Annotated in this window: 57 protein-coding genes and 2 pseudogenes (1 of these 59 running past the window's edge); 17 read left to right on the top strand and 42 right to left on the bottom strand. The window is 53.5% G+C overall.

Annotated features, from left to right (window positions below; genetic code table 11):
• The 3 genes from ACOTXL_RS21980 to ACOTXL_RS21970 form a co-directional block, all read left to right on the top strand.
• On the top strand, positions 1-817 hold the 3' portion of the coding sequence (locus ACOTXL_RS21980) for a M20 family metallopeptidase (RefSeq protein WP_410031845.1). Its footprint begins 659 nt before the window's first position; the window shows 817 of its 1476 coding nt (coding positions 660-1476); its start codon lies off the left edge, out of view; its stop codon occupies positions 815-817.
• A gap of 152 nt (positions 818-969) precedes the next feature.
• Entirely contained in the window at positions 970-2232 is a 1263-nt protein-coding gene (locus tag ACOTXL_RS21975) for an IS1380-like element ISEcp1 family transposase (RefSeq protein WP_000608644.1), read from the top strand.
• A 255-nt stretch (positions 2233-2487) separates the two neighbouring features.
• Positions 2488-3363, top strand: coding sequence for an extended-spectrum class A beta-lactamase CTX-M-15 (locus tag ACOTXL_RS21970; protein WP_000239590.1), 876 nt, complete (start codon positions 2488-2490; stop codon positions 3361-3363).
• A gap of 46 nt (positions 3364-3409) precedes the next feature.
• Here ACOTXL_RS21970 and ACOTXL_RS21965 read toward each other — a convergent pair.
• Positions 3410-3754 (bottom strand): annotated as a pseudogene (locus ACOTXL_RS21965) (WbuC family cupin fold metalloprotein); the annotation flags it as partial.
• Between the two features lie 53 nt (positions 3755-3807).
• Here ACOTXL_RS21965 and abgT point away from each other — a divergent pair.
• The 4 genes from abgT to uspE all read left to right on the top strand — a co-directional run bounded on the left by abgT (position 3808) and on the right by uspE (position 7883).
• The gene (gene abgT / locus ACOTXL_RS21960; protein ID WP_045351174.1) at positions 3808-5334 is read left to right on the top strand and encodes a p-aminobenzoyl-glutamate transporter; all 1527 of its coding nucleotides are present in this window, start codon (positions 3808-3810) and stop codon (positions 5332-5334) included.
• Between the two features lie 9 nt (positions 5335-5343).
• Complete coding sequence (ogt, locus tag ACOTXL_RS21955; protein ID WP_003857532.1) at positions 5344-5859, top strand: methylated-DNA--[protein]-cysteine S-methyltransferase; 516 nt, start codon at positions 5344-5346, stop codon at positions 5857-5859.
• 183 nt (positions 5860-6042) lie between these two features.
• On the top strand, positions 6043-6795 hold the full coding sequence (fnr, locus tag ACOTXL_RS21950) for a fumarate/nitrate reduction transcriptional regulator Fnr (RefSeq protein WP_000611906.1): 753 nt from the start codon (positions 6043-6045) through the stop codon (positions 6793-6795).
• Positions 6796-6932: 137 nt separating this feature from the next.
• Positions 6933-7883, top strand: a complete 951-nt coding sequence (gene uspE, locus ACOTXL_RS21945) for a universal stress protein UspE (protein WP_003857535.1) — start codon at positions 6933-6935, stop codon at positions 7881-7883.
• 38 nt (positions 7884-7921) lie between these two features.
• Here uspE and ACOTXL_RS21940 read toward each other — a convergent pair whose 3' ends face one another.
• The 3 genes from ACOTXL_RS21940 to pntA form a co-directional block, all read right to left on the bottom strand.
• Positions 7922-9034, bottom strand: coding sequence for a mechanosensitive ion channel family protein (locus ACOTXL_RS21940; protein ID WP_003857538.1), 1113 nt, complete (start codon positions 9032-9034; stop codon positions 7922-7924).
• Between the two features lie 107 nt (positions 9035-9141).
• The gene (gene pntB, locus ACOTXL_RS21935; protein ID WP_003857541.1) at positions 9142-10530 is read right to left on the bottom strand and encodes a Re/Si-specific NAD(P)(+) transhydrogenase subunit beta; all 1389 of its coding nucleotides are present in this window, start codon (positions 10528-10530) and stop codon (positions 9142-9144) included.
• A gap of 10 nt (positions 10531-10540) precedes the next feature.
• Entirely contained in the window at positions 10541-12070 is a 1530-nt protein-coding gene (gene pntA / locus ACOTXL_RS21930; protein ID WP_023324557.1) for a Re/Si-specific NAD(P)(+) transhydrogenase subunit alpha, read from the bottom strand.
• Positions 12071-12605: 535 nt separating this feature from the next.
• Between pntA and ydgH the strand changes: the two genes are divergently transcribed.
• From ydgH to folM, 3 genes are all read left to right on the top strand, one after another.
• Positions 12606-13550, top strand: coding sequence for a DUF1471 family protein YdgH (gene ydgH / locus ACOTXL_RS21925; protein WP_003857546.1), 945 nt, complete (start codon positions 12606-12608; stop codon positions 13548-13550).
• Between the two features lie 185 nt (positions 13551-13735).
• Positions 13736-15118, top strand: a complete 1383-nt coding sequence (locus tag ACOTXL_RS21920; RefSeq protein ID WP_003857548.1) for an amino acid permease — start codon at positions 13736-13738, stop codon at positions 15116-15118.
• Positions 15119-15157: 39 nt separating this feature from the next.
• A complete protein-coding gene (gene folM / locus ACOTXL_RS21915; protein ID WP_045351028.1) occupies positions 15158-15880 on the top strand; it encodes a dihydromonapterin reductase in 723 nt (240 codons plus the stop codon).
• Here folM and ACOTXL_RS21910 read toward each other — a convergent pair.
• Entirely contained in the window at positions 15877-16212 is a 336-nt protein-coding gene (locus tag ACOTXL_RS21910; RefSeq protein ID WP_003857551.1) for a GlpM family protein, read from the bottom strand. The genes folM and ACOTXL_RS21910 overlap by 4 nt on opposite strands.
• Positions 16213-16339: 127 nt before the next feature.
• Between ACOTXL_RS21910 and rstA the strand changes: the two genes are divergently transcribed.
• The 4 genes from rstA (at position 16340) to tus (ending at position 20498) form a co-directional block, all read left to right on the top strand.
• Entirely contained in the window at positions 16340-17059 is a 720-nt protein-coding gene (gene rstA, locus ACOTXL_RS21905; protein WP_003857553.1) for a two-component system response regulator RstA, read from the top strand.
• A 392-nt stretch (positions 17060-17451) separates the two neighbouring features.
• Positions 17452-17871 (top strand): anti-adapter protein IraM, encoded by a 420-nt coding sequence (gene iraM, locus ACOTXL_RS21900; RefSeq protein WP_058659747.1) that lies wholly within the window; start codon positions 17452-17454, stop codon positions 17869-17871.
• Between the two features lie 324 nt (positions 17872-18195).
• Entirely contained in the window at positions 18196-19494 is a 1299-nt protein-coding gene (gene rstB, locus ACOTXL_RS21895; RefSeq protein ID WP_003857557.1) for a two-component system sensor histidine kinase RstB, read from the top strand.
• Between the two features lie 74 nt (positions 19495-19568).
• Complete coding sequence (tus, locus tag ACOTXL_RS21890) at positions 19569-20498, top strand: DNA replication terminus site-binding protein (protein WP_003857559.1); 930 nt, start codon at positions 19569-19571, stop codon at positions 20496-20498.
• On the opposite strand, the gene fumC is transcribed toward tus, so the two are convergent.
• Positions 20499-21893 carry a class II fumarate hydratase gene (gene fumC, locus ACOTXL_RS21885; RefSeq protein ID WP_045351029.1) on the bottom strand — a complete coding sequence of 465 codons (1395 nt, stop codon included), beginning with the start codon at positions 21891-21893 and terminating at the stop codon, positions 20499-20501.
• A 182-nt stretch (positions 21894-22075) separates the two neighbouring features.
• On the bottom strand, positions 22076-23722 hold the full coding sequence (gene fumA, locus ACOTXL_RS21880; RefSeq protein WP_023314046.1) for a class I fumarate hydratase FumA: 1647 nt from the start codon (positions 23720-23722) through the stop codon (positions 22076-22078).
• A gap of 199 nt (positions 23723-23921) precedes the next feature.
• Between fumA and manA the strand changes: the two genes are divergently transcribed.
• Both manA and ACOTXL_RS21870 read left to right on the top strand, forming a co-directional pair.
• Entirely contained in the window at positions 23922-25097 is a 1176-nt protein-coding gene (manA, locus tag ACOTXL_RS21875; protein WP_045351030.1) for a mannose-6-phosphate isomerase, read from the top strand.
• A gap of 99 nt (positions 25098-25196) precedes the next feature.
• Positions 25197-26723: a YdgA family protein gene (locus tag ACOTXL_RS21870; RefSeq protein WP_045351031.1), complete on the top strand. Its 1527-nt coding sequence runs from the start codon at positions 25197-25199 to the stop codon at positions 26721-26723.
• Positions 26724-26824: 101 nt separating this feature from the next.
• Here the strand turns inward: ACOTXL_RS21870 and ACOTXL_RS21865 are convergent, their stop codons facing one another.
• The gene (locus ACOTXL_RS21865; RefSeq protein ID WP_003857568.1) at positions 26825-27853 is read right to left on the bottom strand and encodes a Mal regulon transcriptional regulator MalI; all 1029 of its coding nucleotides are present in this window, start codon (positions 27851-27853) and stop codon (positions 26825-26827) included.
• 179 nt (positions 27854-28032) lie between these two features.
• Here ACOTXL_RS21865 and ACOTXL_RS21860 point away from each other — a divergent pair.
• Positions 28033-28227: pseudogene (locus ACOTXL_RS21860) on the top strand (PTS sugar transporter subunit IIBC); the annotation flags it as partial.
• Between the two features lie 139 nt (positions 28228-28366).
• On the opposite strand, the gene ACOTXL_RS21855 reads toward ACOTXL_RS21860, so the two are convergent.
• From ACOTXL_RS21855 to ACOTXL_RS21690, 34 genes are all read right to left on the bottom strand, one after another.
• Positions 28367-28684, bottom strand: coding sequence for a hypothetical protein (locus ACOTXL_RS21855; RefSeq protein WP_023306078.1), 318 nt, complete (start codon positions 28682-28684; stop codon positions 28367-28369).
• On the bottom strand, positions 28684-28923 hold the full coding sequence (locus ACOTXL_RS21850; RefSeq protein WP_023303632.1) for a hypothetical protein: 240 nt from the start codon (positions 28921-28923) through the stop codon (positions 28684-28686). Before ACOTXL_RS21850 ends, ACOTXL_RS21855 begins: the two co-directional genes overlap by 1 nt.
• Before the next feature lie 82 nt (positions 28924-29005).
• On the bottom strand, positions 29006-30346 hold the full coding sequence (locus ACOTXL_RS21845) for a hypothetical protein (RefSeq protein ID WP_045626268.1): 1341 nt from the start codon (positions 30344-30346) through the stop codon (positions 29006-29008).
• Between the two features lie 58 nt (positions 30347-30404).
• The gene (cor, locus tag ACOTXL_RS21840) at positions 30405-30638 is read right to left on the bottom strand and encodes a phage exclusion lipoprotein Cor (RefSeq protein ID WP_017382566.1); all 234 of its coding nucleotides are present in this window, start codon (positions 30636-30638) and stop codon (positions 30405-30407) included.
• 107 nt (positions 30639-30745) lie between these two features.
• Positions 30746-31369 carry a hypothetical protein gene (locus ACOTXL_RS21835; protein ID WP_234393270.1) on the bottom strand — a complete coding sequence of 208 codons (624 nt, stop codon included), beginning with the start codon at positions 31367-31369 and terminating at the stop codon, positions 30746-30748.
• Between the two features lie 48 nt (positions 31370-31417).
• A complete protein-coding gene (locus tag ACOTXL_RS21830; protein ID WP_045626269.1) occupies positions 31418-31732 on the bottom strand; it encodes a hypothetical protein in 315 nt (104 codons plus the stop codon).
• 43 nt (positions 31733-31775) lie between these two features.
• The gene (locus ACOTXL_RS21825; protein ID WP_058998880.1) at positions 31776-35639 is read right to left on the bottom strand and encodes a phage tail protein; all 3864 of its coding nucleotides are present in this window, start codon (positions 35637-35639) and stop codon (positions 31776-31778) included.
• Positions 35640-35687: 48 nt separating this feature from the next.
• On the bottom strand, positions 35688-36455 hold the full coding sequence (locus ACOTXL_RS21820) for a hypothetical protein (RefSeq protein ID WP_052687744.1): 768 nt from the start codon (positions 36453-36455) through the stop codon (positions 35688-35690).
• A gap of 125 nt (positions 36456-36580) precedes the next feature.
• Entirely contained in the window at positions 36581-37180 is a 600-nt protein-coding gene (locus tag ACOTXL_RS21815; protein WP_058998878.1) for a tail assembly protein, read from the bottom strand.
• Positions 37168-37899: a C40 family peptidase gene (locus tag ACOTXL_RS21810; RefSeq protein ID WP_045626273.1), complete on the bottom strand. Its 732-nt coding sequence runs from the start codon at positions 37897-37899 to the stop codon at positions 37168-37170. The genes ACOTXL_RS21815 and ACOTXL_RS21810 overlap by 13 nt, the downstream gene beginning before the upstream one ends.
• Before the next feature lie 12 nt (positions 37900-37911).
• Positions 37912-38682, bottom strand: a complete 771-nt coding sequence (locus ACOTXL_RS21805) for a phage minor tail protein L (protein WP_045626274.1) — start codon at positions 38680-38682, stop codon at positions 37912-37914.
• Positions 38682-39032, bottom strand: a complete 351-nt coding sequence (locus ACOTXL_RS21800) for a phage tail protein (RefSeq protein ID WP_022651622.1) — start codon at positions 39030-39032, stop codon at positions 38682-38684. The genes ACOTXL_RS21805 and ACOTXL_RS21800 overlap by 1 nt, the downstream gene beginning before the upstream one ends.
• Before the next feature lie 78 nt (positions 39033-39110).
• Positions 39111-39482: a hypothetical protein gene (locus ACOTXL_RS21795; protein WP_072050232.1), complete on the bottom strand. Its 372-nt coding sequence runs from the start codon at positions 39480-39482 to the stop codon at positions 39111-39113.
• Positions 39479-39760 carry a hypothetical protein gene (locus ACOTXL_RS21790; RefSeq protein WP_045626275.1) on the bottom strand — a complete coding sequence of 94 codons (282 nt, stop codon included), beginning with the start codon at positions 39758-39760 and terminating at the stop codon, positions 39479-39481. Before ACOTXL_RS21790 ends, ACOTXL_RS21795 begins: the two co-directional genes overlap by 4 nt.
• Entirely contained in the window at positions 39757-40053 is a 297-nt protein-coding gene (locus ACOTXL_RS21785) for a hypothetical protein (RefSeq protein WP_045626276.1), read from the bottom strand. Before ACOTXL_RS21785 ends, ACOTXL_RS21790 begins: the two co-directional genes overlap by 4 nt.
• Positions 40054-40459: 406 nt before the next feature.
• Positions 40460-40873 (bottom strand): lipoprotein, encoded by a 414-nt coding sequence (locus tag ACOTXL_RS21780; RefSeq protein WP_045626278.1) that lies wholly within the window; start codon positions 40871-40873, stop codon positions 40460-40462.
• A 76-nt stretch (positions 40874-40949) separates the two neighbouring features.
• Positions 40950-44123 carry a phage tail tape measure protein gene (locus ACOTXL_RS21775; protein WP_045626280.1) on the bottom strand — a complete coding sequence of 1058 codons (3174 nt, stop codon included), beginning with the start codon at positions 44121-44123 and terminating at the stop codon, positions 40950-40952.
• Positions 44123-44365 carry a DUF1799 domain-containing protein gene (locus ACOTXL_RS21770; protein WP_228041321.1) on the bottom strand — a complete coding sequence of 81 codons (243 nt, stop codon included), beginning with the start codon at positions 44363-44365 and terminating at the stop codon, positions 44123-44125. The genes ACOTXL_RS21775 and ACOTXL_RS21770 overlap by 1 nt, the downstream gene beginning before the upstream one ends.
• 62 nt (positions 44366-44427) lie before the next feature.
• A complete protein-coding gene (locus ACOTXL_RS21765; RefSeq protein ID WP_016042143.1) occupies positions 44428-44766 on the bottom strand; it encodes a phage tail assembly chaperone in 339 nt (112 codons plus the stop codon).
• Positions 44767-44830: 64 nt separating this feature from the next.
• Positions 44831-45622 carry a phage tail tip fiber protein gene (locus ACOTXL_RS21760; RefSeq protein ID WP_045351045.1) on the bottom strand — a complete coding sequence of 264 codons (792 nt, stop codon included), beginning with the start codon at positions 45620-45622 and terminating at the stop codon, positions 44831-44833.
• A gap of 121 nt (positions 45623-45743) precedes the next feature.
• Positions 45744-46079, bottom strand: coding sequence for a hypothetical protein (locus ACOTXL_RS21755; protein ID WP_045351046.1), 336 nt, complete (start codon positions 46077-46079; stop codon positions 45744-45746).
• A 42-nt stretch (positions 46080-46121) separates the two neighbouring features.
• A complete protein-coding gene (locus ACOTXL_RS21750; RefSeq protein ID WP_045626284.1) occupies positions 46122-47054 on the bottom strand; it encodes a phage tail tube protein in 933 nt (310 codons plus the stop codon).
• A gap of 46 nt (positions 47055-47100) precedes the next feature.
• Positions 47101-47532 (bottom strand): DUF4128 domain-containing protein, encoded by a 432-nt coding sequence (locus ACOTXL_RS21745; RefSeq protein WP_045626295.1) that lies wholly within the window; start codon positions 47530-47532, stop codon positions 47101-47103.
• Between the two features lie 7 nt (positions 47533-47539).
• Complete coding sequence (locus ACOTXL_RS21740) at positions 47540-48139, bottom strand: hypothetical protein (RefSeq protein WP_045351048.1); 600 nt, start codon at positions 48137-48139, stop codon at positions 47540-47542.
• A gap of 2 nt (positions 48140-48141) precedes the next feature.
• Positions 48142-48495, bottom strand: coding sequence for a hypothetical protein (locus ACOTXL_RS21735; RefSeq protein ID WP_045618058.1), 354 nt, complete (start codon positions 48493-48495; stop codon positions 48142-48144).
• 1 nt (position 48496) lies between these two features.
• Positions 48497-48979: a DnaT-like ssDNA-binding protein gene (locus tag ACOTXL_RS21730; RefSeq protein WP_045626288.1), complete on the bottom strand. Its 483-nt coding sequence runs from the start codon at positions 48977-48979 to the stop codon at positions 48497-48499.
• A gap of 2 nt (positions 48980-48981) precedes the next feature.
• On the bottom strand, positions 48982-49263 hold the full coding sequence (locus ACOTXL_RS21725) for a hypothetical protein (protein WP_310839363.1): 282 nt from the start codon (positions 49261-49263) through the stop codon (positions 48982-48984).
• A gap of 39 nt (positions 49264-49302) precedes the next feature.
• Entirely contained in the window at positions 49303-50439 is a 1137-nt protein-coding gene (locus ACOTXL_RS21720; RefSeq protein ID WP_045626291.1) for a P22 phage major capsid protein family protein, read from the bottom strand.
• A 17-nt stretch (positions 50440-50456) separates the two neighbouring features.
• Entirely contained in the window at positions 50457-51209 is a 753-nt protein-coding gene (locus ACOTXL_RS21715; protein WP_045618045.1) for a DUF6651 domain-containing protein, read from the bottom strand.
• 126 nt (positions 51210-51335) lie between these two features.
• On the bottom strand, positions 51336-51479 hold the full coding sequence (locus ACOTXL_RS21710; protein ID WP_157845146.1) for a hypothetical protein: 144 nt from the start codon (positions 51477-51479) through the stop codon (positions 51336-51338).
• 2 nt (positions 51480-51481) lie between these two features.
• Positions 51482-52588, bottom strand: a complete 1107-nt coding sequence (locus tag ACOTXL_RS21705; RefSeq protein WP_045351054.1) for a phage Mu F like family protein — start codon at positions 52586-52588, stop codon at positions 51482-51484.
• A 1-nt stretch (position 52589) separates the two neighbouring features.
• Positions 52590-53993, bottom strand: coding sequence for a DUF4055 domain-containing protein (locus ACOTXL_RS21700; RefSeq protein WP_045351055.1), 1404 nt, complete (start codon positions 53991-53993; stop codon positions 52590-52592).
• Between the two features lie 4 nt (positions 53994-53997).
• Positions 53998-55302: a terminase large subunit domain-containing protein gene (locus ACOTXL_RS21695; protein WP_045351056.1), complete on the bottom strand. Its 1305-nt coding sequence runs from the start codon at positions 55300-55302 to the stop codon at positions 53998-54000.
• Positions 55280-56278: a terminase small subunit gene (locus tag ACOTXL_RS21690; protein WP_045351057.1), complete on the bottom strand. Its 999-nt coding sequence runs from the start codon at positions 56276-56278 to the stop codon at positions 55280-55282. Before ACOTXL_RS21690 ends, ACOTXL_RS21695 begins: the two co-directional genes overlap by 23 nt.
• Between the last annotated feature and the right edge of the window lie 217 nt (positions 56279-56495).

The raw sequence follows: 56495 nt of genomic DNA, 5'->3' as shown, positions 1-56495 counted from the left end.
CACAAACTTCCTCAACGAACACATCATTGAAAAAGCGCGCGTTCATTACGCCATCACCGATACCGGCGGAATTTCGCCTAACGTGGTGCAGGCCCAGGCCGAGGTGCTGTACCTGATCCGCGCCCCGGAGATGGCCGATGCGCAGCAGATCTACGCGCGCATCGAGAAAATCGCCCAGGGCGCGGCGATGATGACCGAAACCATCGTCGAGTGCCGCTTTGATAAAGCCTGCTCCAGCTATCTGCCGAACCGAACGCTCGAAGCGGCGATGTACCGCGCATTGCAGCATTACGGCACGCCGGCCTGGACGGAAGAGGAACGCGAATTTGCCCGTAAAATCCGCGCTACGCTCACGGCAAACGATCTGCAAAACAGCCTGAAAAACATTGCCGCAACGGGGGCCGAAGAGGGAAAAGCGTTTGCCCGACGCCATCAGGAGACGTTGCTGGTGGATGAAGTTGCCCCTTATGCCATCACCGATAACGTGCTGGCAGGCTCCACCGATGTGGGGGATGTCAGCTGGAAGATGCCTGTCGCACAGTGCTTTAGCCCCTGTTTTACCGTGGGCACCCCGCTGCATACCTGGCAATTAGTGGCGCAGGGGCGTACCTCTATTGCCCATAAAGGCATGTTGCTGGCCGGAAAAGTGATGGGCGCGACCGCGCTGCATCTGCTTCAGGATGCCGACCTGTTGCGAAAATGCCGGGAAGAGTTCGAACAACACATAACAGAAAAACCGTACGAGTGTCCGATCCCGCAGGGCGTGACACCGTCACCTTTAAACCTAGATTCTACGTCAGTACTTCAAAAAGCATAATCAAAGCCTTGATAAATATGCATTCCTTCGAAATTCAGCTTTCACCCATTGGGTGAAAGAAAAGTGCTCAAAAATATGTTAAATTATCAGCTTTTATGACTCGATATATGGTAAAATAATAGTAAGAAAAGTAGTAAAAAGGGGTTCTAATTATGATTAATAAAATTGATTTCAAAGCTAAGAATCTAACATCAAATGCAGGTCTTTTTCTGCTCCTTGAGAATGCAAAAAGCAATGGGATTTTTGATTTTATTGAAAATGACCTCGTATTTGATAATGACTCAACAAATAAAATCAAGATGAATCATATAAAGACCATGCTCTGCGGTCACTTCATTGGCATTGATAAGTTAGAACGTCTAAAGCTACTTCAAAATGATCCCCTCGTCAACGAGTTTGATATTTCCGTAAAAGAACCTGAAACAGTGTCACGGTTTCTAGGAAACTTCAACTTCAAGACAACCCAAATGTTTAGAGACATTAATTTTAAAGTCTTTAAAAAACTGCTCACTAAAAGTAAATTGACATCCATTACGATTGATATTGATAGTAGTGTAATTAACGTAGAAGGTCATCAAGAAGGTGCGTCAAAAGGATATAATCCTAAGAAACTGGGAAACCGATGCTACAATATCCAATTTGCATTTTGCGACGAATTAAAAGCATATGTTACCGGATTTGTAAGAAGTGGCAATACTTACACTGCAAACGGTGCTGCGGAAATGATCAAAGAAATTGTTGCTAACATCAAATCAGACGATTTAGAAATTTTATTTCGAATGGATAGTGGCTACTTTGATGAAAAAATTATCGAAACGATAGAATCTCTTGGATGCAAATATTTAATTAAAGCCAAAAGTTATTCTACACTCACCTCACAAGCAACGAATTCATCAATTGTATTCGTTAAAGGAGAAGAAGGTAGAGAAACTACAGAACTGTATACAAAATTAGTTAAATGGGAAAAAGACAGAAGATTTGTCGTATCTCGCGTACTGAAACCAGAAAAAGAAAGAGCACAATTATCACTTTTAGAAGGTTCCGAATACGACTACTTTTTCTTTGTAACAAATACTACCTTGCTTTCTGAAAAAGTAGTTATATACTATGAAAAGCGTGGTAATGCTGAAAACTATATCAAAGAAGCCAAATACGACATGGCGGTGGGTCATCTCTTGCTAAAGTCATTTTGGGCGAATGAAGCCGTGTTTCAAATGATGATGCTTTCATATAACCTATTTTTGTTGTTCAAGTTTGATTCCTTGGACTCTTCAGAATACAGACAGCAAATAAAGACCTTTCGTTTGAAGTATGTATTTCTTGCAGCAAAAATAATCAAAACCGCAAGATATGTAATCATGAAGTTGTCGGAAAACTATCCGTACAAGGGAGTGTATGAAAAATGTCTGGTATAATAAGAATATCATCAATAAAATTGAGTGTTGCTCTGTGGATAACTTGCAGAGTTTATTAAGTATCATTGCAGCAAAGATGAAATCAATGATTTATCAAAAATGATTGAAAGGTGGTTGTAAATAATGTTACAATGTGTGAGAAGCAGTCTAAATTCTTCGTGAAATAGTGATTTTTGAAGCTAATAAAAAACACACGTGGAATTTAGGGACTATTCATGTTGTTGTTATTTCGTATCTTCCAGAATAAGGAATCCCATGGTTAAAAAATCACTGCGCCAGTTCACGCTGATGGCGACGGCAACCGTCACGCTGTTGTTAGGAAGTGTGCCGCTGTATGCGCAAACGGCGGACGTACAGCAAAAACTTGCCGAATTAGAGCGGCAGTCGGGAGGCAGACTGGGTGTGGCATTGATTAACACAGCAGATAATTCGCAAATACTTTATCGTGCTGATGAGCGCTTTGCGATGTGCAGCACCAGTAAAGTGATGGCCGCGGCCGCGGTGCTGAAGAAAAGTGAAAGCGAACCGAATCTGTTAAATCAGCGAGTTGAGATCAAAAAATCTGACCTTGTTAACTATAATCCGATTGCGGAAAAGCACGTCAATGGGACGATGTCACTGGCTGAGCTTAGCGCGGCCGCGCTACAGTACAGCGATAACGTGGCGATGAATAAGCTGATTGCTCACGTTGGCGGCCCGGCTAGCGTCACCGCGTTCGCCCGACAGCTGGGAGACGAAACGTTCCGTCTCGACCGTACCGAGCCGACGTTAAACACCGCCATTCCGGGCGATCCGCGTGATACCACTTCACCTCGGGCAATGGCGCAAACTCTGCGGAATCTGACGCTGGGTAAAGCATTGGGCGACAGCCAACGGGCGCAGCTGGTGACATGGATGAAAGGCAATACCACCGGTGCAGCGAGCATTCAGGCTGGACTGCCTGCTTCCTGGGTTGTGGGGGATAAAACCGGCAGCGGTGGCTATGGCACCACCAACGATATCGCGGTGATCTGGCCAAAAGATCGTGCGCCGCTGATTCTGGTCACTTACTTCACCCAGCCTCAACCTAAGGCAGAAAGCCGTCGCGATGTATTAGCGTCGGCGGCTAAAATCGTCACCGACGGTTTGTAATAGCGGAAACGGAATGGGGAAACTCATTCCGTTTTTGTTTATCGCCTTAGACGGCAAAAGTGCTGTCGCCCACCTGCGCTTGCGCATACCAGGCCATAAGCTCCGTGGTTCCTGGTTCTCCTTCCGCTGGAGCCCAGTGCGCATAGTCATCGGCAGCCACGGGTTGATAGCCACCGTGTTTTACTTCAAAAATTATGCCACCGGTATCCAGCGACAGCACGGCATGCCAGGTTCCTGCGGCCATCTCCAGCACCGTACAGGTTTCCCCCAATATCGCCCGATGGGTGACGGTACCCCGATCGTCAAAATTCAGCACCACGAAACGACCCCTTAATGGCAACAGTAGCTCGAAGGTGTGAGGGTGTCGGTGCGGGCGCACGTAGGTCCCAGGTTAAAATAAAAAAACACAACACAACAACACAACAACAGTCCCGAGGAACGCCCATGAGTATGTCTTCCATACCTTCGCATTCCCCATCCGGTAAGCTCTATGGCTGGGTTGAAAGGATCGGCAATAAAGTGCCGCACCCTTTCCTGCTTTTTATCTATTTAATTGTCATCCTGATGGTCGCGACGGCCGTGCTGTCCGCCTTTGAGGTGAGCGTGCGCAGCCCGGCCGACGGCAGCATGGTGGCAGTGAAAAACCTGCTCAGCGTTGAAGGGTTGCACTGGTTTTTGCCGAACGTGATTAAAAACTTCAGCGGTTTTGCGCCGCTGGGCGCCATCCTGGCGCTGGTGTTAGGCGCGGGACTGGCCGAGCGCGTGGGTCTCCTGCCCGCGCTGATGGTCAAAATGGCCTCGCACGTCAGCGCGCGTTATGCCAGCTATATGGTGCTGTTTATTGCCTTCTTCAGCCATATCTCGTCCGACGCGGCACTGGTGATCATGCCGCCGATGGGGGCGCTGATTTTCCTCGCCGTTGGTCGTCATCCTGTTGCGGGCCTGCTGTCGGCGATTGCGGGCGTCGGCTGTGGGTTTACCGCTAACCTGCTTATCGTGACTACCGATGTGCTGCTCTCCGGCATCAGCACAGAGGCAGCCAGCACCATCGATGCGACCATGCACGTCAGCGTGATCGACAACTGGTACTTTATGGCCAGTTCAGTGATTGTCCTGACGATTGTCGGGGGTCTGATTACCGATAAAATCATTGAGCCGCGCCTGGGTAAATGGGAAGGCCGGAGCGATGAAAAGCTGGAGACGCTGAGCAAAGAGCAGCAGTTCGGCCTGCGCGTAGCCGGGATCGTCTCGCTGGCGTTCATTGCGGTGGTGGCGCTGATGGTGGTACCGGAAAATGGCGTACTGCGCGATCCGATCAAACACACCGTACTGCCCTCGCCGTTTATTCAGGGCATTGTGCCGCTGATAATTCTCTTCTTCTTCGTCGTTTCGCTCGCGTACGGCATCGCCACCGGCAAAATCCGCCGTCAGGGAGATCTGCCGCACCTGATGATCGAGCCGATGAAGGAGATGGCGGGTTTTATCGTGATGGTGTTCCCGCTGGCGCAGTTTGTCGCCATGTTTAACTGGAGCAACATGGGCAAGTTTATGGCCGTGAGCCTGACGGACGCGCTGGAGGCGGCGGGGTTGAGCGGTGTTCCGGCGTTTGTCGGCCTGGCGCTGCTGTCGTCCCTGCTGTGCATGTTTATTGCCAGCGGGTCGGCCATCTGGTCGATTCTGGCGCCCATCTTTGTCCCCATGTTTATGATGCTCGGCTTCCATCCGGCGTTCGCCCAGATCCTGTCCCGTATCGCCGATTCCTCGGTGATCCCGCTGGCGCCCGTGTCACCCTTCGTTCCGCTGTTTTTAGGCTTCCTGCAACGCTACAGACCGGAGGCTAAACTGGGTACCTACTATTCGCTGGTTCTGCCCTATCCGCTTATCTTCTTAGGGGTATGGCTGGTGATGCTGGTGGCGTGGTATCTTGTCGGCCTGCCGATTGGACCGGGTGTTTACCCGAGGCTGAACTAAGGAGTACTGATGCTGAGATTACTCGAAGATAAGATTGCGACGCCGCTGGGGCCGCTGTGGGTTATCGCGGATGAAGCGTTCAATCTGCGCGCGGTTGAATGGGAAGAGCACAGCGACCGGATGGTTGAGCTGCTCAACATCCATTATCGCGCCGAGGGATACGAGCGTGTTACTGCCCGTAATCCTGGCGGGCTGAGCGATAAACTGACGGCCTACTTCGAGGGCGATCTCAGCATTATTAATACCCTGCCAACCGCCACGGCGGGCACCCCTTTCCAGCGCGAGGTGTGGCAGGCGCTGCGTAATATTCCCTGCGGGCAGGTGATGCACTACGGTCAGCTGGCAGAACAGCTTGGTCGTGCCGGCGCGGCGCGCGCGGTCGGTGCGGCAAATGGCTCTAACCCCGTCAGCATTGTGGTGCCTTGCCATCGCGTGATTGGGCGCAACGGCACCCTCACCGGCTATGCCGGGGGCGTACAGCGCAAAGAGTGGCTGCTGCGTCACGAAGGGTATTTTCTGCTGTAATTCCCAGGCTTTTTGTGCTTAATTTTCTTCCTGTTAGGTTCATAATCCTTAATCATTCTGTGGAATTTCAAGGAGATGGCAACACGCTGCCGTCTCTTGTCTTTATTGGGGGTTTGCCAGACTTACGTCCTTACCAAAAAGATGTTAAAATTGACCAATATCAATTAAGGCTTGAGCAAACCTATGATCCCGGAAAAGCGAATTATACGACGCATTCAGTCTGGCGGTTGTGCTATCCATTGCCAGGATTGCAGCATCAGCCAGCTCTGTATCCCGTTTACTCTGAATGAGCACGAACTCGATCAGCTTGACAATATCATCGAGCGCAAAAAGCCTATTCAGAAAGGGCAGACGCTGTTTAAGGCGGGAGACGAACTGAAATCGCTCTATGCTATCCGTTCTGGCACCATCAAAAGCTACACCATTACCGAACAGGGCGACGAGCAGATCACCGGCTTCCATCTGGCAGGCGATTTAGTCGGCTTTGACGCCATCGGCAGTGGCCATCACCCGAGCTTTGCTCAGGCGCTGGAAACCTCTATGGTCTGCGAAATTCCGTTTGAGACGCTGGACGATCTGTCCGGTAAGATGCCGAACCTGCGTCAGCAGATGATGCGTCTGATGAGCGGTGAGATCAAAGGCGATCAGGATATGATCCTGCTGCTTTCTAAGAAGAATGCCGAAGAGCGTCTGGCCGCCTTTATCTATAACCTCTCCCGCCGTTTCGCGGAACGTGGCTTCTCCCCGCGTGAATTCCGTCTGACCATGACGCGCGGTGATATTGGTAACTATCTGGGCCTGACCGTGGAAACCATCAGCCGTCTGCTGGGTCGCTTCCAGAAGAGCGGAATGCTGGCGGTTAAAGGTAAGTATATCACCATCGAAAACGGTGAAGCGCTGGCCATTCTGGCGGGTCACTCACGTAACGTGGCATAACTCTCCCGGATATCTTATGCCAGGTCGATAAATTTTCATGATTATTGATCTGGCAAAAACTTCCCCCCTGTTTCATTCAAGATATATAGGTTACTCTTTTACTTACAGACTGTGGTGACAGTAGTAAGGAGACCTGTATGGCAAAGTATCAAAACATGCTGGTGGCTATCGATCCTAATCAGGACGATCAGCCGGCATTACGACGTGCTGTGTATTTACATCAACGGATTGGTGGCAAAATTAAAGCCTTTTTGCCGATTTATGACTTCTCATACGAGATGACCACCCTTCTGTCGCCTGACGAGCGCACCGCTATGCGTCAGGGAGTGATCAGCCAGCGTACCGCGTGGATCCGCGAGCAGGCGAAGTATTACCTGGAAGCGGGCGTACCGATTGATATTAAAGTAGTCTGGCACAACCGCCCCTTCGAAGCCATTATTCAGGAAGTGGTGGCCGGTGGGCATGACCTGCTGCTGAAAATGGCGCACCAGCATGACAAACTGGAATCCGTGATTTTCACTCCAACAGACTGGCACCTGCTGCGCAAATGCCCTTGTCCGGTATGGATGGTGAAAGATCAGCCGTGGCCTGAGGGCGGGAAAGCCGTCGTGGCGGTCAATCTGGCCAGCGAAGAGGATTATCACAATTCGCTGAACGAGAAACTGGTGAAGGAGACGCTTCAGCTTGCCGACCAGGTTAACCATACTGAAGTCCATCTGGTGGGCGCCTATCCGGTTACGCCAATCAATATCGCCATCGAGCTGCCTGAATTTGACCCGAGCGTGTATAACGACGCGATTCGCGGTCAGCATCTGCTGGCCATGAAAGCGCTGCGCCAGAAATTCAGTATCGATGAGAACATGACCCACGTAGAAAAAGGGTTACCGGAAGAGGTTATTCCGGATCTGGCGGAGCATTTGCAGGCCGGGATTGTGGTGCTGGGCACCATCGGCCGGACCGGTATTTCTGCCGCGTTCCTGGGAAATACCGCCGAGCAGGTGATCGACCATCTGCGCTGCGACCTTCTGGTCATCAAACCGGATCAATATCAGACGCCGGTTGAGCTGGACGATGAGGAAGACGATTGACCCCAAAATGAAAGCCCGCCGGTAACGGCGGGCTTTTTTTATTGCGCTTCGCTCAACCGTTGCGCAGATGCCTCGTCGCCGGCATTCATCCAGGGCGCGTGCAGAACCATGCTCGGTAGCGCCAGCTTGATCTCCTGCTGGTTCAGCCCCTCCAGGATACGAATATTGATCTCCTGCTGAATATCCATGTACTTGTTGTAATCCGCCGTATTAACAATATGAACCACCTCGAAGGTCAGGCGATCGCGATCGAAGCCCAGGAAATGGGCGCGGTCAAACTTCGTTTCCCCGACGTCGGTAATGATCTGTTTGACCATCTCACCCACTGAACGCAGTTTTTCCGGCGCCGTGTCGCTGGCGACCCCGAAGGTAAAAACAATCCGCCGCGTTTGCATCCGCTTGTAGTTATGCAGCGTCTGTTGCAGCAGGATGGCGTTCCCGCAGACAATCTGCTCCCCGCTCAGGCTGCGGATACGGGTGGTTTTCAGACCAATGTGCTCTACCGTCCCGGCGACATCGTTAAACACCACAAAATCGCCGATTTCGAACGGCTTATCAAAACCGATGGAGAGCGATGCAAACACGTCGCTCAGGATCGTTTGCACCGCGAGGGCGATAGCAATACCCCCTACCCCAAGGCTGGCAACCAGAGCAGTGATGTTGACGCCCGCGTTAGCAAGAATAGACAGCAGCATCACTGACCAGACAATGGCACGGAGGATAAGCCCCGTGATCACCAGCGTCACCGGGTTTTTATGGCTTCCCGGCGCCAGCATGACGTGACGAAGCCACGACACCACCCCCTGATCCATCCACAGCGCCACCTGGATAGCGAAGACCAGGAACCAGGCGTGGCTCACGGTACCAAAGAGATGATCCGGTAAGTCGACGAAACGCAGGCTGAACAACAGCGCCACGACAAAAAGCAGGACGCGGCTGGTGCGGTTAAGCATATCCGTCAGGATAAAGCGCATCCGGTTGGTGCTGGGGTGCTTGTCGCCCCAGGTGGTGATCCCTTTCTTAACGAAGGCGATCAGGCGCGTCAGCAGCCAGTACACCAGCAGAGTCACAAAGACCACCGTGGCGACGCCGATCCAGAAAGACGGCGTCATCATCAGCTCGATGATGTCGAAGCGGGACAAAAATCGCATTACACCTCCTCGTATTACACAAAGGGTAAAGTATAGACAGAGGAGAAAAGCTGGCCGCAGAAATAAGAAAACCGCCCCTGGGGGCGGTTTGTCAGGATGAAGCGAAATTACAGCGCTTTCAGGATCGCATCCACGCTGGCCTTGGCGTCGCCAAACAGCATGTGGGTGTTATCTTTAAAGAACAGCGGGTTCTGCACGCCAGCATAGCCGGTGTTCATAGAGCGTTTGAAGACAATAACGTTCTGCGCCTTCCACACTTCGAGAACAGGCATACCCGCAATCGGACTACGCGGATCGTCCTGCGCCGCCGGGTTAACGGTGTCGTTGGCGCCAATCACCAGCACGGTGTCGGTGTCGGCGAAATCATCGTTGATCTCGTCCATTTCCAGCACGATGTCGTAAGGCACCTTCGCTTCCGCCAGCAGCACGTTCATGTGGCCTGGCAGACGCCCCGCCACCGGGTGAATACCAAAGCGAACCTTGATACCGCGCGCGCGGAGTTTCTCGGTGATTTCCGCCACCGGATACTGCGCCTGCGCCACCGCCATGCCATAGCCTGGGGTGATGATGACGGAATGCGAGTTTTTCAGCATCTCTGCGGTGTCTTCCGCGCTGATTTCACGGTGTTCACCCACTTCCTCATCAGAACCGGTTGATGAACCGTCAGAACCGAAGCCACCCGCGATGACGCTGATAAACGAACGGTTCATCGCCTTACACATGATGTAAGACAGGATCGCACCGGAAGAACCGACCAGCGCACCGGTGACAATCAGCAGGTCGTTGCTCAGCATAAAGCCTGCCGCCGCCGCCGCCCAACCGGAGTAGGAGTTCAGCATGGAAACGACTACCGGCATATCTGCTCCGCCGATAGACGCCACCAGATGCCAGCCGAACGCCAGCGCGATGATGGTCATCACCAGTAACGCCAGCACCTGCAAGCCTACGCTTTCGGTACGCACGAAGACCACCAGCAGCACAAAGGAAACGACCAGCGCCGCCAGATTCAGCTTGTGGCGGTTAGGCAGCATCAGCGGTTTGGAAGAGATCTTCCCGCGCAGCTTGCCGAACGCCACAATCGACCCGGTGAAGGTCACCGCACCGATGAAGATGCCGAGGAACACTTCGGTCAGATGGATGTTCACCAGAATCGGCTCCAGGCCCGGTTCGTGGTACAGGTAGCTGTTGAAGCCCACCAGCACCGCCGCCAGACCCACGAAGCTGTGCAGAATAGCAACCAGCTCCGGCATCTCGGTCATTTCAACGCGTTTCGCCAGACGAATACCAATCGCGCCGCCGATGATCATCGCCACCAGGATCCACGCCACGTTGCCGGTGTCCGGCCCAAAGATGGTGGCAATCAGCGCAATCGCCATACCGGCGATACCAAAGTTATTTCCCTGCTGAGACGTTTCGTGTTTGGAAAGCCCCGCCAGACTGAAAATAAACAGGATTGCAGCAACAATGTATGCGGCTGTAACTAATCCTCCAGACATATGCTACCCCTTAGCCTTTACGAAACATTTTCAGCATGCGCTGAGTCACGGTGAAACCACCGAAAATATTGATACTGGCGATCAGCACCGCAATGAAGCTCAGGAAGCTGATCCAGCCGCCATGACCAATTTGCAGCAATGCCCCGACCACGATAATCCCGGAGATGGCATTGGTGACCGACATCAGCGGGGTATGCAGCGCATGGGAAACGTTCCACACGACGTAGTAACCCACCACGCAGGAGAGCGCGAAGACGGTGAAGTGGCCAAGGAACTCTTTTGGCGCGACGTCCGCCAGCCAGCCAAACAGGATTATGACCAGCGCCATGATGGCGTATTTGCGCCACGGCGACGCAGGTTTTGCTGGCTCCGCGGGCTCTGGTGCCGCTTTCGGCGCAGCCTGAGGTTGAGCGGAAACCTGAATCGGCGGTGCAGGCCAGGTGATTTCCCCTTCACGCACCACGGTAACGCCACGCACCACCACATCATCAAAATCAACGGTAATGTTGCCGTCTTTCTCTTTGCAGAGCAGCTTCAGCAGGTTAACGAGGTTCGTGCCGTACAGCTGAGAGGACTGGGTTGGCAGACGCCCTGGCAGGTCGGTATAACCGATCACCTTCACGCCGTTCGCGGTCGTCGTGACCTGATTTGGCACGGTATACTCACAGTTACCGCCGTTTTGCGCCGCCAGATCGACTATAACGCTGCCCGGCTGCATGGAATCCACCATCTCACGGGTGATCAGCTTCGGCGCCGGTTTACCCGGAATAAGCGCGGTGGTGACAATGATGTCTACCTCTTTTGCCTGCGCCGCAAAGAGCGCCATTTCCGCCTTGATAAAGGCTTCAGACATGACCTTCGCGTAACCATCACCGCTGCCCGCTTCTTCCTTGAAGTCCAGCTCAAGGAATTCGGCGCCCATACTCTGCACCTGCTCCTTCACTTCCGGCCGGGTATCAAACGCGCGAACAATAGCGCCCAGGCTGTTTGCGGCCCCGATAGCGGCAAGACCTGCCACACCGGCACCAATCACCATCACCTTCGCGGGTGGAACTTTACCTGCCGCCGTAATCTGACCGGTAAAGAAGCGACCAAACTCATGCGCAGCTTCGACAATGGCGCGATAGCCGGCAATGTTCGCCATGGAGCTCAGCGCATCCAGAGACTGCGCGCGCGAAATACGCGGCACGGAGTCCATCGCCATCACGGTGACACCGCGTGCCGCCAGCTTCTCCATCAACTCCGGGTTTTGGGCTGGCCAGACAAAGCTCACCAGCGTAGTGCCCGCGTTCAGCAGTTCAATTTCACCCTCTTCCGGTGCGTTTACCTTCAGAATGATGGGTGATTGCCAGACCTCAGCACCGTCCACGACGTCCGCGCCAGCCTGAGTAAAGGCCTCGTCATCGAAACTCGCCAGTGTGCCCGCGCCGCTTTCAATCGCGACGGTAAAACCCAGTTTAAGCAGTTGCTCCACCGTTTTTGGTGTTGCCGCTACGCGGGTTTCATTGGCTAACCGTTCTTTTGGTACCCCAATACGCATAGTTTTCCCTTCCATCGGTTTTTGATGATGGTTTGTCGATAATTGCCCGCGGTTTGTATCAATTTTCACCATCGCGATAACGACGGAGAATGATTAACCCCGGAAAATAAAACAGTAACAAACTTTCTATAACCTACTGAAAATAGCGCCCGTGATCTACCGCCAGAAAACACTATTTCTTACTTTATCTGTGAAAAATAAGCGATCGGGGTTACTGACAGAGATATTTACCTTAAATTCGCCTTCAGGACCGATAAATCGCGCAAGCGAAGCGGTAAAAACATGATATAGCGCCATAATAGAACAACTCATTAACATTAAATTAACTTGTAAAAGTCATATGCTTAATCAGTTTTTCTTGTGAAACGCCTGTTTTTTCCACATATCACAAAATGTTATCGAATCAGGTCCTTTGGTGAGCACAGGCTGTGAAAAATGCCGCAGACAGCGATGGGTGTTAAATGCCATAATCGGGACCGTCTCAAATTAACAACAACACCAGTACATGGTTTGCGCAAGGCGAAGGATTATTTTTATGAAGCTTAAGAACACACTCCTGGCGTCCGCACTTCTTTCCGCGACCGCCCTGTCTGCGAATGCCGCGACAGAGTTGACGCCGGAGCAAGCGGCAGCGTTAAAACCTTTTGACCATACGGTCATTGTGGGTCGCTATAACTCTATTGGCGATGCCGTCGCCGCCGCATCAAAAGCCGCCGATAAAAACGGCGCTGCCTCGTTTTACGTTGTTGACCAGTCCGATCAAGGCAACAGCGGCAACCAGCGCGTGACGATTGCGCTGTACAAAGATAATGCCCCAAAAGCAGATGAACAGAAAAACCGCGTGATTAACGGCATTGTTGAACTGCCGAAAGATCAGGCTGTTCAGCTGGAACCGTATGACACCGTGACCGTTCAGGGCTTCTACCGCAGCCAGCCTGAAGTTAACGATGCCATCACCAAAGCCGCGAGAGAAAAAGGCGCTTACGCGTTTTATATAGTGCGTCAGGTTGATGCCAACCAGGGCGGAAACCAGCGCATCACCGCTTTCATCTATAAGCAAGATGCGAAAAAACGCGTAGTGCAAAGCCCGGATGCCATTCCAGCGGATTCAGATGCGGGACGTGCCGCGTTAGCGAAAGGCGGTGAAGAAGCGAAGAAAGTGGAAATTCCGGGCGTAGCAACGTCTGCGGCACCAAGCGCTGAAGTGGGCCGTTTCTTTGAAACCCAATCCACCAAAGGCGGTCGTTATACCGTTACATTACCAGACGGCACGAAAATTGAAGAGCTGAACAAAGCCACTGCCGCGCAGATGGTGCCGTTCGACAGCATCAAGTTTACGGGCAACTATGGCAACATGACGGAAATCTCCTATCAGGTGGCGAAGCGTGCTGCGAAGAAAGGCGCGAAGTATTACCACATCACCCGTCAGTGGCAGGAACGTGGTAACAACCTGACCATCAGCGCCGATCTGTACAAGTAACAAAACGGTTTCATAAAGGCGGCGCAGTGCCGCCTTTTTTGTTACTTTTTTTCTGATTTCTGCCACACGTCATTGCATGCATCCTTCACACTCCGTAAAATCCCGCGCCTTAGCGTGATCCACCATTTTTATGCGCCTTAGCGAAATAATTATTCTGGATTTGGACTTTTCATAACAGGAAGCCAATGGAAAAGAAACTTGGCCTGAGTGCGTTAACTGCACTTGTATTGAGCTCAATGCTGGGCGCGGGCGTATTCAGTTTGCCGCAGAACATGGCGGCCGTCGCCAGCCCGGCCGCATTACTGATTGGCTGGGGCATTACCGGTGTTGGGATTTTGCTGCTGGCATTCGCCATGCTGCTGCTGACCCGTATCCGACCGGATCTGGACGGCGGAATATTCACTTACGCCCGGGAAGGTTTCGGCGAGCTGATCGGCTTCTGCTCCGCCTGGGGTTACTGGCTGTGCGCGGTGATCGCCAACGTCTCCTATCTGGTTATCGTCTTCTCGGCGCTCAGCTTCTTTACCGATACGCCCGAACTGCGCCTGTTTGGCGACGGTAATACCTGGCAGTCCATCGTCGGCGCCTCGGTACTGCTGTGGATTGTTCACTGGCTGATTTTGCGCGGCGTCCAGACCGCGGCCAGCATTAACCTCGTGGCAACGCTGGCCAAGCTTGTGCCGCTTGGCCTGTTCGTCGTGCTGGCCTTCCTCGCCTTCCGTCTCGATGTCTTTACGCTCGATTTCAGCGGCATTGCGCTGGGCGTTCCCGTCTGGGAACAGGTGAAAAATACCATGCTGATCACCCTGTGGGTGTTCATCGGCGTTGAAGGTGCCGTCGTAGTCTCTGCCCGCGCGCGTAACAAGCGCGACGTGGGACGCGCCACGCTGCTGGCCGTACTGGCGGCGCTGGGCGTTTATCTGCTGGTGACGCTGTTGTCGCTCGGCGTGGTGGCACGCCCTGAACTGGCGGAAATGCGTAACCCGTCCATGGCCGGGCTGATGGTGAAAATGTTGGGTCCCTGGGGAGACGTGATTATCGCGGCGGGTCTGATTGTCTCCGTTTGCGGCGCCTATCTGAGCTGGACCATTATGGCAGCGGAAGTGCCGTTCCTGGCCGCCACGCATAAAGCGTTCCCGCGCCTGTTTGCCCGTCAGAACAAAAACAGTGCGCCATCGGCCTCTTTGTGGCTCACCAACATCAGCGTGCAGGTCTGTCTGGTGCTGATCTGGCTCACAGGATCGGACTATAACACGCTGCTGACCATCGCCTCCGAGATGATTCTGGTACCCTATTTCTTAGTGGGCGCATATCTGTTAAAAATTGCGACCCGCCCGGCACACTATGCGGTAGGTGTCGGCGCCTGTATTTACGGTCTATGGTTGTTGTATGCTTCCGGACCGATGCATCTGCTGCTGTCCGTGGTGCTCTACGCACCGGGCCTGCTGGTGTTTATCTACGCTCGCCGTACGCATCAGCTTGATAATGCCCTTAAGCGCCGCGAAATGGCGTTGATAGGTTTGCTGTTAGTCGCTGCCGTACCGGCAACGTGGATGTTAATGGGATAGCGTCGCCTGTCCCATTGTTGAACTGAAAAGGAGATTACGATGGGACACACGCAGCAACGCCCAATATTGATCACTGGCGCAGGCCGTCGCATCGGCCTCGCCCTCGCCCATCACTTTCTCAACCTTCGCCATCCGGTTATCGTCAGTTACCGCACGGAATATCCCTCCATTGAAGGTCTACGAAATGCCGGAGCAGTATGCATTCAGGCGGATTTCTCCACGGATGAAGGTATACTCGCCTTCGCGGACAAAGTGAAATCGACCACCCACGGGCTGCGGGCGGTTATTCACAATGCCAGTACCTGGCTTCCTGAAAAAGCAGGACATTTGCTCAGCGAAACGCTCGCCTGCATGATGCAGATCCACGTTAATGCGCCTTATCTGCTCAACCATGCCCTACAGGATCTGCTGCGCGGACACGGTCATGCCGCAGGCGACATTATCCATTTCACCGATTACGTGGTAGAGCGAGGAAGCGACAAACACATCGCCTATGCGGCCAGCAAAGCCGCCCTGGATAATATGACCCGCTCTTTCGCACGCAAGCTGGCGCCCGAGGTAAAGGTCAACGCGATTGCTCCGGCGATGATTTTATTTAACGAAGGCGATGATGCCGAGTATCGTCAGCAGGCGCTCAACAAGTCGTTAATGAAAATTGCGCCCGGTGAGAAAGAGGTGATCGACCTGATCGATTATCTGCTGACCAGCTGTTACGTCACGGGCCGAACGTTTGCCGTGGACGGTGGCCGCCCGCTGCGCTAGTGAAAGCGGCTCCAGAAGAAGATAAGCACCCAGGCGCTGAGGCTCCAACAGACCACCGCCCCGCCCAGCGCCAGGGGCAGACGCAGAAAACCGGTGAAGTACCACAGCGACAGCAGATAGATAAAATACGGGATGATCGACCACATCCCGAACACAATGGTGGCGCGCAGCGCCTCAATACCCCGCTCAGAGGCCACAATATAGTGCGCGATTAACGCAAAGGTGGGAAACAGCGGGATCAGCCCGGCAATGTAGTAGTTCTTCGTTTTAGCCAGCACCCCAATCAGCAGCACGACCAGCGCACCCAGCGTGGCTTTTATCACCAGCCCCATTCTTTTCCCTTAACAATCAAATAACATTCCCATGCAGGATAACGGAAGTCCGGCTAATTTTGAAAGATTAATGGAAGGTTAAGATTGCGCGGTGTATGTTGACGTTTTTTGCGATGACAGACGTTGTATGAATAAGATTGTTTATGTTGAAGATGAACCCGAGGTGGGGCAACTGATCGCCGCTTATCTGGGTAAACATGATATGGAAGTGGTTGTCGAGCCTCGTGGCGATCGCGCTGAAGACGTCGTGACCCGCGAAAATCCGGACCTGGTGTTGCTGGACATCATGCTGCCCGGAAAAGATGGTATGACGCTATGCCGGGATCTGCGCACGAAGTGGGACGGTCCGATCGTGCTGCTGACCTCTCTCGACAGCGATATGAATCATATTCTGTCGCTTGAGATGGGCGCGAATGACTACATCCTGAAAACCACGCCGCCGGCAGTCCTGCTTGCCCGTTTGCGCCTCCATCTGCGTCAGCGTGCCAGCGGCGCGGAGCGTGAAGCGTCTGCCCCCTCCTTAACGCCGCACAAAGCGATGCGCTTCGGCACGCTTTCTATCGACCCGGTCAACCGACAGGTTATGCTTTCCGGGGAGCTGATTGCGCTCTCAACCGCAGATTTTGACCTGCTGTGGGAGCTGGCAACCCATGCCGGTCAAATTATGGACCGGGATGCATTACTGAAAAATCTGCGCGGCGTAAGTTACGACGGAATGGATCGTAGCGTTGATGTGGCGATTTCGCGTCTGCGTAAAAAACTGCTGGATAACGCCACGGAACCTTACCGCATTAAAACCGTACGCAATAAGGGCTATCTGTTTGCACCGCACGCCTGGGAAACCTGAAAAAAGGAACAAAACAGGAATATTCGAAAAATAACTCACGATGCATCGGAATTATTATCAGTACCCGTCGAAAGTTATCGATTATATGCATCGTCAGTTATAAAATATCCCTTGTTCACATTCCTTCCTTGTATGCTATTTCGTTGGGCATTTTTCGCCTAAACAAAAGTATTCCTAATGTATTTCAGTGCTGTAGTACAATATATATTCAGCAGTGCAGGCGCCATCATCGATCAAAAATCCGTCACTTAAAAGCACATTGGGCTAAAAATAATCTTTACAATTGCTTTAATCATTAACTTATCCTTTTGAAAACAAAGGGGATAGTGGAAAGCGTATAAATAATATCGATCTTTTTCAATGGCTTACGTGTTTGCAGATATCTAATTCTCATGCTAAACCTTATACTCTCTCAATTATTTAATGAAAGAGGTATAGCAATGTCATGGAGAGTCATTAGCTCGGTAATTTGTCCTAATACGGGAATCGTTTATTCAAGCATCTTGGGACTCAAGTTCTTGAAACTCATTATTTGGTATGAAAGCGATGTCTATTTGTACCCCGGTGACAGAATATATCCGACAAAAAATGGCGTCTTCATTAATGGTGTGTTCAAGCCTATATCGATATATAACATATCACCTTATAACGAAATGTTGTGGAGTGAAATTAAAAACAAGATGGCATGCCCATACAACCGAAACCAGCAAGAAGAGATATGCACATACGCGGTGCATTGCAACGCGCGGAAATGCCCGCATGGGTTTACCACGAATCCACTGATTGTCAGCACAGCTAAATCCAGACATTAACGAAGATCGATAATGCTCAGGTTACAACGCTAATTATTTCTGTCGCACCGTTTGTGCCGGATCCCTCTCGCTGGTTAACGCCATTAAATAAAGCCACCCGCAGGTGGCCTTTGTCATTGTTATTACGGATCAATAATACGCAATCGTAAATAAACTCGTTTAACTGAAACGTAAACGGATTTTCCGGGCATTGATGGAATAAAGCGATGCCGCGCTGAAATACCTCTCGACAATTACCCTTTTCAACTCATCATGCCTGACTTGCGCCCATGGCGACCCTGCTGGTAAAAGACGTGTAGTGAAGCCCCTGTTTCGGTGAGATTAATGAAAAAGCTGTTTGTGCAGTTTTACCTTCTGCTGTTTGTCTGCTTTCTGGTGATGACCATGCTGGTCGGGCTGGTCTACAAATTCACCGCAGAGCGCGCGGGCAGACAATCCCTCGACGATCTGATGAAAAGCTCGCTCTACCTGATGCGTAGCGAGTTGCGAGAAATACCACCTCATGACTGGGCGCGCACGTTAAAAGAGCTGGATCTGAATCTGTCGTTTGATCTGCGTATCGAACCCATGAAGGATTTTGATTTAGCGCCGCCTGCGATGCAGCGTCTGCGCGATGGAGACATCGTCGCGCTGGACGAGAAATATACCTTCATTCAGCGTATTCCGCGCAGCCATTATGTCCTGGCCGTCGGGCCGGTGCCCTATCTCTATTACCTGCACCAGATGCGCCTGCTGGATCTCGCCCTGCTGGGCTTTATTGCCATCTCGCTCGCTTTCCCTGTATTCATCTGGATGCGACCGCACTGGCAGGACATGCTGAAACTGGAATCCGCCGCACAGCGTTTTGGGGAGGGTCATTTAACTGAACGCATACATTTCGACAGTGGTTCCAGTTTTGACCGGCTCGGTATTGCCTTTAACCAGATGGCCGATAACATCAACGCCCTGATTGCCAGCAAGAAGCAGCTGATCGATGGCATTGCGCATGAACTGCGCACTCCGCTGGTACGCCTGCGTTATCGCCTGGAGATGAGCGAGAACCTCACCGGGGCGGAATCGCAGGCGCTCAATCGGGATATTGGCCAGCTTGAAGCGCTGATTGAAGAGCTGCTGACCTATGCCCGCCTCGATCGGCCTCAGACGGAGTTGCACCTCAGTACACCGGATCTCCCCGTCTGGCTACAGACGCATATTAACGATGTGCAGAGCGTTAACCCTCAGCGAAAACTGCTGACAGCCATTACCCCCGGCGCGTACGGCGCACTGGACATGCGCCTGATGGAACGCGTGCTGGATAATCTGATGAACAACGCCATGCGCTACAGCGAAACGACGCTGCGCATAGGTTTAGATTTGCAGGGAAGCCAGGCGATTCTGTGTGTGGAAGACGATGGCCCCGGCATTGAGCCGGCGGAGCGTGAAAAAGTTTTTGAGCCGTTTGTGCGCCTCGATCCCAGCCGCGACCGGGCTACCGGCGGCTGTGGTCTGGGGCTGGCTATTGTCCGTTCTATTGCCCAGGCGATGGGCGGTTCGGTTCGCTGCGAAGCGAGCGAGCTGGGTGGGGCCCGGTTCGTCTTTAGCTGGCCGATCTATCACAACATTCCCCTTCCCGTACCTGCCTGACCTAAACCGCACGCTGGCCTGACCCGGCGTGTTGTGCTATATCAATAGTATGTTGTAACTAATTAAGGGCTGCCATGACAACTTACGATCTCATCGAAAGGCTTAACACCACATTTCGGGAAATAGAGCAGGCGTTACTGACCCTCACGGGGCAACTTCAGGACTGCCGCCTGCTGGCCGCCCGCGTCTTTTCCCTGCCCGAGGTGGCAAAAGGCGCAGAACACGACCCGCTGAACACCATTGAGGTGACGCAGCATGTTGGCAAGGCGGCGCTGGAAATGACGTTGCAGCACTATCGTCGCCTTTTCATCCAGCAGCAGTCCGAAAATCGCAGCAGTAAGGCCGCCGTTCGCCTGCCCGGCGTCATCTGCCTGCAAACGGATGCCGCAACGCGTGAAGGAATTGAGGCGCAGATTACGCATATCAATACGCTGAAAGCCGCCTTTGAGAGGATTGTAACCGTTGAGTCCGGGCTGGCACCGGCTGCCCGTTTTGAATGGGTGCATCGCCAGCTTCCGGGGCTGATCACCCTGAATGCCTACCGCACGCTGACGGTACTGCGCCATCCCGCCACGCTGCGCTTCGGCTGGGCCAACAAGCACATCATTAAAAATTTCGCGCGGGACGAGATCCTGGCGCAGCTGGAAAAAAGCCTGAAATCGCCGCGAACGGTCGCCCCGTGGTCGCGGGAACAGTGGATTGAACGGCTGGAGCAGGAGTACCACAGCATTGCCTCCCTGCCAGCTGATACCCGTCTTAAAATAAAGCGTCCGGTGAAGGTGCAGCCTATCGCCCGTGTCTGGTATGCCGGTCAACAAAAGCAGGTGCAATACGCCTGCCCGACGCCGCTGATTGCGCTCTATGATGCCGATCAGGGTGCGGTGGTGCCGGATATCGGGGAACTGCTGAACTACGATGCTGAAAACGTTCAGCATCGCTATAAACCCCAGGCGCAGCCGCTACAGCTGATTATTCCGCGGCTGCACCTGTATGTGGCGCAGTGATTATCTGAGGCTGCCCACCATCGCTTCCGGTCGGACCCAGGCATCAAACTCGGCGTCCGTCAGGTAGCCCAGCGCCAGCGCAGAGGCTTTCAGGGTAAGCCCCTCTTTGTGCGCTTTTTTAGCGATTTCGGCCGCTTTGTCATAACCAATATGGGTGTTCAGCGCCGTTACCAGCATCAGAGACTCATTCAGCAGCTGGCTGATTCGCTCGCGATTAGGCTCAATGCCCACCGCGCAGTGCTCGTTAAAGCTCTCCATGCCATCGGCCAGCAGACGAATCGATTGCAGTACGTTGTGGATCACCATCGGACGATAGACGTTAAGCTCGAAGTTACCCGACGCGCCGCCCATGTTAACCGCCACGTCATTACCCATCACCTGACAGCACAGCATGGTCATGGCTTCGCACTGGGTCGGGTTCACTTTACCCGGCATAATGGAGCTGCCCGGCTCGTTTTCCGGAATGCTGATTTCGCCGATGCCGCAGCGCGGGCCGGAGGCCAGCCAGCGCACGTCGTTGGCGATTTTCATCAGCGAGGCCGCCAGCCCTTTCAGCGCGCCATGGGTATGCACCAGGGCATCACAGGTCGCCAGCGCTTCAAACTTATTCGGAGCGGTAACAAACGGCTGCCCGGTAATCTTCGCCAGCTCTTCGGCCACGCGCACCGCGTACTCGGGATGGGTGTTTAACCCAGTGCCCACCGCCGTTCCGCCGAGCGCCAGCTCCGCCAGATGCGGCAGGCTGTTGTCGATATGCTTAAGGTTGTGCTCCAGCATCGCCACCCAGCCGGAGATCTCCTGGCCGAGCGTCAGCGGCGTGGCGTCCTGAAGGTGCGTACGACCAATTTTAACGATGTCGCGGAAGGCCTGCGCTTTCTCGTTAAGCGTAGATTTAAGCACGTTGAGCTGCGGTATAAGCTGCTCGTGGATTGCGATGACGGCCGCCACGTGCATGGCCGTCGGGAACACGTCGTTGGAACTCTGGCTTTTGTTCACGTCATCGTTCGGGTGGACCTTGCGCTCCATGCCGCGCACGCCGCCAAGCAGCTCGCTTGCGCGGTTCGCCAGCACCTCGTTCATGTTCATGTTGCTCTGGGTGCCTGAGCCGGTCTGCCAGATGGCAAGGGGGAATTCGTCGGGATGTTTGCCCGCCAGCACTTCGTCGGCGGCATTGATGATGGCGGTGGCTTTATCGGCATCCAGCAGGCCCAGATCCTGATTGACTTGTGCGGCAGCGCGTTTGGTCAACGCCAGCGCCTGGATTAGCGAGACGGGCATTTTCTCTGTCGAAATGCGGAAATGCTCCAGCGAACGCTGGGTTTGTGCGCCCCATAGCTTGTCGGCCGGGACGTCGATGGCGCCCATGGAGTCTTTCTCGCGGCGATGCATTGTCATTACTTACTCCTTGATAACAAAGATGGGATTGCTCACATGCTTAAGAGATAAGTATTGATGACTTCTGAGAAACGTTATGGCGCTTTGTGCGCTCTTTTTGATGTCGGGTGGTGGCTGCGCCTTACCCGACCTACGAGAATGTTGGCCGGGTAAGCGTCAGCGCCACCCGGCAATTTACAGAATTACTTCACACACGCCGAACACTGGGAAGACTGGATCTGTTTGAAGAAGTCGTTACCTTTGTCATCCACGAGGATGAACGCCGGGAAGTCTTCCACTTCAATTTTCCAGATCGCTTCCATACCCAGTTCCGGGTACTCCACGCACTCAAGGCTCTTGATACTGCCCTGCGCCAGCACCGCCGCCGGGCCACCGATGCTACCGAGGTAGAAGCCGCCGTGCTTGTGGCACGCGTCCGTCACCTGCTGGCTGCGGTTGCCTTTCGCCAGCATGATCATGCTGCCGCCGTTGGCCTGCAACTGGTCGACGTAGGAGTCCATACGGCCCGCCGTGGTTGGGCCTAACGAGCCGGAAGCATATCCATCAGGCGTTTTTGCCGGACCTGCGTAGTAGATCGGGTGATCTTTAATGTACTGCGGCAGCCCTTCGCCGTTGTCCAGGCGCTCTTTCAGCTTCGCATGGGCGATGTCGCGGCCCACGATAATCGTCCCGTTCAGGGAAAGGCGCGTCGAGACCGGATACTGCGAAAGCTGCGCCAGAATCTCTTTCATCGGACGATTCAGGTCCACGCGAACCGCTTCCCCCTCGCCCGCTTTACGCAGTTCTTCAGGGATGTATTTGCCCGGGTTGTTCTCCAGCTTCTCGATCCAGATGCCGTCGCGGTTGATCTTCGCTTTGATGTTACGGTCCGCTGAACAGGAAACGCCCATCCCCACCGGACAGGAAGCACCGTGGCGCGGCAGGCGGATCACGCGAATGTCATGCGCGAAGTATTTGCCGCCAAACTGCGCGCCCAGCCCCAGGTTCTGCGCTTCGGCCAGCAGTTCCTGCTCAAGCTGCACGTCGCGGAACGCCTGACCATGTTCGTTACCTTCCGTTGGCAGGCCATCGTAGTATTTGGTTGAGGCCAGCTTAACGGTTTTCAGGGTGCTTTCGGCAGACGTACCGCCAATCACAAATGCGATATGGTACGGCGGGCAGGCCGCGGTGCCGAGGGTACGCATCTTCTCGACCAGGTAGTTCTTCAGCTTGCCCGGGGTAAGCAGCGCTTTGGTTTCCTGGTAAAGATAGGTTTTGTTGGCTGAACCGCCGCCTTTGGCGATGCAGAGGAATTTGTACTCGTCACCGTCGACGCTGTAGAGGTCAATCTGCGCGGGCAGGTTAGTGCCGGTGTTCACCTCTTTGTACATATCCAGCGCCGCGTTTTGCGAATAGCGCAGGTTGTCTTCGGTGTAGGTATTGTAAACGCCGCGCGCCAGCGCCGCTTCGTCACCGCCGCCGGTCCAGACGCGCTGGCCTTTTTTACCGGTGATAATCGCCGTGCCGGTGTCCTGGCAGGTCGGCAAAATGCCTTTCGCCGCGATATCAGAGTTACGCAGGAATTGCAGGGCAACGTACTTATCGTTCTCGCTGGCTTCCGGGTCGCTCAGGATATCAGCAACCTGCTGCTGATGCGCCGGACGGAGCATAAAGGAAGCATCATGGAAGGCTTGCTGCGCCAGCAACGTCAGCGCCTGCGGGTCAACTTTGAGGATCTCCTGCCCTTCAAACTCAGAGACAGTAACGTAATCGCGGGTTAACAGATAATACTCGGTCTGATCCTGACTGAGGGGGAAAGGATCCTGATAATGGAAGGGTTTATTCGACATTGTTCTCTCACTTACTGCTTCGGTCTGTTTATTCAGGGCAGATGTTCCGCTGCCCGGCTTAAAAGCGAGTCAGCTTATCCTACACAATTTTTTAACAAAAACTGAGACTAGTACGACTTTTTACATCCGCAGGTTACTTCCATTCGGTTTATTGCTTTAATACGCGGAGTTAATTCCACATATGAATCAGGGCTTGATAATGCAAAAACTCATCAACTCAGTGCAAAACTACGCCTGGGGAAGTAAAACTGCGTTAACGGATCTCTACGGTATCGCCAACCCGGACAACCTGCCGATGGCAGAGCTGTGGATGGGCGCGCACCCGAAGAGCAGCTCAAAAATTGAAGATGCCAGCGGTCAGGTTCGCAGCCTGCGTGACGTCATCGACGCCGACAAAGCCGCACTGCTCGGCGATAAAGTGGCGAATCGTTTTGGTGAGCTGCCGTTTCTGTTCAAGGTATTGTGCGCCGACCAGCCGCTCTCCATTCAGGTTCACCCGAACAAAAAAGCCTCTGAGCTGGGCTTTGCCAAAGAAAATGCCGCCGGTATTCCGTTAGACGGCGCAGAGCGTAACTACAAAGATCCTAACCACAAGCCGGAACTGGTTTTCGCCCTTACCCCTTTCCTGGCGATGAATGCCTTCCGCGAGTTTTCCGAGATCATCTCCCTGCTGCAACCGGTCGCCGGGGCTCACAACGCGATCGCCCACTTCCTTGAAAACCCGAACGCAGAAGCCTTGAGCGAGCTGTTTGCCAGCCTGCTGAATATGCAGGGCGAGGAAAAATCCCACGCGCTGGCGGTGCTGAAAGCCGCGCTGAACAGCCAGCAGGGTGAGCCATGGGACACCATTCGCGTAATTTCCGCGTTTTATCCGGACGACAGCGGTCTCTTCTCTCCGCTTCTGCTGAACGTGGTGAAGCTCAACCCGGGCGAAGCGATGTTCCTGTTCGCTGAAACCCCGCACGCCTACCTCAACGGCGTGGCACTGGAGGTGATGGCTAACTCCGATAACGTACTGCGCGCGGGCCTGACGCCAAAATACATCGACATCCCTGAGCTGGTTGCCAACGTGAAGTTTGTGGCGAAACCTGCTGCGGAGCTGCTTACTCAGCCGGTGAAAAACGGCGCAGAGCTGGATTTCCCGATTCCGGTTGACGATTTTGCCTTCTCCCTGCACGACCTCAGCGCAGACGAAACCGCCATTGCACAGGAGAGCGCCGCGATCCTGTTCTGTGTGGAAGGCGAAGCGACGTTGCACAAAGATAGCGAGCGTCTGGTGCTCAAACCGGGTGAATCCGCCTTTGTCGCAGCAAACGAGTCGCCTGTCCGGGTGAGCGGCACCGGTCGCCTGGCGCGTGTTTTTAATAAGCTTTAGGGACTTACTGAATTTTTTAACAACTCTTGCTAAGCTAGTAACAGGCGTTGTAACACCAGGCGGTTTTAACCGCCTGGTTTCATTTTAGGGATAATCGCAATGAAAAAATCGGTCGTAGCGGTAGGAGTGATTGTTGCTTTAGGCGTAATCTGGACGGGTGCTTCCTGGTATACCGGGAAACAGCTGGAAAGCCGTCTGGCAGAGATGATGACGCAGGCAAACAGCGAGATTAAGCGCAGCGCGCCTGAAGCAGGTCTGGAGCTGAGCTATCAGAACTACCAGCGTGGCGTGTTTACCAGCCATATGCAGGTGGTGGTGAAGCCGGTTGCGGGTAATCAGAACGCCTGGCTGAAACCGGGCCAGAGCGTGGTGCTGGATGAAGTGGTCAGCCACGGTCCGTTCCCGCTGGCGCAGTTGAAAAAGTTTAACCTGATCCCCTCTATGGCATCCGCCAGAACCGTACTGGTGAATAACGAGGTGACGAAGCCGATTTTCGATATGGCGAAAAATGAGTCGCCGTTTGAGATCAATACCCGCATCAGCTATGCCGGTGATACGCATTCCGACATCGACCTGAAAGCCCTGAATTACGAACAAGGCACTGATAAAGTCGCCTTCAGCGGCGGTAATTTCCAGCTTGATGCCGATCGCGACGGCAAGAATGTCTCCCTGACCGGCGATGCCGCCAGCGGCCTGGTGAATTCAGTCAATGAATATAACCAGAAGGTGCAGCTTACCTTCAACAACCTGAAAGCCAGCGGCAATAGCCGTATGACTGATTTTGATGAGCGTATCGGCGACCAGAAACTGAGCCTCGATAAGATCGCCATTGCGATCGAAGGCAAAGAGATGGCGGTGCTTGAAGGCATGGAGCTGGACGGTAAGTCTGACGTGTCCAAAGACGGTAAAAGCATCAACACCCAGCTAGATTACAGCTTGAAAAGCCTGAAAGTACAGAATCAGGATCTGGGTACCGGTAAGTTGTCCCTGAAAATCGGCAACATTGACGGCCAGGCGTGGCACGAATTCAGTCAGAAATACAGTAAAGAGAGCCAGGCTCTGCTGACCGATGCCGCCCTGCAACAGAACCCACAGGCTTACCAGCAGCAGGCGATGACGGTGCTGTTTAATAACCTGCCGATCCTGCTGAAGGGCGAGCCGGTGATTACCGTTGCGCCACTGAGCTGGAAAAACGGCAAAGGCGAAACCAACTTCAACCTGTCGCTGTTCCTGAAGGATCCGGCAGCCACGACCAGCGAGCCGCAGACCCTCGCGCAGGAAGTTGACCGCAGCGTGAAATCGCTCGACAGCAAGCTGACCATCCCGATGGATATGGCAACCGAGTTCATGACGCAGATTGCGAAACTCGAAGGGTATGGTGAAGAAGATGCAGGTAAACTGGCAAACCAACAGGTGAAAGGCCTGGCGGCGATGGGCCAGATGTTCCGCATCACGAAGGTGGAAGACAACACCATTTCCACCAGCCTGCAATATGCTAATGGCCAGGTGACGCTCAACGGCGACAAAATGCCGCTGGAAGAGTTTGTCGGTATGTTTGGTATGCCGACGCTGGGCATGCCTGAACCGGCCGAACCGGCTGCGCCGCCGGCAGTACCGCAGCAGTAAACGAAAAACCCCTCGCATGAGGGGTTTTTTATTGCCGGGTGGCGCTGACGCTTACCCGGCCTCCGATCCTGAGCCGTTGTAGGCCCGTGCAAGCAAAGCGTTTACTTCACCGTCACTAAGCGCGCAGCCACAATCTGATGCCCGGCCTGCACGTCCGTATTTTCAATGCGCTGCATAATTCGTTCTGCCAGGGTGTACCCCATTTCACGAGCCGGCGTCGTCGCCCAGACGATGGGGAGATCGTCTAACGCATTTTCACCGACATCTGCAAACGCCCCCAGCGCCACCTGATGGCCGAAGAACGTTTCTACCCCGCCCTCACCGCTCTGGCGTCCGGCGCGGATCAAGCCGAACCACGCCCCCATCGCAATAACGTCGTTATAGCAAATCACCGCGCTGATCGTCGGGCTGTTGCGAAGCAGCGTGCCGATGGCTTCCGCGGCTTTTTTCTGGCTGGATTCACACTCCACCACCCATTCGCTGTGAAACGGCAGGCCATATTTGATGAGCGTGGAGCAGTAACCGCCCACCCGCTCGGCACGCGTCAGGGACGAGCTTTTACCGCCGAGCCAGGCGATGCGCTGATGGCCGCGATGAATAAGATGCTCGGTCAGCATTTGCGCGGCCTGCATGTTATCTGGCCGAAGGGTATCGGCTTCGTCGAGATAGCTGGCGCGCGACGCAAACACCAGCGGTACGCCTTTCTGCGCCGCGCGCTCACACAATTCACTGCCCACGCCGGACGCGCCGGCCACGATTACCCCATCCACCCCTTGTGTCAGCAGCAAATCCAGCCTGGAGAGCAGTTGCTCCGGTTCGCGCCCACCGTGGAGCAGGAAAACCATTCGCCCCTGCGCTTCAAGCGCCTCGGTCAGCCCGGCGGTCAGTTCTGCATAAAACGGCGACGCGAGATCGCGAACGATCAGCCCTATCACCCCGCTTTGCCCACCGCGCAGCGCCGACGCCTGGCGATTACGCACAAAGCCCAACTGCTCAACGGCCTCGTTGACGCGCTGACCCGTTGCAGGAGAGATGCGCCCCTTCCCGCTTAATACCAGCGAAACGGTGCTGACGGAAACCCCCGCCGCCAGCGCGACATCGTTGATGGTGATCTTTTTCGCTACAGCCATGTGGTGGCGTGACTCCTTGATAATGAGATCGCTAAAACGTTTTATCAATACGTTATCTTTATACTACCAGTAAAAGCCTGAGAATGTGATTTAGCGCGCACTAAAGTTTGATAAAACGTTTTATCTTCTCGCCCCATCGAGGTCGTTAAATCTCTTTCTACCATTTAAGGAGTCGTTTTATGACGACGAAAGCAGCACAAAAAATATCGCTGTGGGAGTTTTTCCAGCAACTGGGTAAAACCTTTATGCTGCCCGTGGCGCTTCTCTCTTTTTGCGGGATTATGCTGGGGATCGGCAGCTCGTTAAGCAGTCATGACGTCATTACTCTGATCCCTTTCCTGGGAAATCCGGTACTTCAGGCGATCTTCATCTGGAGACTATTAAGTCTTTTAACGAAGTGGCTTGATGTTGGATTGATGTGCGGTAACTTCTGCTATGTTGCCGCGATACGATTTGTCATGTGCAATGAACTAACGTCGTTTCGCGGTAACTTTATGCCCCACCCATGCCCCATCACACCACCCTGTCATCCTGCATCACGCTGTTGATGAAGAATGTCACCCGCCCCATCACCTCAACCTCTTCCGCAGCCTCCCCCTCTATCGCTTCACCATCATCACAAATCAGCGCCCTGCCCATGACCCTGGCAAACTGAGTCCGTCCGCCGCTGAGGATTAGCAGAACCTGATTCTGTACCAGTCTGGTGCACGGCTCGATAACCGCAAAGCCAGACGAGGTTTCGAGGATGCGGCTGTCCATGCCGATCCCGCAGATAATTTCCGGAGATAAACGCGGTGCTACGAAATCAGCCGCCGGTGAAGGAAATCCCATCAGTGTACCCTCCCCATGTTACGCAGGATCCAGTACCTGTTGTCGCTACCGTCTGTCGTCTTGTCAGCGAAGCCTGGCTGATTGCGCTCTATCCATGCATTGGCGTCGGCTCGGGTGAAGTGCCAGTTAAAACCACGCAACTTTTCTATAAAGCTGTCTGTTCTCAGGTAGCGGTAGCCCTTTGGGTTAAGCTCTATGGCCGCAATAAAGGCGGCCTGAATATCTGAAATTCGGGGCATAATCTGCACTCCCTTTATTACTGTGTTTATATACAGTAGTTTCAAATGGAATGCAGATCAATTTGGGTTCGCCTATTAATTTTTAAGGCTGAATGTCTTCAGGCTGCTCTGTCAGTTCAAGAGAAGCTTCTGAAGCTCTTGTTTTCCAGATGCTATCCTCTGGCATATCGAGGCGAACGTCGATCCAGCTATTGGCAGGAACATCTATAGGAGCCCCTTTCGTTTTAACAATTTCGCCTTCTTCGCTGAGCATGTATTTCCGCTTAAAAAGCCGAATCGTCAGCCCACCGCTTTCTGTCTGCTCAGCTTCAACTACACCCAGTTCTCCCATTCCACCCGGGTCCATTGGCGGCAGCAGCTGCCATCCAGAAGAAGCCAGACCAGCTGAACCGGTAAGCGTATAAACACCTACATCAAGACGAGAAATGCTGATTCCTTCAGCTTCTGCATTCGCCGTACCGCAGCCGCACCAGATAAAGTCATTCTCATCAATATCTGTGCGCTGACTTTCTTCCTTTGATTTGACGATACGGGCTACTGGAGACGCTGCCTTGAGGCTTCCGTCTGATGCTACGGTGGTATTTGTTGATGTATAAAACTTTTGCCAGGAACCCGCCGTTCCGCCAGCCATGCCTCTAAACCAAATTGTTGGGCTGTTTGTGTCCAATGCCGCTGCTATTGCACAAGCGTAAGACCCACCGGCATATGCCAGAACCATCCCCCCCATACGTTGAGCAACAGGATTACTTCCATTACCCTGTGTCGCGCCATAGAACTGGGTTCTGTCAAAAGGTACGCCTATCGAAAATTGATGTGGTATAGACTGTCCCAGGCCGAAAGCCCCCTGCATCAAAGCGACACCTGCAGTGGTATCGGTAATTGAGGATTGCAAATTTACTGTTGCAGCTGTTCCTAATCCGAGATTGGTACGTGCATCTGCTGCGGTCTTTCCTCCCGTGCCACCCTGACTGATACTGAGGGCGGTAGTCAGGCCGCTTAGGCTGGTGATATCGTTGTTCGCCCCTTTTTTCGCCAGTGACTTCTGCCCCGGTACCGTTATTGCTGTACCGTTAATGGTGATAGTGACATCAGTAGCTCCATTCATCACATCAGCGAAACCGCTCATGTAGCGCTGGTACATCGTGAAGGTTTCAGCGATATCCTGCGCCAGACCATCCACGCTCAGACTGTCACTCAGAAGAATGGCAAATCGGGTTCCGGCGGGAACTGCTGGGTTAGCCGCTGGCGTTACAGTGAGACTTGTTGCGCTGCCAATGGTGGTAATCTGAAATACCTGCACAGGGCTGGTCATTGCAATAACGGTACAGCCGTTACGAATAAGAGAACCAGCAGCAGTGAAGTTTGTGCCGGTACCTGTAAGGGTGTTTCCGCTGATGGCGATAGTGCCAGTAGTATAAATCATGTTTTCTCCAGGCAATAAAAAACCCCGCCGAAGCGGGGTTTGTTCAAAACTGAATGGGTTAGTGGCAGGTGGTGCTGGTGAACGTGTTGGCGCTCACCCATGACCAGTTAAAGGGATAACCGGCGCGGTACTGCGTCTGATTGTTTTGTTTACGGACTCCGTAGATCTGGACGCTGCTTTCCTGTCCGCCGACCAGGGCTGTTCCGGTGCATACGGGTTGCTGCTTCTCAATAACGCCAGCGCAACCGGAGAGCAATACCGCTACCGCCAGGCAAAGAATCATATTTTTCATAGTGGTTATATCCCAGGGCATTCATGAAGCTACACAATAACAATATGAATCATCGGGATATAATTGATTTGGTAGATCAATTATTCGAAATTGATCGTTCAAAACGATCAATCATAATTGGCGCAGTTAATGGCCATAATCACGTTCCTCAGATTCGAATACGTAACGTTCTGAAGGTTGCCGCCGGGGGTTGTCTGCGGCCTGGCGAATATCCGCGTATTGCTTCCCTCAAGCTTTGCCATGCTCTTGTATATGGCCGAGTAGGGCTGCGGCTGACCGCCGGCGGATACAACCCCGGTAATTAGCCCCAGCATGGCAGGCATACAGGCCCACTTCCCCGCCAGAGTTGTATTGATGTTGTATCCTGAGCTGGCATCCACCCCGGCGGTACCGAGGGTGACAACATCGCTCAGCGTGCGCGTTTCGTTTGTTAAAATCAGCGTCCCTGATGCATCCCACACAGCCAGCCCGTAGTCTGGCTTTGTCTGCGGGAAAATAGAGAAAAAATAAACGTACGCTGTGCCGGTTGCATTCGGTCTGAGAAAATCAATCGTGATGGTGTTCCCGCTTATCGTCTGAGTGATTTCGACCTCAACCGTGCAATGAACGAAGGCGACAACAGGCTGGCCTGCGGGGAATGTGTGCGTCACTTTGGTATTGAACCCCGATGTTCCCTGAAGTGCCGCTGTCTTTCGCGCCTGAAGAGCGATTGGCGAGCTGTTCGCGGTCACCCATACTTCCCCGCTCGTGGTCGTCAGTAAAACGCCATACTCCGCCATTTATGCCCTCTCGATCTGGAAAATGAGATAAGCCGCTGCCGCAGGCTCAGTCCCTGCTGAGTAGTCGGTATCGCCTACTGCTGACACTGTTGCTGTTCCCCCTGAAATGGTGATCTTCCTCCGACTCGTACCAAACTGATCGCCGTTCATGCTCTGAAAACAGGTCAGCCTGCAACCCGGTGGAAGCGCTACGGTGTAAGAGCCTGTTTTCTGGTTCTGGGCCAGCTGGAGATAGCCACAAACACTGACAGGCTTAACGCCATAGTTATTTACATTGCCTGAGGCGTCCCATGTCTGAACACCATATTCCGCCATCCAGTCCTCCTGAAAAAAAAGAGGCCCCGTAAGAGACCTCCCGTTACCATGTTCCCGTGACTCTCCCGATCTGCACCCTCAACACATTGTTGGCATCCTTGACACTGATCGTTTGATTAGTCTGCTTCATGGCTCCCTCACCAGCTGTCGAACCGTAGTTCTCAAACGTACCTCCCTTATCCAGCCTCCATCCGACTGAGCCAGCGACATAGTTATTGGACTGGATGTAGTTGCCAATCTTGGCGTTGCCGATGGCGCCGTCCTGAATGAAGGTTTCCCGGATAAACACCTGCCCGGTCTGGATAACGAACGGCAGTGTAACCGCTCCCCCCGCCTGCGCCATGACGGCGAAGCGATCCGCCAGGAACAGCACCTGCGACTGCATGCCCGATGGAGTGTTTTCTACACCGATCCCCATTCCGGCGGCATACTGCTTTCCATTCGCATCCACGGCAACCTTGATGCTGTACATCGCCTTCAGGTCGCCGTTGACGTTCGCAATGGCCTGCGCGTTGGTGGTGATCGCTGAAGTGTGCCCGTTGATGGTCGCCGTAATGCCGTTTATCTGCGTGGCCGTGGCCTGCTGATAATTGGAAAACGTCTGGTTCAGGCTGTTGATTGCTGCCTTGTTGCCGTTCACGTCAGTCTGCAAACTCAGCAGCGAACGCGCTGTTGCCTCCCTGTCGCTTGCCATAACATTATCAATACGATCGATGCTGGCCTTACTGTCACCGTACTGCGCGCTGAGTCTCACCTGCTGATCAACCTGCGCCAGCGTACTCGTTATTAGCGCGATGGAGTTACTCTGAATGCCGCCGCTGGCAGTATCTGTCCTTGCTCCCAGTTCCTCCAGACGGGATGCCATTGATGAAGTCGTGTCGGTGACAACCTGTCGCAACGTGGTGATATCAGCGGTATTTTGCGAGCTGGCTTGCTCGGCCGCATCTGCCTTACCTGATGCAGCGTCAGCTTTACTCGAAGCCGAATCAGCTTTATCAGAAATGACCTGAGTACTCGCAGTGAGCTGATCAACAGCAGTAGCCCTTGCCTGAGCTTCATCTGACAGAGTCTGCCTTACCTCGGTAATTCCCGCTTCGTTCTGCGCTGTTTTTGCCTCAAGACGGGTAACATCCGTTACGCGTGCCTCCGTCTCAGTAGCGATCACCTCCCGAAGTTGCTCGAACGTCGCAGAGTTAGCGCCCTGCTGGGCTGTCTGGCGCACGATAACATCGGCAATAGCCAGCGCGTTGCCGATGATTGCTTCTGCTGTCTGCTTATTCGAACCTACGGCGGCAGCCAGCCCATCGGCGTTCTCCTTAATTGCATCAGAAAGCTCGGCCAGTTTCTCGCTACTGTCTACAGCACTTTCAATCAGATCCTTAAATACCTCGGAATCTTTAATCTCCTCCAGGATTGCATCGGTGATATCGGATACATCGATGCTGGCCTGCCCGCGCACCCAGTCGGTCCAACCGCTCTGATTCCCGATCCTGTCGACAAGCCGTGCCTGGTACCAGAATTCCTGCCCCGCCTTCAGCCCCATCTGTTGATAAAGTTTCTGCGGATACGGTACAGATGCCAAAAGCATCGGATTCGAGCCGTCAGCGGCAATGCTGTATTGCAGCTCAGTGCTCAGGGTGTCGCCGGTATTAGCCGGGAATCCCCAGGTGACGTTGATTCCGAATACGACGTCTTCGGAGGCCTTAAGCCCGACAGGTTTGGGTACCTCACCCGCGCGTCCCTTCAGGTGTGTAAGCGTGGAAGTTGCCCAGAGACTCGATGCACCGCCGGAGTTGATCGCGCGTACACGGACCAGATAATCACCATCGAAGATGCCAGGCACTTCGATATTGCGAAGACCGGTCTCCGGTACGTTAACCCACTCATTGTCGCCGCGCTTCCACTGCACCCGATAGGCTATGACATCCGCCTGTGGTTTGCCGTTCTTGTCGACCGGCGCATCCCAGGATGCCGTCAGGGTAGCCACTCGCTGCCCCTGGCGCACTGCGTCATAGCTCGATACCGCGATATTGGTCGGCTGGTTAACGAGGCCGGTTGGTATCAGACTGATTGGCGGCGTGTCCAGGCGGGCATTGTTGTCGACCGCATCATATTTTGATGCGTTATATTCGGCCCCGGTGATTGTGAAGGTGTTTTCTTCATCATTAAATCTCAGGTTCGTAACGCGGAAGTATTGCAGGCGTAACTGCCCGGCATCGATGACGAATACAGCATTGGGTAACGGCGCTGCCGTGAAAGGAGTGGCAACCACCAGCTGCGTGCCGTTTACGGCCTGGATCACCCTGCTTTCAACGGTACCGCCCTGTGTGCGGATCATCAGTGTGTCACCCGCAACGGCACTGGTACCCCGATCGGTTGTAACAGCCTTCAACCCGGCGTTATATCCGGTTATACGCCCGCCATAAACACGCCCTGAAAGGCGTTCGTCAGCAAATGCAAACACGGTACCCGGCACGTAGACATAGCCATCAAGCCCGGTCTGTAGCGTAATAATCCGGTCGAGTGAGTTGGAATACACCGCCCACCCGCCACGGCGCTGTGCTTCGCTCTCGCGCGTACAGCCGATTGCGGTGATCTGCGTCTGCTTAAACTTGAACTGCTTAACCAGGTCCGGGAACATCACCGCTGTTGTGCGGTCCTGATAGTGATTGTCAGGGTCGCTGAAGTTAATCAGCGCGCTGGAGAAGCGGGTCTTTTCACTGCCGCTCGAGTAAACCGGTTTGCCCACCACCGAAGCGCGGGTAAGGATTTGCAGCTTCGACGTATCCGCCGGCATGTCCGAGACAACATTGAACATATTGTTGCCCCAGAACGTCATGCCATTGAACCCTGCGGCGATGTCTTTGATTACCTGCCACGCATCAGCCTGCGACTGGATGTAGACATCAAACATGAAGCGCGGCTCGGTACCGTCGCCACCCTTCCCGTCAGGTACTTTCTGATCGCAACGCTGGGCAATACGGTAAAGCTCCCACTTATCCAGCATCTGCGCCGTGACGCGTCGGCCAAGTCCGAAACGCGGCTCAGTGAGCACATCGAACCAGATCCATGCTGGGTTATTCGTCCAGCCCCACTTAAACGTCCCGTCCCATGTGCCGCTATAGGTTCGGGCTATCGGATCGTAATTCGAAGGGATGCGGATAATGCGCCCCTTAGGTTTACAGGAAACCTTCGGGATATTGTTGAACGATTTGGCGTTGAATGACACATACAGCAGCGCCGTATGGGGATAACGCAGGCGCGCATCAATCACCTCAGTGATTGCCTGTACCTGCGTTTTATTCTGCAACATCTGGCTGGTGCTGTCGTCGGTGTCGCGTACCACGCGAATCTGCCAGCCCGTACTGGCTTTCGGAAGATTAATGCGATGGGTCAGTTCATAGAGAGAACTGAGCTTCTCTGTGACGGTTTTAGTCATGACTGTCGAGTAAGCGCCACCGTCCACCGCCAGATCAATATGGTACTGAACCGTAGTGCCGACAATATCCGCATCGTTTTCCTGCTGCTGTAACCCAGGGATGCCAATACGAACCAGCACCGCGTCAATCTGGGTGTTACTCAGTGCGCGCGTCCAGGGCGTGGCCTTTGTCAGCGATACGCCAACCGTAGTTTCATTCTCGACTGCTGGGAATCCCGGTATTGGTGTCTGGGTCTGCGTGCCAGGCCGGAAATCCCATGACACATTTTCAAAATTCATCGTTCCGTCGGGGTTTCCCAACGGCGTACCGTCCAGGAATATCCGGGTCGCATCCAGGCCACCAGCAAACTCACCCTCCCCGAGCGCCAGCAGCATGCGGCAGCGCGCCATTGACTGCGCCGAATCAGGCTGTTCTACAGGTGTGTGCTGCTTCTGGCTGCCACCCTTTGCACCAGTGATCGCTTCCATATTACATCCATAAAAAAAGCACCCGACTGGGTGCTTGATATCTTCGTCCTACCCGTTAATTCCGGGTCCGTTTAATCGATGCCAGTCTTTATGACATTGCGGACACATCCAGCGCACGCTAAGTGGCTTAGAGTAGTCGTCGTGGTGCGCGTGAACAGCACCGACGGAATGGCAAGACTCGCAAGTTGTCGGGCGCAAAATCAGCCCCTTATCCACTTCCGTACGCAGCAATCTGCGCGCCTTCACCTTAATCAGGTTAGAAAAATATCTCTTTTTATCAATGCGTCGCCGAGATCCTCGCCCTGCCTCGCTCTCCTGATAAGCTCTTTTTACTGCCTTATTGCGCTCCAGTCGTGAAAGCTGTCGCGCACGCGCGAGCCGCGCTTCTCGTAGTTCAGGATTTCCTCTTCGCTCAAGGTCATAAATGGCTTTCTTGGATCTTACATCGCTGCGAGAGTTATATTCTCGCATGTAGCTCATGCCCTTCCCACTGTGATAATGACGCCGCTGGGCTTCTCGCTGCCTCTCCTTAACGTCAGCGCGGGAATAGTATTCCTCATTCCATTTCCTTCGAGTCTCGCCAGTCAGGAATCGCGCTCTGCGAGCCTGCCCTTTTTCACTGTGGTCTTTGCGAAACTGATTGGCCTTGCCTTTCTCAGTTTTTGCATACTTTTCTTGTGCTCTTTTTGCGGATGCCCTGCCAGCGTCGGTAAGCCTTTGCTTTTGAATCTGAGTATTACGACAAGATTTACAGGCACCCTCAAAGCCGTCTTTATTTGATGGTTTTTTGTAAAATTCAGATGTGGGCTTTTCCACTCCGCATTTCGAGCAAGTCTTGTGATTCATAAAACCTCGTAGTCGGTTTTCGTAGATGATGGGCGCGGCAGGGGGTCTACGTTCCCCTTTTCGACTGGCCGGTCTAGCCGCGCTAGCTCATAATATCAGATATCCTCACTAATTATACCGGCCGATATGATCGCCCCCTCGATCTCACGGACGCCATAGAGAAGCGCGACCGGGTTTCCCATCGCAAGGGTATTCACTGAACCACCAAAGGCATATGAGGGTTTATTGTCAGGATCGTCTCGCCCCTGTAACCCTTTGGGCTGGGGCGAAAGCATCTGGTAAATACCGCCGGCCATCATTGACGCGCCCGACATGATAAGTCCGGCCCCAAAGGTTAGGCCAACGCCTGTCCAGTTGGTCGTTACTCCAATAATTACGCCAGCAACAACCATCACAGCGCCGAGGATTGTCTGGAACATGCCGGCCTTCTTCGCCCCTTCCATAACTGGCGCTATGCGAATATCGCTATCGCCTGCCAGCTCCTGGAAGTCCTGCACGCCTATGTTGCGCTTACCGCGAAACACCGCGAAGGTCATGCCATTTTTTTTTGCATTCATCAGATAGTCTTCCAGCCCGTCGAAGTTGATACACAGGGCTTTGACCGCTTCGGCAGATGTCTGCACTGCCAGTTTATGCACGCGCCCGAACCGGGCGCCCAGTGCGCCATACAATCGAATCGTGGTTAAACGCGCCATGGCTTAATCTCCTGTGGCAGGTCTTTGTGACGTACGCAGATCATCGTGCGGTCTTTGAAATAGCCTCGGGCATATGGGGTAATGCAGGAAGGCTGGCCGTAAAGGTGGTGGAGCAGCTCACCTTCTTCAGTGATGATGCCCGCATGGTTCCACTTATCGGAATCAACCTGCATGATGACCATACAGCCTGGTACCGGATCGCACTCGACGAACCCTTCCCGCTCCCAGTTATCAAAATAGAGGTTGTCCGGGTACTGGCTTTCCCACCACGGGTAATCGACGCGAAAATCGTTCAGCGTGACGCCCTGAATGGCGTGCCAGTCCATAATCAGCCCCCAGCAGTCATTCGAGCCCAGGATAAACGGACGCCCAATAAGCGGCACCGCCTCCGGCATTATCTCGGCGTATTCATCGCTGTCAGGCGCGTAAATACCCCAGATCACGCCGGAGTTGTTGCACTGTTGGCGGTCCAGATCGGACGGAATAGGCCGGGCACCGTCGCCCGGGTGGGAGTGGATGACGCGAATAATCGTCCCTATATCTTCGGCGTTAGCCCAGTGCTCGCCGTCGATGCGAAAATGTTCTGTCGGATTTTCGTGCGTATTCGGCACGGGAATGTAGCGCTGGCGACGGCCAGACTGAATAACGAAGCCACAGCACTCACGCGAGGATTCCTCCAGTGCATGCGCCCGGATAGCTGCCATTATGGTTTTATTCATTGGTACGTCCGGTTATCGGATGAAGAGAACGGTTGCCGGGAAGCCACCAAAATCGAGGATTGCTGCGTCAGGGTCTGCCAGGCCAGCGCCAAATCGTTTACGGCAGTCACTGAGGCAACCGCCACATACATCAAGGGCAGGATCTGATACCGGATTCCCTTTCGCGTCGAAATACGCAGTGCCGTTATAGGTGCATCCATCGCCGCTACGGTACTGACCGCGCAGCGCCCATTCGCAGAGAGAGGTGATTTGCCGTGTAGGAATGACCAGATTTTGCAAATCGGCCGGGCTGCTGAGTGACCAGGTAACTACCTCGTCGTCTTCGGAGGTTTTGGTGTCAAGCCAGAAGGTTTGAATCGTGAACATTGACGAATCGGCTGTAGGGTTTTCGCCACCAGGGTAATTTATGGCATCGAGATAAACCGCATAGGTATCGATAATGCTCACCCTGGCGTTAACCATGTCCTTAAATTGCAGGCAAAGCGCAGTGATATGGCCGTCAAGGTTTGAGACACTGAGAGTGGGCTCCGCCGCCTGGTCTGTTGATAGCTCCAGGCCTGAAACCTGAAACGGCCAAAAATCGTAGGTATTGCCACCGAAGAAGATAGGCTTGGGTCCGAGCTTTTGTTCATCTCCATTGGCAGCATCAATTTCTTCCGGCGTATGGGGGAAAGGTGCGTAGTGGAAACGGTGGATCCCGCCACTGAACTCTGAGGCGTCAACTTCAACCAGGCGGACCCTGCCACCCGGCGCCAGCATCGCCGCCTGATCGACTAATGCCATTATGCGTACACTCCGTAAGCCCGTTTGATGGTGAACGTCAACTCAGCAACTTTGCTGCTGATCTGCGTTTTACGAACCGAATCGGCTACGACGCGGTAAAGCCCCTTCTCTTCGCCTGGCGGCGTAATGATGAAAGCTTTCACGGTATGAGCGAGGAGAAAATCACGAATCCTGTCCACTTCCGACTCGTTGCCCGTGTGCTTCATAGGGACCTGAATAGCCGTGGAGTTAATACCGTTATCGGCCACTTGCTCATAGCCATCGCCGAACTGCGCCGCGCGAACTGCCTGGCTATATTCAATCGCGCCAGCACCGAGCTGAGAGCGCCAGCTATATGTTTCAACTGCCATGTTTACTCCATAAAAAAACCCGCCGAAGCGGGTTGTAGTGTGGTGTTCAAGAAAATGAATAACCCGCTAATCAGCGGGTTATTCTAGGTAGGTTTCAGTTGGTAGTCTGAAGGGTGGGTGAGCAGAGTAATCCACAATCTTAACTGTGTCTGCTTCTTTCCTAGCGTAATGTAGAACATACTCCGAAGTCTGATCACCAAATTGTTTGGTAGTATCATATTCAATAATTCCAATATGATAATGCCACAGGCAATGAAGATGGACATACCTAACTTTTTGTACAAAAAGTGGATCGTTTTTATCTACATCCTCAGAGAATTTATTTCTCCCTGGTAGATTAGCAAACCCTTCATCTTGAACTTGTTTCGCAAATGAAAGAATTTTTGCTCTATCTGGCAAAGGGTAATGCTGAAGTTCTCGAAGAAACTGCCTTCCAAAAGCCACATTCATTCAAGGTTTAACCCCATAAGCCAAGCATCAAGCTCTTCAACAGTGTTCATGTCTGATGGCATTACAACTTCGTCACATTCAACCCTTGAAGTCATCTTTGCAAGATCAAAATTAAAACCATGAGGTTGCGAACTGATAACAAAGTTTGTGATTGCACCAGTACCAATAACTTCAGCCTTTGAAGAAACAGAAGCAAACACAGTCCAAACCTGAGGTTTTAAAGCTAAACCAGGCATAAAATTTGCTTCAGTACTTGAGAAGGTCATTATATTTGTCATTTTTCTTCTCCTTTTACCTTGAGGGCCAAACCAAGAGCATCATAGAGAGCTCTTGCTCTGGCATCGGTCATCGTAATGGACGCAACTTTTTTCAGCACGACTTGCGAAGATGAAGGCTGTCCATTCTCATCAGCATATGATTCTATAAATTCACGCATGAATCCAAAATTAACATGACTGCTGCTTTGTGCCTCATAGGTGGTAATCGCAGCAACTTCAGCATAGACATCAACGAAGCTCTCAGAAACCTCAATGACCTTTACTGGTTTAGTCATCGCGTATGATCCAGCCATTTTACGTTTCCCTTAGCCTGCTCAATACTAAATAGTTAAATTCATTGAAAATGTGTACTAATTCGACCGTTCTATAGAAGCACTAAACGAATAATGCACACCTAATGCTCGAAAGTGTATTACCTCAAAGGTAATCCTTCAACCATTGGTTGAATTGAGTGCTTATCAAATGCCCTCAAATCCCTCCTCAAATAGTTCAAAATTGCCATGTACCTGTACACCTCTTAGAATTGCGCATCGTGTAGCGCGTTTGGTTGCGTTTGGGAGGGGGTGAAATTTACATTTTTTTTAGTCGGAAGATAACTGTCGAATGCTGATATCCCTCCAGACCCTTGAGTTCAGATGTAAAAAGCCCCGCATTTGCGAGGCTTGTTGGGCTATAGGCCCGGGAGGGCTTGGTCTGTGGTTAAAATGCAGTTGGGTAGATCCCAAATTCTGAACCAGAGCCGTAACCTATCCTGTAAGTTAATACCTTACCTTCGATTACTTTACCTGCCTGTTCACTCATTCCCCCACCACACATTCCTTTTGGCCACGCGCTGAAGATGTGATCCCCCAAGGTGGGGTAGATTGTGATTTTTTGTTCAGGGTCAAGATCGGCAACTTCACGCCCATCGACATAAACCCTCGTCAAACAAGCACTCCCCACATAACCAGAGTCACGTTTAATCACAACCTCCCCGGTGCCAGCCTTTTTCGTGAAGAGAGTGTTATCAAGAATTTGTTTCGCTGGCGCTGGCTTAGCCTGCTCAGTTGAAATTGGCTTGGTGGCACACCCAACCAAAGCGATGATACCCATAACCAAAATAAGTTTCTTCATGTCCCTATCTTCCCTCGGTGAAAGCTCGGACTAATCCTAACAGCATTCAGACAAAGGCAAAACCCGCAGAAGCGAGCTACCTGCCTTTACTAAAGTTGTAGATCATTCCTCCAGGCTTAAGGTGCTTCTGGATAACCTGCAACGCAGCGTTCTGCATTTCATCGGCGAGCGCACGGCCCATAGCATCACCGGAACTGGATGTTTGGGTTGTGACCGAACCACCAGCATCAACGTTAACGGTGGTATTAATAACCGGAGCCATACCGCCACCGCCCTGGGCGCGTACGCCCAACCGCCCGGCAGAATCCCGAGTAAGTGGCATGATTGCTTCAGCGCCGGCCTCTGCGAATACACCGCCCTTCGCAAATTTCGATGCGCCCTGGAAAGTAAAATACTGGGGAGAGTCGTATACCCCATTAACGTACTTACTGAGCCCGGGCGAATCATAAACACCGCCTTTAGCGTTAAAAGTTAGGCCAGCGGCAGCGTTCGCGTAAGATCCCCCTGGTGTGCTCCCGCCTTTACTGCCACCGTTTATCCAGCCCATCGCGGCCTGTACTGTATAGGCCACTATAAGTTGGTTGGTTATCTCGAGGATCATCTTGAGCATAGATTTGCCGAACTCTTTAACTGACGCGGTGCCAGTTGTCATAAGCTCAGTCAGCATGTTGCTCAAGCCGGTCAGCGTGGAGCTGGCGACGTTCTTCACGGCATCATAGGTATTCGTGGCGGCGTCAAGATATTCATTCCAGCCAGCAACAGCCCCTGCCTTCCAGTCGCCCCGTAATTTGTCCTCTTCGGCATAATATTTCCTGAGAGCTGCCAGTTCTTTTTTATAACCGGCATCGTCAAGCTTACCGCCACCGTTGAGCCAGCCCTGGCGAAGCTGCGCCTCTTCCATCATGCGCTGCGTTTGCCGACTGCTGAGGCCTGCACTATCACGCAATGCATCGGTTTTTTCCGACATCTGCGTGACGTATTTATTCGCCTGCTGCGCCAGGCCGTTAATCTTCTGCTGCGCCTCTACTTCCTTGTTCTTCTGATCAACCACCTTGGCGGCGTTCAGAATCGCCTCACGGCTCGACAGTAAAGATTTTTCCTGAGCAGTAAGCGCGCGGGTTTTGGCTGCCTCATCCAATTCAGCGAATCGAGATTGCTGTTTACTGAACTCGGTGTTTTTAGCGTGGGTTTCTCCTGTTTGTCGGAGGGTCTCGAGCGTTTCAGTTAACGTTCTGGCCTGGGCGCGATAGTTCTCCAGGGTGCGATCGCCAGCTTCCAGAGTGGCTTTCGCCTCTTTGGTCTTTTTGTCTGAGTCCTGAGCAAGCTTCGAAACAGCATCCTTAGTTTGCCGATCAACTGAGCCTGTGCCTTTTACACCACCAGAACCATTCTTCGCTTCCTCCTCCCATTGCCACTGGGATTTACTGAGATTAGCAATGTGCTTATTGTACTCAGCTGTAAGCTGAGTATATTCCTTGCTTGCAGCCTTTCTGCTCTCGGCAACGCTCTCAGCGAGCCCATCAAACCCCATGGATTTGATGAGAGCTTCCCCGCCCGGTAGTTTGTTAGCAATATCCGTGAAACCGGTAATCATCCCCCCCATAATTTCAAGGGAGACCTCTTTCATCTTGACGAAAAGGGCTTCAAACGAAGTGCTCAATAACTTGAACACTTCGATAACCTGATTGCCCCAAGCCCGCACTGTAACCCCGATTTGACCGAAAATGTCGGAGGAGAAAGCTTTAAGCCCGTTCCACGCCTGCCCGATATTATCGGTAGCCTCTACAATTTTATTACTGCGATCCTCCATGGTGTCGGCAAAAAGCGTTATAGCTTCGTTTGCCGCTGCTGTTTTCCCCTTCGTTTTCTCCAGGGTAATGAGGTGCTTCATCATGGCTTCATCAACAAAGCCATATTGCTGGTTCAAGCTCGCCAGGGCTTTAATAGGATCGTTTGCCAGTCGTGAAAAATCCGCCAGCGCAGCCTTCGTATCCAGCCCTGCATCACCCATAGCCAGAATGGATTTGGCAATTTTGGTCATCTGGTCGGCGGTATACTTCCCGGTGTCGTTTAGTTGGACCAGGGTATCAACAGACTCAGCCAAAGAAGCACCAGCGTTATCAGCAACATCTTTTGCCGCGTCGTTCAGTTGCTGCATGGAGGAAAAGCCAGCCCCGCCCATCAAAATGAGCGATCTGGCAACATTGTCGAACTGCTGGGATGAACTGTAGGCAGCCCCAGCCAGAAGAGCCAGCAAACCCACCGAGCCAGCAATCGCAAGGTTAAAGGTATTTAACAGACCACCCGCCCGCCCCAATTTCTCCGCTGCCTCACTCGTGTTATTAAGACCTTCAGCAGCATCACTGATGTTTGTTGCCGATTCAGCGGTCTCTCTGCTTTCTTCGTTAAAGCCAAATAATGCATCCCTCAGAGCCTGGAGCATTGGACCGAGGCCCCCGAAGGAATCCTTAATCTGCCCACCCTGCTGTAGCAGGATCAGGAATGGGGATTGTCCACCTGCCAGTTGAGTAGCAATATCGGTGAACTGCGCCGGGAGCGTGCGCAGTGCAGCACTGTACTGCCCCACAGAAATTCCAGCGCGGCGTGCAGCGGCCTCCTGTCGGGATAGCGCATCAGGCAGCACGTCAGCCACGCCAGAGAGCCGTTCACGCGTCTGGTTGAGGATGGTGTTGAAATGTTCGAACTGGGTGCCGTTAATGCGCCCCGCTTCGAAGTGTGCCACCAGCTGCGCATGCTGCTCGTCCAGCGAGTTGAATGCACGGATTGTCGGGTCGATGGAACCCAGCAAGTTCTTTAACGCTGCGGACTGCTTCTCTGCCGCCTGGGTAGCGGCTAATTCGGCCTGAGCGCGCGCCGCGGCTTCTCCGGTATCGGTCAGCTTGAGACGGGTGTCGTCCAGGATTTTGTTGTAAGCCTGAAAGGTCTCGGTATCCAGGAAACCTTTGGCCTGAAATTTCCGCAGTGATTCTTGCTGCTCATCCAGGCGGTTTAAGGCTTTGGTAACTGGGTCGATATTCTCCAGCAGCCCTTTGAGCGCGTTCTGCTGCTCCTTGAGCCCTTCACTGCCTTGCTTCGCAGATTCAGCCCCAGCGCGAAACACGCTATTCAGATCATCTGCTTTATCTACAGCACCGGCCGCCGCCTGGCCGAGTTTATCCAGTTCGTTGCTGGCTGTTTTCAGGTCAGAAACATCGGCCCGCAAAGTAATCGAGGCGATCTGGTCTGTCATTATTTCGTCTCCTTATGCATTACCTTGAGAGCCTCGCTTTCCATAATTTGAAGGTCAGCCATGCAGGCCGCCGCATCCTCAACCCCGTGTAACTCGAACATCCAGGGGAGAACGTTATAATCAAGGCCGGTCGCCCCGCTCGCGCCGACGCGCCACTGGGTTGCCAGGGCAGAGAAGATGGTGAAAGACTTCCATACAGAGGGCAGGATCCCCACCTCTTCCTCCACGTCCTCAGGCGTCAAACCAAAAGCGCTCAGCTCCGCGAGAGTCGGCCCCGGCGTGTACAACGCTGCGGCGACCTGCCTCAGTTTTTTTCGCGGATACCCATCAGCTCTTTGGTGTAGGCCATGCCGATGCTGTCAAAAGCACGCGGATAGTTTTGCAGGAGAACAATAACGTTTTCGCGGGTAAACTCGTCAGGAAGAGCCCATCCTTCGACAATTTCCATGAGATAGTCAGCTTGCGGCTCGATAACAGCCTTTTTACCTTCCGCAGCCTTTTGCATCTTCGCATCCATGGAACGCAGCTCTTCAAGCGTTTTATGGCGGAAAGTGAACGTCAGCTTGCCGTCTTCGGCACCAGCGCGTGGAATGCTCGCGGTTACAGAAAAAGTTGGGTTGGGGATCAGAGAAAATTTGGTCATTTCGGTTCCTTAGAAAAGAAAAACCCGCCGTAGCGGGTTGAATATTCGTGTGCGTGATGGGGGGTTATCGTTTGAACAGCAGACCGCCTGGCTTGAGCGCATTGCGGATAGCATCGTTCACAGCTTCGTGCATCGCCTGTTGCAAGCCAACTACTGAAGCTGTTTGCGCATCAATCTTTGCCTGGAGGGATGCGAACAAATCGCTTTCACGCACAGCATCAATGACGGCCTGCTTCGTTTCATCGCCTAGCGCGATATTTATCTTCGCTTTTGTTACGACGGCGTTTTCAATAATGGATGAAGCGGCTTCATGTACCTTAAAGCGATCGGCCAGAAACTCAACCTTGCTATGCTCACCTTCAACACCGAGGGTCATGCCAGCTTCGTGCGGCTTGCCTTTGCCGGCGACGTTTAATTTAACGCTGTAGTTCTGAGACACTACGCCATTGCCGATCAGCGCTTCCTGGATGTAAGCCTTGCCGGTTTTATCGACAAACCAGCCACCTTTAAGGCCATGAAGTGCGCAGCTGTTACGGATCTCTTCGTCCAGCGCCTCAATAATCTCTTCGGTATCGACAGAAGAAACCCCTTCGATCCAGTCACCGGCTCGCCAATCTCGTGCTGAGCCATCCTCTGCAATTGGACGCAGACGCACCTGCACTCGCTCACCAGTTTTGAGCCCGGAAATAAGGCATACGGTAGCTGGCCAGAAGATGCGTTCTTTCATAAGTCGGCCATCTTCATGAAGGCATTGCAGTTCTAGCACCGCGCAGCCACCCGGCCATTTCCATTCGACGTCCACACCAAAAGGTTTGGGAGTGGTTTTTACGTAAGGGACGATTGAAGGTTCTGACATTTTAATTTTCCTTTTAGACGTGAGCCTGTCGCACGGCAAATCCGCCGAAAGTTAACGGTTTGCCCAGGCTCACAGCTGAAAGACTTTCTTCGATGTGCGCGTGCGATGCGCAGATGTGTTATTACCAGGAAGCTTCGTATGCGATGTTCGTCAGCTCATCTGACAGTTCGTTGATGGAGTAAGCGATAGTCATCTTCTGTTCCCTGCTGAACGACGGCCAAAGTTGACGCAAAGATTCAGTGAGTTGATGTTGCCAGTGTCCATCACCGCTTAGATCTTCCCATCCATCAGGCAGAAGACAGAGCCCACGACCGTAAAGCTCCTCTTCCGGGGTAAGGGGTGGCCGAGCGGCTGCCGTATTTACTGGGCCATCACCCCAATTGCCGATAACTATTTTCCCGCCACCAGCCATATTGACTGTCATGCCAACCTCACTGATCTCAATTGTTCCGCTCATGGGTTACTCCAAAAAAAAGCCCGGCTTACCGGGCCTGATTGGTTAGCTGACCGTGACAGTACACGCAGCCGAGGTGATGGTTTTGCCCGCGGCGTCGGTGACTTCACAGGTGTAAACGCCAGCATCACCGGATGCGACAGACGAAATGTTGAACGTCGATGCGGTTTTGCCCGGAATAGCGGTGCTGCCTTTCTTCCAAACGTAGGTGTAAGGTGCTGAGCCGCCCTTCATTACCACCGCCAGATCCAGCGCTGCGCCTGTAGCAACCGATTTGGTGGCCGGCAGGTCGGTCAGGAACGCCAGCGGCGTCACGGATGAATCGGCGATCGGGTAAATCTGCATGTCCGATTCGAAGTTCATGCGCGCCTCGTTACTTTCCACGGCGTTGATTTCCGTGCGCGGCACGCGCTGGAACGATACTTTTGCTGAGTAGAAACGATCGGCTTTGCCGCGTGGATTATGGAACCAGACCGCCGTTGTGTCGCTGGAGTCATCCAGGTCAATGAGGCGTTTGTAGATCGCCAGTTGAGGGTCATGTGCAAAGGTGTAAACCTGAACCACCGCGTTTTTAAACGTTGGGATAGTTCGCGCTTTGTCATCTTCCAGGAATTGCACGCTGATAGTCTGCTGGTCACCACCTTCAGTTGACAGTGTCATCACCTGAGGCATGGTGATCCATGAGTCGATTTTACGCAGCGTGCCCGCGCCAGTGCCTGCCGGGAATTTGGTGGTGTCGGTAGTATCGAATGCTTCCAGCACGATTTTATTACTGGTCACCGATTTGACGCGCAGCACCATGTTATCAAGCTTTAACCAGCCGGAGCTCACCTGCACAACATCGCCCGCCAGGATGCCAGCGGCAGATGCAACAGTCAGTTCGCATTCAGTAGCGTTAGAGGCAGCGGTAAAGGTGATGGGAGCCTGATAGGCCTTGGCCACGTTCACACGCGAGCCGTTAGGGATTGCGAATGCCATAGCACTCTCCTGAATTTAGGTAATAAAAAACCCGCCATCTGGCGGGTCAGTAGTCAGCGCGGTACTGCATGCTGACGGGGGTGGTGTAGGTGATCGAACCTGTTCTGCCGTTGGATGCTGATGTGGGGCGATCCTGTATAGGTTGGCGCACCTGCGGCGGTCCATTGATATAAACAGTCAGGTCACCATCCACCAGCGGAATCCCTTCGGGAAAAGCATCTGCGACAGACTTTGCCAGCCCCCTTGCCAGCGTCACCCCGCCGCCTGCCGGCGCGATGATGTTGAGCTGGAGAATGCCCTGATATGTACGCAACTGACCTTCCAGATCCTGCCCCACAGTTTGCGCCGGAAGAACGTAAACACGCCCGTACGGCGCATTATCCGGGGGAGTAAACGCGATGTTCGGCCAGGCCACTGGCAGCCCGAGCGAGGAGCAGATAACCGCGATACGACCTTCAAGCAGGTCAGCGATCCGCATTGACTGGTCACCCGCCATTGCGCACCTCGCTCATTGCCTCACGAAAGTACTGGGCGGCATCCAGCGCAGTAACTCGCACCATGCCGCCCGGCGCCTGTCCTGAGTGGCCCTCTTCCAGGGCTCGGGCGTAGGGCATGTTATTGGTGAAGTAAATCGAGCTGACCTGCCCCACCCGGAACACCTCGAGAACCGCCATTCCGCGAGAGTTTGAACCCTGACCGGAAGCATCAGGGGTATCGTTGGATTGGGTAGGCTGGCTATCAAAACCCACATACCAGTTGTTCTTGAAGCGGCCCCCGACATAGCCATCTGGCATTTTGATGTCCATCGAGTCGTTGACGCGCAAGCCGCGCTTAAGCCGTCCGGACTTTGTCAGGTTGGCCGGGTCATCACGCAGGGCCGCGTTATGCTCCCGAACTGCATCGTTATAGGCCGATGCCGTCTGATTTACCTGCCATATGTCGGGGTTACCAATCGGAGACATATCCACCAACCGCGCCAGGATTTTGATACCCGTCCGGCGCACTACCTCTTCTGCTTCCTGCTTTGAACTATCTATGAACAACTGAATGGCAGCCAGGAACGGCTGATTTGCAGAACTGGTCATAATCAGGTCCTCAGCTGGATGTTGTAGGAGATCAGCACGTCTGCCGGCTTAACCGGATTCGGCTGTACCACGCGCCACTTTTGGCCGTCGATATCAATGATGTCACCGATGCGCACCTCAGTTTCAAACGTGGCCGCCAGCTTCTTATCGCCTGTAGCAATCAGAGAGCCGTCGATTTCACGCGTGGAGTATTCGGTGATAACGCCGGTAACGGTCGCTGTAATAGGCTCGGTGATAACCTCTTTCCCGTACTGATCGCGGGTGGTGGTTCCGCCGCGAGTCAGTTGGTAGGCTTTGCCGTTCTCCGTCAGTAGCCGCGTTGCCGTAGCGCGCATGCGGCGATAGTCGATTGCCATGCTACCCCCTTTCGATCCGGACCTGGTTGCCGCCAACCACAAGCCCGCGCAGCGAGGAATAGAACCAAGGGAATGATGGAGTAGCCTTATTCGTTCCCGGCTCGTACTGCACAGATACCGCCCCCTGTACGCTCTCAGCTATGACCGCGCCGCCACCGGAGACCGACGGCGTGAGATCAATCTCCTGCGACTCGATAGCCAGGCGGCATTGGGCATCAATCAGGCGCTGTGGAATAGCATCATCCGGCAGGTCCACACCATCGAAGCGTACGCCTGAGCGAGGCCAGGATAGAGGCTGAGATGCGCTGGATCGCTGACCACGCCAGGTCCTTCCTTCCAGAAAGTCCATCGCCTGCATCAGCATCTGGCTACACTCGCCATCTTCGGCAGGTATGGTGTATCCGCGCGCGGCGGCAAAGACCCGCAGGTCGGACACGCTGGCGTAGCTGTTAAAGTCCGGCGAGTGGGGATCGGCAACCAGCATGGTTATTCCTCCAGACGCCAGTCCAGCGCCAACCAGTTATTCACTTCGTCAGGGTGAACATCTGCGCGCAGCGGGCCGCCTGGGAATTCTGGGGTGTCGCGAACCATGACCACCAGCTCAATACCCTGCTGTTCCTGCTGCTGTTCCTGCTGCTGTTCCTGCTGCTGTTCCTGCTGCTGTTCCTGCTGCTGTTCCTGCTGGGCAGGATTTTTATCAGCGGCCTGCTGAGCTGCAAGCTTTTCCGCGTCACGCTGCGCGCGCTGCTCTTTTGTTAATCCGGCCATCGGGCCTCCTGAATAACAAAGGGGCCGAAGCCCCCTGGGTTAACCCATGATGATGGTGGAATGTTCAGGCTGAACGGAGGCCACACCCCACGCCACACCAACCTCGTAACGCACCTGACGGTACTGGCGGTACAGCGCGATCTGGAAGGTGATGCCTGACACCGGGTCGGTAACATTCATCACATCGTCGGCGGTGTCTCCGCCTTTTGGCATTGCCGGGGTGCGGCACGCCAGCAGGAAAGCATTGCGGTCGAATGCCATGTTTGGCGTGAATTCGCTCACAACGGTAATAGCTGTCTGGTCTGCCAGATCCTGGCGCAGTCCCGGTGCTGCGATAGTGATGCTTGAGGCCGTAGAGGCCACAACCAGATACTGGTTAAAGTCGCCATCGAACTTAACCGCAGTGCCTGCTGCGATACCACCGGTGCCTGTGGAGATAGCGATGATGATATCGCCCTCTTTCTTCTCGCCATTGACCTTATAGCCCGCCGCCGTGCTTTTCGCGGTGCGCTTGATGTTGGCGGATTCGTGAAGGTTAAAGCCCATCACGCGGCCAATAATACCTTCACGCAGAAGCTGATCGGTACCTGCTTCGTTCGCTTTGAACAGAACCGACTGTTTTCCGCGAATTGAGGCCATCGCTTCGCCGCCCAGCACCATGCGCATGTCGGTAGTCGGTGCACCGTTATCCACTAAAATCTGACGCGCCAGCGCTGCATCAGACAGATCGTCTTTAATGCTGAATGGCGTCTCTTTTGGTGCACCAACTGCACGGGAAGATTTGTAGAACAGCGCAGCCAGGTCTGCGTCCATTTCGTTGCTCAGCGCGCGGAAGGCCTGAGAAAACTGATCGGCAAGGATAACGTCGTAGTTACCTGATGGCCCCATCGCCAACTGTTCTTCACCGTTCCATTTGACCGGAGCCATTTTTGATTTGGTGATTTTGACATCCACGGTGCCGATGTTCTGATCTCCGTCGTTTGGTGCGGTCGGTGCCGGTGTGATGTCTACCGTGGTGGTTTTTGGTGCCACTGGCGCGGTGACGGTCTGGTCTTTAGCTGCAGCATCGGCCTTAGCGTTACGAGCCACTGCCGGGATAAAACCTACCTGCTCACGTGAAACGCGGTTAAGCGCCGTATAAATGGTCGGGATCAGGCCAGTCAAAGTATTAGACATGTATTTATTCCTTTCGATTAATCAACGATGCTTGTGCCGCCGCCAATCACAGCCTGTTGCTCTGCTGGAGGTAATGCATCAAACGCATCGCGTTTCATGGTTTTTTGCCCGGTCTGGTGCTGCGACTGGTGAGAACCGCCGCCGCTGTTACCGGACGATTTGAGGATGTAATCTTTCTGCGGATGCGACTCGACCAGTGACTCCAGCGCTTCGTCGAAGCTAGCCAGCTCGCCAGGCTTGGTGCGAGAGAACACCTTATTGCCCTGACCGTCGAAGGCCACGACCTTGCCGTCTTCGATTTTGAAGTTCTGCCCGAAGTACGAACGCACGAACTCAGCCGGGATCGCCATCTTCTCTGAAATGAATTTGGAGCCACCGAAGCGGCCGCCGATCATCTCGTCGTAGAGCTGGCTTTCGAGCTGTTTGGTCTTGCCGTTCGCTTCATCCAGCTGCTGCTGGAATACCTTGGTAATCTCAGCCTTAACCTGGTCAACAGCGCCAGCGTCGATCAGTTTTTTCTGGTCGATTTTGGTCATCATCTCCAGGGCTTCGAGCGCCTTGGCCGGGTCGGTGATGCCAGAGAATTTCGCGAGACTGGCTTCCGCCGCCTCCTTCGCTTCACGGTGAGTTTTAGCTTCACCGTTCAGGGAGGTGATTTTGGTCATCGCTGCGGCTGCGTCGAACGGGATCTCTTTGCCGTCATCATGGATGTACACAGGCATACCGTTTTCAACGACCACATTTCCGTTAGCATCAAGTTTCAGTTTCATTGTTTTTGCTCCAGCCTTCCGGCCATTGGTAATAGGTCATCCGACCCGATCACCGCGTCGCATCCGCTCAGCGGCAGGCATAAAAAAAGCTGCCCGGAGGCAGCCTTGATGTGAATAATGAGTTATTCAGAGCTTATTAATTATCCGCTCTGCGATAAGAGCGTCTTCTTTGGTCATCTCACCTGACAAGAGATAAGCGATCATGGCAAGCATGAGTAATTTGCGCTCATCCTCAGTCAGGGTGATAGTTTTGTCTTTCTCGTTTTGCATGATTAACTCTCAAACGCCGACGCATCCACACGGCGCAGTTCGTCCAGGGTCAGGAACTCCCCGGCATCGTTGAACATCTCAGGTACAGTGATTTTGCCGTCGCGCAGCATCTGCGCACGAGTAACGCCCAGCACCTGCTCCATTCGTGCGTAGGGTTGCCTAACCAGCCACTCACTGAAGCTTAGCCCAGCGGGAATTTGGCCCGACATGCTCGCCCGCGTGGCACTACTCAGTTCGCCAGAGGCTATCTGCAATTCCTCCCACGATTTAGTGATCAGAATTTCGCATGAGCGACAGCAGAAATGAATTTTGCCGGGCCCACGCAGGTACGGGATTTCATGGCCCAGCGGCTTACCGTCGAGGGTGTAGAGTTTGCGGTCGCGGATGATGCACCAGCTTGATGTATGTGTGTCGAGCGTAGATGACCATTGTTTGGCCTTCACAATATCGCTGTTGGCCTGCGCGAACTCCTGAAGTGCCGTAGCAGCCATGTGGTTCACTGCCGTGCGAGTGACCACCGCAAGGTCGCGCCGGGACGCATTAATCACCCCGTCCTCGCGATTACGCTGCGGCGTGCCGGCGACCCGCTTTACAATCTGCTCGACGGTTTCACCCTGAAGAAATCCGGTGCGCACGGCACTGGTAATTTTTCCCAGCCGATCCGATTCGAGTTTCTTGCCCCACTCTTTCAGCAATCTCCCCTGAAAAGGTTGCGCCACCGCAGAGGCGTAGACCTGCTCTGGAGCAATGCTTTGCAGCGGGACGTGCTTAAGCACCTGGCCGGGAATGAGGCTGCTGAACAGGTCAAACTGATACCCGGTCTCATAATCAGCGTAACGAGTCAGTTCGCGCATCAGAGCAGCATTGACCGGTTCGTAGGCCTGCTGGTTTAGCTCCCGCACACCAGCCAGTAGCGATGCAAGGCGGCGCGCGCTGTAGGTGTCGGCACGCTTACCCTCCAGCAGCACAAGCAGCCGGGCAGCCAGATCAGCATCCATCCTGTTTAGAAGTGCCACCATTCGCCGGGCCACGCCAGTGCCGTAGCGGTTCACATAAAGCCCGTGCGCTATGGTTTCGTCCTGAAGCCTGTCATTGACGGAACGGGCCATATCACACCTCGTCCGGCGGCAGCTCTGTCAGCGAGGCCGATTCAGCCAGCAACTCGTTCAATACCTTGTCGGGGTCTGCATCGGCATCAATCAGACTGAGCTTTTGCAGCGCCTTAATGGCATCGATACGGCGGAGGTCGCCACCCTGGCGCAGCGACTGAATAGCCAGCGCAGCAGGCGGGTTGAATTCTTTCGACTCAACATCCAGCTCAGTGCGAACATCAACGTTGCCACCATCTTTCTCGCCGATGTACTCGGCCATGATTTGCAGAATGTTGTCGATCGCATCTTCAAGGCTGGTAGCCATGGTGTAGAGCGGTGACTGCTCCTGCATTTTCTCTTCAGAGGTCTGGTCTACCGATTTAGTTGAGGTGTTTTCGGTGCGCAGCAGCTTCGCACCCGCCTGTCGCATCTGCTCCACCAGCTCTGCCAGCGACTCTTTGCCGGCACCGATGGAAGAACCTGTGTGCTCGACGTATTCCAGACCCTGCCTTTGCCGATCGGAGAATGACGTGGCAGAGGATGAGCCAATTATCAGCTCTTGCCCCTCTTCCAAACCGAACACCGTGAGCAACGGCACCCTGGCGACATGCAGGATGTTGTCCTGCTCGCTTTGACTCTGCCAGTGCTTGATGTTCAGCAGAGCCATATTGAGCAGTGGAGGTGAACCACACATAAACCCGGTGCGCTTGGTGTAGAGCGTCACCAGTGTTATGTCCTTACGAGATGTTGTCCATTCGTCGAACTTCTCCCAGTTCGCCGCCCCATCGATACCTTTCGACTTGCGGTAGATTTGCACCATTCCAGGTGTCAGATAACGAATTTGCTCGACCTTTGTCTGCCCGAAGTCGTCGCCGTCCTCGATAACTACCTCTTTGATACGCAGCTCGGTCAGCACCACTTTGCCGTCTACCATTTTCGACTTCCATCCGATCACCTGCCGGGGATTGAGCATGGTGACGTATGGGCGCGCGCCAGTAGCTTTCTCTTCCGCTTTGGTTTTCACCTTTTCGGTGTCCACCCTGGGATAATCCACCAGCGCGTGGGAGAGTCCATACTGCATCGCCAGACCGAAGAATGCCTGCGCCCAGACATCCAGACGAGTACCTTCAAGGTCGAAGTTTTTCGCATACTCTCGCAGCTCATCCGGCACATTCTCGGCAAGCTTAATGGGCTCAGCAAATACACGCCCGATGTTTTGCTTAATGGTCTCTTCGTAGGCTGGCAGAAGCGTGGCCACGGCGAGGCGTTTTTTGTAGTCCTCTTTGTCTTCTTTCGGCCAGCGCGGGAGATAAGACTCTCCAAGCTGTCGCATATAGAGCGTGCCGCCCATCAGGGCGTCGTTGATATCCCACGCCTGCACCATGTTCCCATAGTCCAGATTGGGTGTAGAAATATCAGGCATGGAGTTACATCCGTAGTTGAGTGACTTTTCCTGTGGGCTTGATGATCGGGAATTGCTTCACGATGAAATAGCCACCAGCGTCGTTTGGGTGATCATTGTCGGCTGATTTATCCGGCTCGCCGTTTGCCGCCCACACCTGCTGCTCAAGGCTGTCTGTATAGACCGGGCAGCGTGCAACATTAACTTTGTAGCGGCGCTCACCGTTGCCGTTGCAGAACATGGCATTCATGGAGTTAATGCGATCCTTCACTGGCGGGTTGGCTGCGTTTACCACCACGCTGAATCCGGCCTGTTTGAGTTGCGCGATATCGGTGGCGCTGGCGTTATTGGACTTACGTGAATCGCCGGAAGCATCCGGATAGACGTAAATCTGCCTGGAGGCAACATAGCGCCCACCCTCGTAGCGCCAGAACTCTTCCTGGATGCGCTTTATCATGGCCGGTGTGTCATAAACTTTTATCAATTCGCGTACTGCGCGCGGCTCGCCATTGCGAAGGACGTGGACGATGGCCGCCATTTTGCCAACGTTAAAGTCCATGCCGATATAGAGCGGCTCGCCTGCCTGCTCTTCATCGGTACAGTTATTCAGACGTCTATCGAACTGGTGATAGATAGTGCCGCTGGTCAGGTTTGTAAAACGCCCCCTCAGGTACGCCTTAATTAGCTCCGGCGGGTAGGAGTTCATCAGCGACGGGATGTAATCCGGTGGCAGGTTCTTCGCGTTGTCGAACGTACTGGCCTGAATCAGCCCATACAGAGCAGAAAGCTCAGGCTTTTCACGCACCGCTTTCACGAATTGCTGGTAAACGAACTTGAAGCCCTCCGGCGTAGTCGTGACATCGATACCGTTACGCAGACCATCAACTTTGTAACGCATACGAGCGATGATTTTTCGCCAGGCCTGCTGCGCTTTAGCAGCCGCCATGACGTCCAGCTCATCCACCATCGCGTTACCGATTTTAAAGCCGACTATCGATCCGGGCTTCTCCATCGAGCGGCAAATTGTCGTGCCGCGATACCGACGCCCCTCATAGAAGTGAACCTCTTTGTTCCCCTCATTGATTTTGACACTCAGCCCCCAGTCAAAGGCCACCTCTTCGATCGTGGGGTAGAAGATGTCACGAATCTGCGGATACGTCGGCGCGAAATAACCCTGGTTGATTTTCGGGTGCTCCCACATCCCCTTACAGATGCCGCCACAACCTACCCACGTCTTGCCGGAACCGAACCCGGCAACATAGGCTTTGAATTTGTGTTGCATCGCGAGGAAGCGCGCCTGTGGGATGTTAAGTGTCGGGCTGATCCCCATCTTCCGCCCTCGCGTCCACTACGTTGATATTGATTGCAACTGGCGTTGGTTCGTCATCATCACCATCACCGGCCAGCTCTTTGCGGAGTTTCTCAACCTCCAGCTGCCGGCGGTCGATTTCGATCTGCTGGAGGCGCTGCGCGAATTCGCTATCTTCCAGGCCAAGCCGCTTCATAACGGCTTCATACATGCGCTCGCGGCTGATTGCCGTTATCTCAACACCATTCTTCCCAAGCTTGACGCCGGAATAAGCCAAAGCAGCATCAGGGGAAAGTTTCCGGGTGTCTGCGAAGTAAGGCTGTCCTATTCCGTCGCCATTGCAGCGCGGGCATTCAGGGTTAGGCTCTCGGTTGTGGTCATAGCCGTAACCGCCGGAATCTTCAGGTTCACGCCTGTCACGCTCAACAGCCTCGAGCCTTTTCTCTTCAAACTCCACGGCATCGCGCCACTGATACTGATGACCGAAGCCCCAGCAATAACGGCATGCGCCGCGACGATACTGTGAAAGCTGGTTTGCATCGAAAGTGGCGAGTTGCCACATCTGGGAGAGAACCTCATCAGCACTGCCAAGCGTGCGCGCAATGGAGGCTTTCTGCTGCTGCGCAATGACCTGCGCAACCTTAACATTTGATAACAACCGACTTGATTGCTCCTGTGCGGTCTTCTTGCTGTACCCGGCACGGATAGCTGCCTGTGTGGCGTTGTTATCCTTCAGGTACTCTGCGACGAATAAGCGCTGCTGAGCAGTAAGTCCATCATCATCCACCAGCTCATTTGCGCTTTTATCTTTCTGCGCAGTGCGCATTTTTTTCTGCGCAGGTTTTTGCGCAGTTTGCGCAGAAAGTTTTTTGATATATCGACGGGCGGTAGCGTAGTTCAGTCCCTGCGCTTCACACCATTCCTTTGGTGATACGCCGGTTGCGGCATGTTCGGACAGGAACCGTTGCTGAAGCTCGCCCCAGTCCGGTTTTGCCATTACTCACTCCGTAGTTGCTTTTGATGAATGCCATTCTGCTACCACAGCGTGGTGGTATCACTCATGGCTACCATCGGGTTACTGCAACTTCATGAGGCCCTGGCCCATCAGACCACAGCCAAACTTTTAATGGCGGGTTTACCACCATCTTATCCCTGATGATGTCGCCTACTGATTTGTCAGGCTCAACATCTGAATCAGCAAAACTGATAGGGTA

Source organism: Enterobacter cloacae complex sp. IR5402, from assembly GCF_049238125.1.
GTDB classification, from domain to species: Bacteria; Pseudomonadota; Gammaproteobacteria; order Enterobacterales; family Enterobacteriaceae; genus Enterobacter; species Enterobacter hormaechei_C.
This window is presented reverse-complemented; position numbering and strand designations above follow the sequence as displayed.

What these genes read in the sequence shown, in the direction of transcription:
- ACOTXL_RS21690 (WP_045351057.1), bottom strand. Translation starts at nt 56,278, where the DNA reads ATGGCAAAACCGGACTGGGGCGAGCTTCAGCAACGGTTCCTGTCCGAA.
- ACOTXL_RS21845 (WP_045626268.1), bottom strand. Translation starts at nt 30,346, where the DNA reads ATGATTTATACTACTGGCACTATCGCCATCAGCGGAAACACCCTTACA.
- ACOTXL_RS21825 (WP_058998880.1), bottom strand. Translation starts at nt 35,639, where the DNA reads ATGGAAGCGATCACTGGTGCAAAGGGTGGCAGCCAGAAGCAGCACACA.
- ACOTXL_RS21830 (WP_045626269.1), bottom strand. Translation starts at nt 31,732, where the DNA reads ATGGCGGAATATGGTGTTCAGACATGGGACGCCTCAGGCAATGTAAAT.
- ogt (WP_003857532.1), top strand. Translation starts at nt 5,344, where the DNA reads ATGCTGAGATTACTCGAAGATAAGATTGCGACGCCGCTGGGGCCGCTG.
- ACOTXL_RS21705 (WP_045351054.1), bottom strand. Translation starts at nt 52,588, where the DNA reads ATGGCCCGTTCCGTCAATGACAGGCTTCAGGACGAAACCATAGCGCAC.
- ACOTXL_RS21730 (WP_045626288.1), bottom strand. Translation starts at nt 48,979, where the DNA reads ATGCTGGTTGCCGATCCCCACTCGCCGGACTTTAACAGCTACGCCAGC.
- ACOTXL_RS21790 (WP_045626275.1), bottom strand. Translation starts at nt 39,760, where the DNA reads ATGACAAATATAATGACCTTCTCAAGTACTGAAGCAAATTTTATGCCT.
- ACOTXL_RS21920 (WP_003857548.1), top strand. Translation starts at nt 13,736, where the DNA reads ATGGAAAAGAAACTTGGCCTGAGTGCGTTAACTGCACTTGTATTGAGC.
- ACOTXL_RS21710 (WP_157845146.1), bottom strand. Translation starts at nt 51,479, where the DNA reads ATGCAAAACGAGAAAGACAAAACTATCACCCTGACTGAGGATGAGCGC.
- ACOTXL_RS21910 (WP_003857551.1), bottom strand. Translation starts at nt 16,212, where the DNA reads ATGGGGCTGGTGATAAAAGCCACGCTGGGTGCGCTGGTCGTGCTGCTG.
- ACOTXL_RS21870 (WP_045351031.1), top strand. Translation starts at nt 25,197, where the DNA reads ATGAAAAAATCGGTCGTAGCGGTAGGAGTGATTGTTGCTTTAGGCGTA.
- fnr (WP_000611906.1), top strand. Translation starts at nt 6,043, where the DNA reads ATGATCCCGGAAAAGCGAATTATACGACGCATTCAGTCTGGCGGTTGT.
- ACOTXL_RS21700 (WP_045351055.1), bottom strand. Translation starts at nt 53,993, where the DNA reads ATGCCTGATATTTCTACACCCAATCTGGACTATGGGAACATGGTGCAG.
- ACOTXL_RS21805 (WP_045626274.1), bottom strand. Translation starts at nt 38,682, where the DNA reads ATGGCATTAGTCGATCAGGCGGCGATGCTGGCGCCGGGTGGCAGGGTC.
- ACOTXL_RS21695 (WP_045351056.1), bottom strand. Translation starts at nt 55,302, where the DNA reads ATGGGGATCAGCCCGACACTTAACATCCCACAGGCGCGCTTCCTCGCG.
- ACOTXL_RS21970 (WP_000239590.1), top strand. Translation starts at nt 2,488, where the DNA reads ATGGTTAAAAAATCACTGCGCCAGTTCACGCTGATGGCGACGGCAACC.
- pntA (WP_023324557.1), bottom strand. Translation starts at nt 12,070, where the DNA reads ATGCGTATTGGGGTACCAAAAGAACGGTTAGCCAATGAAACCCGCGTA.
- ACOTXL_RS21720 (WP_045626291.1), bottom strand. Translation starts at nt 50,439, where the DNA reads ATGTCTAATACTTTGACTGGCCTGATCCCGACCATTTATACGGCGCTT.
- ACOTXL_RS21850 (WP_023303632.1), bottom strand. Translation starts at nt 28,923, where the DNA reads ATGCCCCGAATTTCAGATATTCAGGCCGCCTTTATTGCGGCCATAGAG.
- folM (WP_045351028.1), top strand. Translation starts at nt 15,158, where the DNA reads ATGGGACACACGCAGCAACGCCCAATATTGATCACTGGCGCAGGCCGT.
- ACOTXL_RS21740 (WP_045351048.1), bottom strand. Translation starts at nt 48,139, where the DNA reads ATGACCAGTTCTGCAAATCAGCCGTTCCTGGCTGCCATTCAGTTGTTC.
- rstA (WP_003857553.1), top strand. Translation starts at nt 16,340, where the DNA reads ATGAATAAGATTGTTTATGTTGAAGATGAACCCGAGGTGGGGCAACTG.
- ACOTXL_RS21725 (WP_310839363.1), bottom strand. Translation starts at nt 49,263, where the DNA reads ATGGCCGGATTAACAAAAGAGCAGCGCGCGCAGCGTGACGCGGAAAAG.
- ACOTXL_RS21815 (WP_058998878.1), bottom strand. Translation starts at nt 37,180, where the DNA reads ATGGCGCGTTTAACCACGATTCGATTGTATGGCGCACTGGGCGCCCGG.
- pntB (WP_003857541.1), bottom strand. Translation starts at nt 10,530, where the DNA reads ATGTCTGGAGGATTAGTTACAGCCGCATACATTGTTGCTGCAATCCTG.
- fumA (WP_023314046.1), bottom strand. Translation starts at nt 23,722, where the DNA reads ATGTCGAATAAACCCTTCCATTATCAGGATCCTTTCCCCCTCAGTCAG.
- rstB (WP_003857557.1), top strand. Translation starts at nt 18,196, where the DNA reads ATGAAAAAGCTGTTTGTGCAGTTTTACCTTCTGCTGTTTGTCTGCTTT.
- ACOTXL_RS21780 (WP_045626278.1), bottom strand. Translation starts at nt 40,873, where the DNA reads ATGAAGAAACTTATTTTGGTTATGGGTATCATCGCTTTGGTTGGGTGT.
- ACOTXL_RS21765 (WP_016042143.1), bottom strand. Translation starts at nt 44,766, where the DNA reads ATGACCAAATTTTCTCTGATCCCCAACCCAACTTTTTCTGTAACCGCG.
- ACOTXL_RS21755 (WP_045351046.1), bottom strand. Translation starts at nt 46,079, where the DNA reads ATGAGCGGAACAATTGAGATCAGTGAGGTTGGCATGACAGTCAATATG.
- ACOTXL_RS21975 (WP_000608644.1), top strand. Translation starts at nt 970, where the DNA reads ATGATTAATAAAATTGATTTCAAAGCTAAGAATCTAACATCAAATGCA.
- ACOTXL_RS21855 (WP_023306078.1), bottom strand. Translation starts at nt 28,684, where the DNA reads ATGGGATTTCCTTCACCGGCGGCTGATTTCGTAGCACCGCGTTTATCT.
- ACOTXL_RS21745 (WP_045626295.1), bottom strand. Translation starts at nt 47,532, where the DNA reads ATGCGGATCGCTGACCTGCTTGAAGGTCGTATCGCGGTTATCTGCTCC.
- abgT (WP_045351174.1), top strand. Translation starts at nt 3,808, where the DNA reads ATGAGTATGTCTTCCATACCTTCGCATTCCCCATCCGGTAAGCTCTAT.
- ACOTXL_RS21785 (WP_045626276.1), bottom strand. Translation starts at nt 40,053, where the DNA reads ATGGCTGGATCATACGCGATGACTAAACCAGTAAAGGTCATTGAGGTT.
- ACOTXL_RS21735 (WP_045618058.1), bottom strand. Translation starts at nt 48,495, where the DNA reads ATGGCAATCGACTATCGCCGCATGCGCGCTACGGCAACGCGGCTACTG.
- tus (WP_003857559.1), top strand. Translation starts at nt 19,569, where the DNA reads ATGACAACTTACGATCTCATCGAAAGGCTTAACACCACATTTCGGGAA.
- ACOTXL_RS21760 (WP_045351045.1), bottom strand. Translation starts at nt 45,622, where the DNA reads ATGTCAGAACCTTCAATCGTCCCTTACGTAAAAACCACTCCCAAACCT.
- ACOTXL_RS21750 (WP_045626284.1), bottom strand. Translation starts at nt 47,054, where the DNA reads ATGGCATTCGCAATCCCTAACGGCTCGCGTGTGAACGTGGCCAAGGCC.
- cor (WP_017382566.1), bottom strand. Translation starts at nt 30,638, where the DNA reads ATGAAAAATATGATTCTTTGCCTGGCGGTAGCGGTATTGCTCTCCGGT.
- ydgH (WP_003857546.1), top strand. Translation starts at nt 12,606, where the DNA reads ATGAAGCTTAAGAACACACTCCTGGCGTCCGCACTTCTTTCCGCGACC.
- ACOTXL_RS21800 (WP_022651622.1), bottom strand. Translation starts at nt 39,032, where the DNA reads ATGGCAGTTGAAACATATAGCTGGCGCTCTCAGCTCGGTGCTGGCGCG.
- uspE (WP_003857535.1), top strand. Translation starts at nt 6,933, where the DNA reads ATGGCAAAGTATCAAAACATGCTGGTGGCTATCGATCCTAATCAGGAC.
- ACOTXL_RS21940 (WP_003857538.1), bottom strand. Translation starts at nt 9,034, where the DNA reads ATGCGATTTTTGTCCCGCTTCGACATCATCGAGCTGATGATGACGCCG.
- ACOTXL_RS21795 (WP_072050232.1), bottom strand. Translation starts at nt 39,482, where the DNA reads ATGAATGTGGCTTTTGGAAGGCAGTTTCTTCGAGAACTTCAGCATTAC.
- manA (WP_045351030.1), top strand. Translation starts at nt 23,922, where the DNA reads ATGCAAAAACTCATCAACTCAGTGCAAAACTACGCCTGGGGAAGTAAA.
- ACOTXL_RS21810 (WP_045626273.1), bottom strand. Translation starts at nt 37,899, where the DNA reads ATGAATAAAACCATAATGGCAGCTATCCGGGCGCATGCACTGGAGGAA.
- iraM (WP_058659747.1), top strand. Translation starts at nt 17,452, where the DNA reads ATGCTAAACCTTATACTCTCTCAATTATTTAATGAAAGAGGTATAGCA.
- ACOTXL_RS21865 (WP_003857568.1), bottom strand. Translation starts at nt 27,853, where the DNA reads ATGGCTGTAGCGAAAAAGATCACCATCAACGATGTCGCGCTGGCGGCG.
- ACOTXL_RS21775 (WP_045626280.1), bottom strand. Translation starts at nt 44,123, where the DNA reads ATGACAGACCAGATCGCCTCGATTACTTTGCGGGCCGATGTTTCTGAC.
- fumC (WP_045351029.1), bottom strand. Translation starts at nt 21,893, where the DNA reads ATGACAATGCATCGCCGCGAGAAAGACTCCATGGGCGCCATCGACGTC.
- ACOTXL_RS21715 (WP_045618045.1), bottom strand. Translation starts at nt 51,209, where the DNA reads ATGAAACTGAAACTTGATGCTAACGGAAATGTGGTCGTTGAAAACGGT.